The sequence below is a fragment of the Alkalihalophilus marmarensis DSM 21297 genome (assembly GCF_000474275.2).
GTDB classification, from domain to species: Bacteria; Bacillota; Bacilli; order Bacillales; family Bacillaceae_D; genus Alkalihalophilus; species Alkalihalophilus marmarensis.
Genome location: NZ_ATAE01000005.1, coordinates 1 through 57,671, shown reverse-complemented (window position 1 = coordinate 57,671; position 57,671 = coordinate 1). Strand labels below are relative to the sequence as shown.

The following is a 57,671-nucleotide window of genomic DNA, read 5'->3' as shown; positions in this document are numbered from 1 at the left end:
GTTCTTGTTCGATTGGCTTCACGATATAATCAATTGCAGACAATGTAAAAGCCTCCACAGCAAAATCCTCATACCCTGTTATGAAAATAAATTTTAATTCGGGTCTAAGTTTTGTACAAAGTTTATTTGCTTCAATCCCATTAATTTTAGGCATCCCTATATCTGCTAATACTAAATCAACATCTTCCCCTGCATCACTTGTTATATACGTTAACAATTCTTCACCGTCTTTTAGTTCTGCGATAAGATTAATTTGCGGAAGATAACTAATGAATGCTGTTAAAATCTCTCTGGAATCTGGATTATCATCAACGAGTATTGTATTAATTTCTTTCATATGCATCCCTACTTTAAAGATTCTATCAGTTAAAGCACATTTAATTTATTGCTTAGGTAGTGAAATCATGAAGCAGCTGCCTTTGCCAGATTCACTAGTAACTGTAATTTTTCCGCCCATCGCTTCAATCAATTGCTTTGCTAAAGCAAGACCGATCCCGCTTCCTTCAACTTCATCTTTTACTAAAGGAGACCGGAAGAAATGATCAAAAATTTGGGTTTGATCCTCAATAGATATACCTACTCCTGTATCTTCTATCTTAACAAATATATACTCATTATGCTCAAAAACATCAATAGAAATTTGGCCGCCATCTACATTATACTTTACTGCATTCGTTAGTAAATTCATTATGACTTGACGCAATCTTGTCGGATCTGCAAGCACATAATATTGATTATACGAGTTCATGTGCATGATTAATCGAAGCTCTTTTTCTTTTAATAATGGCGTCATGTTGCGCGCAGCTTGTTTAACAAATCTTAAAAGTTCAATTTCTTCCATATGAAAGTTAGAAGAATCTGCTGTTTCTGTTCTTGTTAAGTCTAATATATCATTTATAAGATTTAACAGGTGTATCCCGGAACTCTTAATTCGTTTTACTTTACTTACCTGAGCACCTGTAAGAGGAGGCTCTTTTTCTAACAGCAGAAGTTGAGCAAATCCTAATATGCTGTTAAGTGGTGTTCTGAGCTCATGGGATATATTAGATAAGAAGTCTGTTTTTGCTTTTATTCCTTCTTCAGCATCAGTTACTGCTTGTCTTAAACTTTGTTCCATCTGCTTTTGATATGTTACATCTCTAAATTTCCAAAAATGAACATCAAGAGATTCATTATCTTTAATAGGTATATAATCTCTCTCAAGTACTCGTCCGTCTAACAACTTTATCTCTTCATTCAACACAATCTCTTCGTCGATAATCATTTGCTCTACAGTAACGGTATAACTTTTAAGGTTAGGGATCATCTGCCCGTATTGTAGAAGAAAGTCGTGAGTCGCTTTTCCAACTAGATCTTTTTGAGAAATCGGAAGGCTGAACATTTTAATGAATAACTTGTTCGCATAAATAATTTCCCGCTCCTTATTAATTACGATGATTCCTGATGGGTCATTTTCAATTAAATTGGCTAGATAAGCATTCTTTTCTTTTAATTGGTTCTGCTCTTGTTTACTAACCGTAATATCTGAAAAAGTAATAACGGACCCGCTCAAACGCCCTTTATAAAATAAAGCTTCAGTATTGACCGACAGCCAGCTCAACTGCCTATTATATCGAATCCCCATGATGATATTATGCTGAGCTTTTTTTGTGTTTAATGTGACAAAGCACGGAAAATTTTCATTTGGAAACGGAGCTCCGTTTTCGTATATAAAATCACGATTTAGCTGATACAGATTCATTGCGATTAGTTCAGCGTATGGTATATGTAATAATTCTGCAGCTTGTTCATTAGCTGTTATTACTTTCCCGTCCGTATCAATAACAATAACTCCTTCAGTCATTGTGGTTAAAATGGAACGATACAAAATTTCATTTTCTAGAAACTTTGCTTTAATCATTTCCCTGTCAGTAATGTTGATTGCTGACCCAACAACTTCGAGAGTTTGACCATTTTCCATCACAGGCTTTAATGACATATAGTAACGTAATCCGTTAAATTCACCTTCATAATGAACGGTTTTTCCACTCCATGCTTCATTATAAAATGTTGTTTTTTTCAAGGCTAAATCTTCCGGTAGAAATTCGTCCATTCTCCTCCCTAAGACTTCCTCCTCTTTTAACCCAATACGGTCTACAAGCTCACCCCTATAGTAGGTATGAATAAACTGTCCATGAATTTTTTTGAACTTAACGACAAAACCCTCTATATTTTGAATCGTATTTTTTAACGTCATTTCACTTGATAATAGCTGTGTTTTCATTACCTCGTGCTCGGTTATATCATTAGCAATAACGTTAATCCCAAGCAGTCTATTCCGGTATTTGATTGGTATATGTGTCACATTCAAAAACAAGTCTTTGCCTGTTTTTGATCGCAAGGTGGCAGTGTAGTGTGCCGTAGATCCTTCTAAAGAAGTTTCCATAGCCTGTTTTATAGTAGAAAAATACGCGCACTCAAATAAATGCATATACCGCTGAGCTTGTAATTCTTTTTCGCTAAATCCTGTTACAAGAGAAAATACATGATTGCTTTTAGTAATTCGACCATCTTTATCTAATGTACAGACTAAGTTCGGATTGCTGTCAAACAAAGAATTTGCATGTAATTCACTCATACGCTTAGCATGTATAACCGTTCGACGATCTAAATAAGAAGTAATGATGACTAAAATAAAAATGAATAACACACTAATTGTGATTCCATAAACAATTAAAGAATTGTTGCTTGGAGTATGGGAAGTTGTTGTCACATGGCCATGGAAATGGTACATGCCAATGTAGTGAATCGCTAAATAACTAGCTGCAAGAAGAATACTGGAGACCACTTTATGACTTAGAGTTACATTTGTTCCCTCTATCGACATTCTGAATATTCGAAAACCAATAAAAGCTAAAATACTCCCTGAAATAAGCCCGACAAGGACTTGGGTTATATTAAACACATCAACTGCTTCTCCGCCATGCATACTCATCAAACCTGCATAATGCAGGATCGAGACACCCACACCAAAACTTAGACTGCCGAATATAGAATGCAGATAGGAGGTGGATTTCATAATAATTAATAATGTAAGGCTAGAAAAAAGAATCGAAAATACGATAGAAAGTATGATCGGTGATATAGCATTTTGAGTATGGTGATGACTGTTATATCCGAGCATACTGATAAAATGCATGCTCCAAACACCCACTCCTAATGTCACGGCCGCTACTACCGCCCAAAACTCACGTGTGAAATATTGTTTCTTTGTATATACCTTTTCTAATAAATCGATAGAGGTAAAGGCTGCTACAAGGGCTATAACAATCGATAGGATAATAGACAGCACGTATAAATGTGTATACATAAAAGAGACCTCTGTCATCTCTGCACCTGCTTTAGTATATTTTATATTTCTCTTATTATCTTACAAGATTCGCTATCTTACAACATGGTTACCGCAGAGAGGTTTCTTTCTGAATTACTTCTAGATCTAATAGTTTTTATCCTCATCGGCATTCAGCAGGATTTAAAGTTGGATTTAATTCACTTTAAACTCCTGTAGCTCTCCTGATAGAGACTGCGCGAGATTATTCAATAATGAGACAGATGACGAAATTCCCTCCATTGATGCATTTTGCTCTTCTGCAGAAGCACTGATAGTTTGAATGCTGCTCGAGGCTTGTTCAGCGATCACTGCAACATCTTCTATTTTCCCTGTCATATTAATCGATTGTTGATTCACTTGATCGATAATTACATTCATTTCGTTCGTTTGTTCTTTCATCAGCTGTATATCTTTCAAAATGCCTGTGAAACCATTGCCAGTAAGATTTACTTTGTCTATTCCCTTCTTTACCACATCTTTTCCTTCTTCCATAAGCTTTACTGCCTGATGTGTCTCCGTTTAAGTATCTTGAATGATTTTTTTAATAATTTCCCCCGCTCCCGTGGTAAGATATTCCCCCTAGCCACCTTTCCGATAACCAACTAAGACTTAATACCTAATCAATACCTTTTATAATAGGAACTTAAACCCAGAAAGTAGTTAACGACAAAAAAGCATCGATGTCTCTACACCGATGCTGCGTTTTTTCATTATATTTTGACAACCTGCATATCAAAGTAGGCTTCGATAATCATTTTAATCGTTTCTTCTGGCATCATTAAATGTTTAACGTTCGTTTGTTCGATTAACCTTTGGGTATTAGCATCTTCAAATGTAATTGCACCTGATAGATATACATTGAACACATCCACCATTCCGTTCAATCTCATTTCTGCCGGACTTAATTCATAGCTAATGGTATCTTCCACAACCGACAACCGCTCAAATTCAAGAGCCTCTTTTAATACGTTTAAGAGATCCATATTATTTGGCGGATTAGGATTTGTAATATGGTAAACCTTATTAGCCTCCGCTTTTGTTAAACCGACTGCTAACACGTCAGCAACATAATCAACAGGAACTAGATTTGATGTACCTTCTTTATTTGCCACCAAACGGTAGACTTCAGAAGAAGTATTCTGTCTGCTCACTCGACGTTTAAATAAATCAAGGGCACGCATAAACCCATAAAGAGTAAATTCAGAGTCTGCTTCTCCTGTTTCTGAATCACCGACTATAATAGAAGGCCTGAAAATTGAGACATTCATTTTATCGGAATAAGCAAAAACAAGATGTTCAGATTTGACTTTACTTTCTTCATAAGGGTTGTTGTATTCAGCCGATGGATCATACAGCTCCTCTACTCCAACGCTGCGTTTTCCAACAGTATAGGCTGTACTTACATAATGGAACGATTCTACTCCTAATTTCACCGCAAGATCAAGTGCATGTTTTGTTCCGTTATAATTAATCGCAAATAATTCATCACGTAAATCTAAATCAAATTTAACTAGAGCTGCTAAATGATAAAATACATCTATATTGTTGTTTAGTTGTTTAAGGTTTTCTTTAGATAATCCACAATCAACATCCGTAATATCACCTTTTAAAAGATGAATACGTTCTTGTTCTTCAGCTGTAAATGCTGATTTAACCTTCATTCCTTTTTCCATATTACGAACAAGCACATACAACTGATGAGGGGTGTCCTCTATTAAATTCTTGATGAGCTTACCGCCAAGAAACCCTGTAGAACCTGTTAGAAAGATATTCATATTCTTCCTCCAATTAACCCATCATTAGGAAATTTTTTTTACAGCCTCGAACTGCCCCTTCAAAAAGTTTACAGAAACTTCATTGAACTTGCGGTACTTCTCGATATTGCATAGGTGACCGCATTTCTCAAAAACAATCAAGCTTGCCTTTTTATCAGACTTAATATCTTCTTTTAATGTATCAATAAAAAAGTGATCTTCACTGCCCGATATATACAGCTTACTGATCTCAGGAGCATGCTTTTGAACAAAAGTATAAGTGGTTTCGATAGATTGTACTGCATCGTACCAGCCCATAAAATTTTTCCGCTTCATCTTAACCGCTTCACTGATAAAACTATCGCGAGATTTCTTATGATTCGCCTTAGGCATCATAATTTGAGCAAATAATTTATAGATCCATAAGTGGGGAGTAAATGGCTTAATGAGTTTTCCAAATGTTAACAGCGCTTTAGACGTTAAATTAAATCTTGTAACAGTCCCTGCCATGACAACACTTTTCACTCGTTCTGGTGCATCTTGAAGAATTTGATGAATGATAATGGTTCCTAAAGATACGCCCACAAAATGCGCATGTTTCAACTTTAAAAAGTCTAGTGTTTTCACCACTTCTCTAGCGGCTAATTTCCAAGAAAAATCTTCTGTATATGAATCTACATCTGGCGAGTTTCCATGACCAGGCAATTCAATTGTAATTACATTAAAGTGTTCTTTATATGCTTTTAGCTGCAATTTAAAGATCTTTGAATTTCCACCAAAACCGTGAATCAAAACAACATCTTCTAAACTGCTAGCATGTTTATGAATCGTATATTCTAACAATCTTTTCACACCTGCTTCCTCACACGTCTCCCCATTATAAAGGCTTGAAGCTTCTCTGTCACGTCACCTCTTGTCGAAACTTGATATAAACAGTTGCAAGAAGGTCGTTATGAGGCAAACGAGTGACATTTACGAACATTGTGTGAAAAAATTTCATAGTACTATGTTTAAAGATTGAACAAAGCTTTGTGCTAAATATCATCTATCATAAACAAAGCGCGGTCTAGTAAACCTAAGTTTTTCATACATATAAAAAAGGAAGAGCTCCCTTTAAAAGGGAAGCTCCTCTTTTTTCATCTCTATCCTAGCATTAATGATTGCTATGCTCCAATTCAGATAACTCTTCTTCCGTGACCCATTTATGGTTAACCACTTCTTCTCCATTATCTGTTAGGGTAAAGTCCACCATGTACACGGTTGTCTGTTGGGCTGAATCAATGATTGCTGCAGCACCTTCCATCCCCGCCATGTGGTCTGCATTAAGAGTGACTTCATCACCCGGTTCAAAAGGGTCCTGATCAGCCTCTTCTAATTCTTCATGAATCACCCATTTATGATTCTCTTCTCTTTGGCCCCCGTCTGTTGGATCATAAGACACCGCATAAACCATTGTATCGTATGCACCAACAATCGTTGCTTCGGCTCCTTCCATCCCAGGCATATGGCCGTCAGTGATCATCGCATGGCTGCCTACCTCAAAAGTTGGGTTATCTGCTTCTTCTAAGCCTTCCGGAACCTCACCAGAGCTTGAGTGATCCATGTGAGCATGTTCATCTTCGTCCACATCACCATGCTCATCCATTTCGGGATGCTCCTCTCCCTCAGTTTCTGTCTGTTCCTCATTTTCCATGACTTCATCGGGGTTAACCTCTTCATTTCCACAAGCAGAAATAACAAATGCTGAAAAAAGAGTTAACATTCCAATTGCTATCTTCTTCATTTATTGACCCCTCCTTTTTAAAATTCAGATTTCCTATTACATACTTTCATTTCTTAATAATACTTTATTTCCCACTAAATCCTTTAGTAAAAACTAGTACTTTTTCATTTTCTCTCCTTTAACTGCATCAGGGACAACTAATTGCCTTCCAATGACGTACTGACTTATCTTAATTGGAGATAACAGTTTGGCCAACAAAATTGATGCACCTACAGAAAGTATAAATACCGCTATAAAATATAAGAGAGGATCTAGAAATTCTACCGGTCTCATATAATACAAAAAGAATTTATGCAATAAATATATATTAAAGGAATATTTACTTATCAACCTAACAAAGGGTGGGACATAATTAAATCTCATCGTTAATAAAATAATCGCAAATATCATACTTACTGTATAAAGAAGCATATCTATTCTTTTTGATGAGACGACAGATAAAATGTCCGAAGTGACTAAGAAGACTAGGAGTACGATTGATAGGGATGGCATAACCAGTACTTTCCATTTATGTCTAATGAGTAAAGCTTTTAGCGCTCCATAATTCTTCCCGCAATAATACCCAAGAACGAAATAAAAGATCCATCCGAAAAATGGTACCCAGTATCCACGAAGCCAGATGTATTCAGCAACAGGAGAGCTTCCTGGTTCTGTAAAATTAAAAAAACCTAAATAAATCAAATTAATGATTAAAGCAATCGGTAAGACGACTTTGGGAGACCATTTTTTCAGGTAGCCTTGCAGTAGAACATGAAGTATATAAAACTGAAAAATGATTAAAATGAAATAGCCATAATATCCACCAAGAAAAATATGTTTAAATGATTGCAATAACGCCTCTTCCCATGAATGAGATATAACCAAAGCGAACAATATACCGATAGAGATAAACGGAATCAGTAAAAACATCACCCGTTTCTTAAAGAAATCCTCAGGGACATGATTCGGATAAGCCTTAGCTAGTAACAACTCTGAAATAAACACAAACGCGGGCGTCCCAAAAAAGGCCATAAAGCGGATTAATATGAGTATATGTTCGCTTAATTCAGAGGCCGTATGTTCATAATTTGCAAGCGTGGTGTTCACTGCATGAGTGACTGCAACGGCTAAACAAGAAATTGCACGAAGCCAAAACGCCTCATTTATGTATTGTTTACTCACTCATACACACCCTTCCTAATTGGTTACCTGCCTATCTTTTTTTATTCTTACCTGAAAGTTCCTTTGTTATAAGCAAGCCTGACTATATGGCATCTACCCTGGATACAAAAAATAAAACAGCCGGCCATTGCCAGCTGTTTTTTCTATCCCTTCCCTTGACTATGCTTATAAAATTCATGGAACAGCTTCATCAGTGCTCGCTTCTCGATTCTTGAAACATAGCTTCTAGAAATTCCAAGCTTCTTGGCAATCTCTCGTTGTGTCAATTCATCTTCCATATCGAGCCCAAATCTGCCGACGATCACTTCTTTCTCACGCTCATCAAGTACATGAATGTATTCATAAATTTGTTTTTTTTCCATTTTTGTCTGGATTACATCAACAATATCGTCTGCATCTTCTTGAAGAACGTCAATAAGTGAGATTTCATTGCCTTCTTTATCTGTTCCAATCGGGTCATGAAGAGAAACGTCTTTCTTCACCTTTTTCAATGCACGAAGATGCATGAGGATTTCGTTTTCAATACATCTAGCAGCATACGTCGCAAGCTTTGTCCCTTTCCCATCTGAATAACTTTCAATGGCTTTAATCAACCCTATTGTGCCAATTGAGATTAAATCTTCTGTGTCTTCTCTCGTATTCTCAAATTTTTTGACGATATGAGCAACAAGTCTTAAATTATGTTCAATGAGTAAATTTCTCGCCTCCGCATCCCCCTCTTGCATCAGCTTTAAGTATTTACGTTCATCATCTTTTTTGAGCGGCTGCGGAAACGCGTTGTTTTTCACATATGAAACAAACACAATCACTTCTTTTACAAAATAAGAAAGTGCCGCTAGCATTCCAGACACGACCTCACCCCCGCATTTGGCGTTTTTACATTCATATGTCGAATTGGGCTCGCCCGTGTCTGTACTAGCAAAAAAGATTATGTAATTTATCTCTGCTCTTTCTTCGGTTTCTGGGCTATCACTTGTACGACGTGAGATAATCCCTTATGAAGTTTCCCTTCCTCACGCATCACTTCACCAGTGAAAAAGTGAATGATTTTCCAATCAGAAAATGTCTTTAGAAGTTCTTCTGCAGAATAGAGAAGCTCTATATCTTTTGGGCCTCCGCTTTCATAGAACAGCTGATCGGTTGAGTAGACTTCACTTATGTAATAACCACCTGGCTTAATTGCTTCTTTTACCCCACTTAATGTCCTATCTCGCAAAGGCTTTGGGAAATGTCCAAACACACAAACAACCCCATCCCACAAATCACTTTCCCATGTTGCATCATTTAAATCGATTAACTTTGTGTCGACCTCGACCGATCTTGTGCTTGCCAGCTTCAATGTCTTTTCTAATCCAGAGAGAGCATAATCCCATGAGGTAACCTCCAGACCCTTTTCAGCTAGATACACAGCATTTCTTCCTTCCCCTTCCGCAATCGTAAGTATATGACCAGTTAGATTCACTTTAGCTAATGCCTCAACAATAAAAACATTCGGGTTCATGCCATATACATACTCTTCTGTTTGAAAACGTTCATGCCAGGAATTCATATGATCACCTCATCATTTAGTTACTACCTAGTTTAAACAAACCTTGCATCAAAATCTATTCAGTCAATTTTCTTGCACCCTTTCATCATATTTTCATAAACGGTTGATATTGTTGATGTCAAAGAGCTCTTACTTAGTTTGAGAGTCATAACGAAAGAATAGAGGTGAAGATGTACTATGGATATAGCGCAAATAACGGTGTGGGCTGCTTTTTTAGCTGGCTTTATCTCCTTTATATCCCCGTGTACTCTTCCACTTTTTCCTGTCTACCTATCTTACATCACAGGGATTAGTGTGAAAGAGCTGCAAACAAATCACAAAAACCAAAAAGTACGTAAACAATTAATGATGCACAGCTTTTTCTTTCTTTTAGGCGTATCATTTATCTTTTTTGCATTAGGATTTGGTGCAACGTTCTTTGGTCAATGGCTAGAAGATATGATCATTGGTCGTAATGGCAACCTAATTCAACAACTTGCCGGTATTTTCATTGTGGTAATGGGATTATTCGTTAGCGGGATTATTCAATTCGACTGGCTGATGAAGGACAGAAGATTAAATGTCGGGAAAAAGCCTGCTGGTTTTGTAGGGACAACGTTTGCTGGTATGGGGTTCGCCGCAGGATGGACACCATGTATCGGGCCTATATTTGCTTCAATCTTAATGCTCGCAGCAAGTAATCCGCAAGAAGGACTTCTATATACGTTGTTTTACATCTTAGGTTTTACGCTGCCGTTTTTTATCTTGACATTCTTTATTGGTTCAACACGGTTTATTGTAAAGTACAGCCAACCTATTATGAAAATCGGCGGCGCAATTATGATCCTTATGGGTATCCTTCTATTTACAGGCAAAATGACCGATATTTCTATCTTTATTTTACGATTGATTGAAGGAACATGGCTTGAAAATTTAGGATGAAAGCGCATGCCATTAAAATAAGAACAAGAAAGGATGAATGGAATGAAGAAATGGTTTGTTTTTATACTTCTTTTTGGAATGGTCGGGTGGGTATTATATGATACAATCGATTGGCAAAGTGGAGAAGAAACCTCTCTCGGTCAAATGCCACAAGAGATAAATGATCCAGAGGGTGAGATTGGATTAAAGGAAGGGAACATAGCTCCAAATTTTACGCTTGAGACATTAGATGGCGATGAAATGGCATTAACGGATTTTCGCGGGCAGAAAGTGTTTGTGAACTTTTGGGCAACATGGTGCCCCCCTTGTCAAGCAGAAATGCCGCATATGCAAGAGCTGTACGAGGAGCACGACGTAGAAATTCTAGCGATTAATTTAACAGAAACAGAGCCTAATGTCGAACAAGTGGATCGTTTTCGCAATGATTTCGAGTTAACATTCCCAATATTATTAGATCATGATGTTTCAATTGCTGAGTTATATCAAATTCAGCCAATTCCCTCTTCATATTTCATCGATACTAACGGACGTATACATAGTGTGGCTTTAGGTGCTTTGACAAAAGAAATGATGGTTCAAAGAATAGAGGAAATGGATTAAGTTAAACGAAATATAAAGGCAATCAAGAATGAAGGTGATAGTCAATGAAACAACTCGTTTTAGTCGTTGAAGACGATGATATGATTCGTGACCTGATTGAGATTTATTTAAAAAAAGAAGGATATGACGTCATTTTAGCTGCAAACGGAGAAACGGCTAAGGAACAATTTCTGAAGTATTCACCTTGCTTAGTCATCCTAGATTTAATGCTGCCGAAAATAAGCGGTGAAGAAGTATGTCAATGGATTCGAGCTCAAGAAAGAAATGAAGTTTCAATTATCATGGTTACTGCTAAAACGAGCAGTGACCATAAAATCTCAGGGCTTAAAATGGGCGCAGATGATTATGTCACAAAACCATTCAGCCCAAATGAATTAATGGCAAGAATTGAAGCTGTGCTTAGAAGAGGAGGACAATTCTGCCAAAAAATAAGTCATGAAGGGTTAGTCATTAAACCTAGAAAAGGCGAGGTTCTGCTAAATGGGGAGCTTGTACCTTTAACCAAATACGAATTTAATTTATTGTATTATTTCATGGGAAATCCAAATATAGTTTTATCACGTGAACAGCTCATAAAACAAATTCATCCTGATGATGAAGCCGATATCCTAGACCGAACAATTGATGCACATATTAAAAAGCTAAGAGAAAAGATAGAAACGGAACCGAAAAAGCCTCAACGAATTGTGACTGTAAGAGGAATGGGGTATCAATTTGTTCCTTAAGAAGCTAATTAAAGCTAAGAAAGATAGGCCCAAACATTCACTAAGCATCATTATTCCTATCACGTTATTAAATTCAGGTATTTTGATCATTTTTCTCTTGATTAGCAGCTATCTTATTTATTCTACAGCTTGCTTTTTAGTCGCTCGTCTACCCACTGTCCAAGAGGAAAAACAAATGATCTTTAATGATCAACTGGCTTTATTTTTATTCATACTGCTTCCTTCTACCATCCTGACAGGAATCGCGCTCCATTATTGGGTAACAAAGAAAATGTTTAAACCTTTTCATGAACTTATAGAGCACACACAAGCTTTAAAAGAAGGACGCTTTCCTCCTGAAATTAGGGCGCGCTCGTATCGTGAAATTAATCAACTGACTCATACCTTTAACGACCTTACAGAACGTCTAGAATACAATGAAAAGTCAAGAGATCAAATGTTAACAAATATGGCTCATGATTTACGAACACCGCTTTCGAATATTAACGGATACCTTGAAGCGATGAAAGACGGAGTGATTAAGGGGGATAAAGACACTTTCTCTTCCTTGCATAAAGAGTCAGATCGTCTGATTCATATGATAAATCAGCTGCAAGAGATGAGTAAGTGGAATGAAATCACAAGTCATACCTTACTTGAGAAAGGCAACTTAGAGATTCATTCTGTTTTGCACGAGAGTCTTTCTTTGTTTGAACTCACATTAAAAAATAAAAAGATCTCTCTTTTGACTGAGATTGACCCATGCATTGTTTCCATAAATAAAGAGGGAATTCAACAAGCTCTGACCAACTTGATGCAAAATGCTATTCAATATTATGAAGGGACCTCCCCTATTTCTGTTAAAGGAGAGAAGTGCGGAGGTTATTATCAAATCTCTATCACTAATCCCGGACTTCCATTAACGGAAAAAGACCAAGCCTCTTTATTTGAACGATTTTATCGAGTAGATACAGCTAGAAACCAAAAGACAGGTGGGACAGGACTTGGGTTAGCGATTGTTAAAGAAATAGTAGTCACCCAGCACAAAGGAGAAGTATTTAACGAATCGACAAACAACCATCATACGTTCTTTCTTCACCTTCCACTACATGACTAAGAGGCTGCCCAGATTTTTAGATTGATTCACCTCAAAAAAACGACGAAGCTCAATGAGCTTCGTCGTTTTATCATTTGCTTATCCGTTAACCGTTTGATTCATGGCAATCGTTAAACGTTCTTCTACAGCTTCTGCGTGACTGGTTAATTCTGAATCATCCAAGGCAGAAATTAAGTGAGTGGGTTTAGGCATTCCAATTTTTGTTACGCCATCTTCAACATAAACAACCATTTTACAAGGAAGAAAATATCCTGCTAGTAAATTTCTTGTGAGTACGTCTTTAGCCACTTTAGGATTACAAACTTCAAGCACACGAAAATCTTCATCAAATGTTTGGCCTTTCTCTTCTAGTTTTGCACGAAGGTCAAAATCCCAAAGAACTCCAAATTCTTGCTCTTTTAAGTTAGCTGTTAACTTCTCTACTGTCTCAATAATTGAATGTGGTGATTTAACTGTTACATGAAACATCTCTATACGCCTCCTTTAGGTAAAACTCTTATATACCCCTATAACTATCCATAACCTTATTATCCTCTACTTAAACATAACATCTAAGTAAAGTTCGTTCATTTTTCAGAATAAAAAAGTGAAGCATTCCGCTTCACTTTATACCCCTACCTAGATATCATCCTTGCCTACTTCTCCAGGGATGTTATTATTTGTTTTCGACTTCGTGGAATTAGAACTCACTTCATCTTTAGCTTCAGCCACTTTGTTTCCAATATCAACTACATCTTCTTTTAGGTCCTGTGCCTGATTCACAATATCCATCGAATCTTCTTTCACATCTTTCACTTGCTCTAAGATATCGCCATTCACTCGCTCATATAAATCTTTAGCCTCATTAATAGCCTCTTTTAATACAGCAGAAGCAGATTGAACTCTCGCTTGGACATCTGTCTTCACTTCCTCTGGATTCTCTCTTACTTTTGTCACCATATCCATAGTCTGGTCTTTCATATCGCTTGTAGCGGTCGTCACTCGATTTCTTGTCTTAGGATCTAACATAGCGACAGCAGCTCCTACCGCTGCCCCGATTACAATTCCTTTCATTAGACTTCCGCTTTTCTCGTTCTTAGTAGATGGTGCTTGTGCATACGTGGTATGACTGATTTTAGCTTGTGCCATTGGTTGAACCTCCTATTAAATTTAAAAGTTTTAATGGTAGAATGAATTGTTACTAAAAAAATACCCTCATTTCTTTTCTCTAAACATGAAAAGAGAACCAACCAATAATTGGCAGGTTCTCATACTCATTTTTGTTCACTTTACTTATCTACATGAAGTCGTTGAATAATTTTGGCTAATAGTCTTGTACGCTCAGTAAGGGAATCAATTTCTAAATACTCATCCACGCTATGAGCACCTCCGCCAATTGGTCCTAAGCCGTCAATTGTAGGAATTCCCATCGCAGCAGTGAACGATGCATCTGATCCACCGCCTGTTTTTGTATCTTTTATTGCCATCCCAAGCTCGCGTCCAACTTCTTGTACAATTTGAAACAGCTGAGAGATCTTTTCATTTTTCAACATCGGCGGCCTGCTGATATCACCAGTCACTTCTATTCTAGTGCCTCGCACGTCAGTAGACGCACATACCTCTTCAATCTTATGTTCCATCTCGCTTGCCTGTTCAGGCGTTGCTACACGGACATCAACATGTCCTACTGCAGAGGAAGAAATCGTATTAACCGCATTTCCTCCCTCAATAATTCCAACATTGACTGAGATCCCATGTTCATGATCATTCAGTTCGTGCAGCTTCACTATTTTGTGAGCAAGTTCTTCTATTGCACTTCTGCCCTTTTCCGGTTCTATACCTGAATGAGCAGCAAGCCCTTGAACTTCGATTTTGTATCGTCCGCTGCCACGCCGCTCCGTCACAAGAGATCCATCTTTTCTCGCAGGTTCCATTATAAGTGCATAAGAGATTCCTCTCGCTTGTTCCTCAATTAATCCCCTTGATGACCTAGAGCCAATCTCTTCATCACTATTTAAGACGATTCGAACATTCTGATAGGCGGCATTACCGTCGTCCTTTAACGCTTGTAAGGCATAAAGAACGGACACGAGGCTTGCTTTCATGTCAATGACTCCAGGCCCATACGCGCGTCCCTTTTCTTGATCTATACGGAAAGGACGAACCTTAGCCGTACCATCTTCAAATACGGTATCCATATGAGCGACAATCAAGATATCAATGTGACTGGCATCTGGATGTTCGATCACTAAATGATTGCCAACCTCAATATTAGGAACCACATTGACCTTAAATCCTAACTCCTTAAATTTTTGTCCGACAATCTCCCCGACCTTATCAACACCTGCTTTATTATTCGAACCACTATCAATATTAACAAGTTTCTCGAGTAATTGAAGCATCTCGCTTTCTTTTGAATGAACCTCGATCATGCTAACGTACCTTCTTTCTTCTCCTACACATTTACTTTCCTATTCTAGTATATGCTGTCTATTCCTTATATTTTCGTTGATGTGAGCCCTTTTATCAAGTGGGAAAGTATAATTATATAAAATCCACGGATACCTAAAGGCAAGAAAAAGCCCAAAGCCGTATTGGCTTTGGGCCTAAAATTATGGTTATTTTAATCTGGTTATTTTAATCTGGTTATTTCAATCTGAAACTATCCTCCATAGCTCGAGCCATAAACGTAGCAAATTGCGCTCGTGTTACATTCTCTTGCGGATTGTAAGTAGTATCACCAGCAGCAACACCTGCGTGATAAATATTATTTACTGAAGCCGCATACCAGCTACCTGGAATTACATCACGGAAAGGGTGCGCTTCACCTACATTAGGAAATTTATACAAACGTTGAAGTAATACTGCCATCTCAGCTCTACTTAAAGTATCTGTAGGTCTGAACGTATTTGACTTTTGATCAGGTCCTGCAAATAAACCTTTCTCAACAGCAGTTGCTATCACATTATAATACTGATAATTTGAAGAGATATCTTCAAATCCAGGGTCAGCAGGATTGCTAATGATACCACCATTAGCGTTTACAAGAATAATTGCTGCCTGCCATCTTGTAATATTATCATTTAAGCCAAATTTTCCATTAGGGTAACCATTTATAATTCCCTTACTAGTTAAATAAGAAATTTCTTTTTCAGCCCAATGACCAGATGGTACATCACTAAACGTCACTGGCTCTTCCGGCTCAACAGGAGGAGCAGGCTCAACACCCTCATCACTTAATGGATTAAGATTACCAGAAGTGATATAGCCTTCTGTTCCATCTGTTCTTTTCACGGGGTACCATACAAATTGATTTTGGGGAGAAACCACATCATATGTAAAAGACCCTGTTATAGTTAATACTTCACCTGCTGGGAGAGTAGTTATCAAATTGTTTTGGGTGGACGGACTTGTTCTAAAATTGGCACGAGTATTTGTTTCCACTTTTTGTCCGACATCAAATAAGTACTTTGTTTTCGTTAAATCATCGAATGTAAATTGACCTACAGGGAACTCAATATTAGCGTCACTAGTCGGATCATAGTTGAAATCTGATGGCTTGAAACTTAGTTGTTTAGTTGTTGTCCCTTGTTCAGAACGATTTATTAAAGAATATACTAATTCTTGATAAGCGGACTCGTTACGTTCGCCGCTCGCCTGTCTGACTGGACTGTTCTGAGGCTTGATGCCGTTATAAGCCATTACTGCAAAATACCAGCTTTCAATTACATCGCGGTCGTTATCATTAATAACCGGAAGATTTCCGCGTGTAAACATTTCATCTAATACTTTTACACCCGCTTCAATATTATAAAGAACATCCGTTTCCAAACGCTCTTGATCAAAAGCTGCTTGGTTGGTTAATTGCATCATTCCTATTCCATTATCTGATGAGATATTTGGTGTACCGTCAGAATTGAATTGCACCCAGCTGCTTTCTCTTTCAGCTACTGCTTTTACGACTTCTGGGGGGATATTATAATCTAACGCCATTTCTGTTAGCAGGCAATTTGTCGTTTGAAAGGCAGGATTCACCCCAACAACCGCTTCATATTGACAACGTTCCGCAACTGTTTCAGCAGCTAATACTGTAGTTGGCAGATTCATAGATAGTAGACCAATAAACCCAAATGTGAACAGGCCATTTTTCACTAACTTCTTCAAAAGATAACCTCCAATATGGTAGAAAATAGTTTAATAGATAGATATTACTAGTCTAACATAAGGAGGACTAACGAGCCAGGTTATAATCTTTATTGTCGCATTAATTTTTCTATTTATTTCCTTATGCACTTCGATTACGATAAAAGAAGACTTACTTCCGAGGTGAGGATATGGACACCCTTTCGTTTCAGCTTTCTACCTATAGTATTGAAATTGGTAATCAACAATTGACTTTGCTTCCAAAAGAGTTTGATTTATTACATTTTTTGTATCGTCACCCGAACCAAGTCTTCAGCCGTGAAAAGCTGTTAGATGCGGTTTGGGGAGATGGCACCCCAACAGACCGCACGGTGGATGATCATATTTACAGGGTACGAAAAAAGCTTGGCACTCTTAAATCTGGGATTAAGATCAATACCATCAGAGGACAAGGATATTGTTTAATTAAGGGCTCTTCAAAAGAAAAAACGCTAAAAATAGCAGATCCTCAATTTGAAGAGATAAGCCAATCTTTATTATATACCTACCATTTGTACGGTAACGGTCAGGCTATCAAGTCATTATTAAATAATCCAGCATTCGGTATTGAGCCTCCTTCAAGCCTACAAATGCCGTTAGCCTTTATGGCTGGAGATTATCGCTCAATCATCTATGATTCATCCATTTCATTTAAAGAGAAATCATTATTTTTATTGTGGGTCTATCTCTTGCTAGAAGGAGCAAAGCCTGCTTGTGAATACTTTAATCAAGTATACACAAAGCAGCTTTTCACCCCTTTGCAGCAACCTGAATTTGATACATTAAGCAGAATTCTATTTCTCTTACTTAGCCGAAATTTTGATGAAGCGCTTGAGGCAATAGTTTTTACAGAAGGAAAAATAACTTCGTCAAATGATGGCTTCTATCCATTTTTTAGAATAACAAAGCTAGTGTATGCGATATGCATGTCTGATCAAAGGGAAATAGACGAGGAAAAGGCATTGTTAAAAGTTTTCTTTACAGAAAAACCTTACCTTCGTGAAAAAGGGATCTTTCTCATTGTCACAGGCATTATAGAATTAATTGAAACAAAAAAGAGATCTGGTTTAGCTTTGATTGAGGAAGGAATTGAAATTGTAGAGCATTCTCAATTCAATTCACATATGGGATTAGCTATTGCCATTATGAGATTTTTCCTTGAGAAGGAATGTACAGATGAAGCGCTTCAGCTTCTTGTTTCAAACACTTCCACAGCTTTTTTTGAACCACATCAAATAGAAAAACTTAAAAGTGAAATTAAATCTATATTTCATCGTCACCTCTGATATTCCTCTGACATACCTCCTCTATGATGAAACCATAAGGGAGGTATCTTACCATGTCTTTACAACCACTATTTAAAAATAAATTATTTATGAAAGTGTTCGCGTCTTATAGTATCTCAATGTTTGGTATTTACTTTGACCGTGTCGCCATCTTCTTATTGTTTGCTTATGTGTGGCAAGAGCGACCAATCATGCTCGCATTTATTGCCGTCGCAATAGCCCTTCCTCAAGTGATTATTAGTCCTTTTGCCGGAGTATTTATAGAACATCGAAATAAGGTAAAAGTGATGCTTGCAGCAGATTTCCTGACCGCTCTTTTTACCTTCTCACTATTATTTATCACAAACACATGGCTCTTTTTAACTGTTTTAATGCTACGTTCTACGATCGCAACCGTTCATTTCCCTGCTGAACAAGCCATCATCAAACATATTGTTCCAGAGACCCTTGTGCTTCGTGCAGTAAGTTTAAACGGGATATCAGCCCAGGTTGCAAGAATTATAGGTCCGGTTATTGGAGCTACGCTTGCAGCTATCTACTCACCTCTTCTATGTCTGTTCATAAACGGGGTTTCACTGCTTTTTTCGAGTCTCATATTACTAAGTGTTGCTAAAGAAAAAACTGATTTCTCACATCCTTCAATAAGAGAGAAACAGCCATTTCGGGAGGACTTACAGGAAGGTTTGAGGATTATCCTACAAACAAAGACACTCTTAATCTGTTTTGGGTATTCTTTTTTAGGCTTTTTCGCTCTACAAATGGTTGATGTGCAATTCCCTGTTTTATTTAGATTGATCGCGCCAGAACACCCGGAATTAATGGGCTGGATTATGTCATTCGTCGGTATCGGCTCTATTTTGATTTATGGATTGATGTCGAAACAAAAAAAAATGCTTTATCCCGCTAAGTTACTAATGACAAGCTTTGCCTGTTTAGCGATTGTGTTTATTAGTGCGAGCTTTTTAACAAGCGGCTTTCCACTATCAGTGCCTTTACTCATGTCTATTATTTTAGGAATCGGCGTTGGGCTGCAAATGTTTGTCGCCCAAACTGTAATTCAAAAAGAAACAACTGGTGACACGATTGCACGTGTTTCAAGTCTTTATCATGCGATTATCAATGTAAGCATTCTAGTCGCGCCATTGATAGGAGCACTTCTTGTTGAATTGTTTTCTATCTACACTGTATTAAAAGGGTCTGGAATCTTACTCTTATTCATTGGAAGCGCTCTGCTTCTTACTCACAAAAGAGAGAACCAGGGGCATGTTGAAGTAACGAGACACCCTTCGATCTAAGAAAAAAATGCATCTCCTTGACCAGATAAGGAGATGCATTTTTTCCTAACATAGGATTTGATTATGACTTTGTACAAGTTCCTTGATGAAAGGACATTTTCCAGTTACCATTCTCTTTTTTCCATATAGAACTTCGTATTGTGTTACTTACCCTGTGCTCATCGAATACCCGATAAGTAGCAAGAATCACTTCGGGTGCCAGCTGCCTGATCTCAAAATCATAAATCTTCATGCTTACTACACCGACTCCTCCTTCTCCTAAGCAGTCATCTCTAACCCATACTTGGCCGGAGCTTGCAAATTCCAAAAAATCATCAGCTAATAGTTCTTCTAATTGTTCAGAAGACGTTCTTGTGTGCGATTGAAGCAGCTTTTCCTCTAAATGAAGAATAGTTTCTTTTAATGTTTGGATACTATTCATCTCACACCTCCGTCTATTATTACTTATCTTATTCGCCATTAAGGCCATGATTCCCTTGCAGGATAAGGAATTTCTCTTTATAGAAAAATCATTTAATTTTCAATTAGAAAATTAAATGATTCTCTTCGTTTATATTGAAATAATTTTCCGGCCTTTTTCAGCGAGCGCGTAGTAAATGCCATGTTCTAATGTCTGAAAACAATCATAGTTAGATAAATCGATATCTTCCTTTGTAATCGCAAGGCTTAATTCAGCTTTAATTCCTACTAGGATCGTTTTAGCTCCAATTAATGAAGTAGCTGAGACAAGTTTCTCAATTAAATCAGCTGATACAGAGGCAATATCTGGATCAAGTCCCGTGAAATCGAGGATTAAGAAGGTTGCTTTATGCTTAGGAAGGTTGTGCAGCGTTTTCTCGATTAGTTCATCTGTACGCTCTTTATCATACATACCAAGCAGTGGTACCACTACTACCCCATCCATCACCGGAATCATCGGAGAAGATAACGTTCTGATAAGAGCCTTCAGTTCTTTAGTTTTATCTTCAACCATGGCCTCGAGCTGCATAATTTCTTGTTGTTCTCGGCTTCGAATCAATTTATGTATATTTTCTGTAACGGTTATTTCAGAGGGGAAATACTCAACTACGGTTTCTTCTTTGCCCTCGACTTGGCTATGAAGGATTCTATACCATATATTTGTACCAAATAACCCAGTGAAGATCCCAGCATAATGAGCTGGAAGAAATCTGCCGGCTTTACTCTTTCCTTGTGCAATATTAATCTTATACTCCCAATCATCTCTTAATCGAATAATAACCTTTTTTTGATCTGTATCAAATAGATCTATCACAGCTTTTCCCCAGCCTGCAGAGGCATATGTACGCGTAAGAGTTTCTGCAAATTCTTTTTCTGAAACATGCAGCCTCTCAAAATAATCACCAACTACAGTCCCTTGCCTGTAGCCAGTCGTTTCTAACACGACACTTGTGGCTTCTTCTCCTGACACCTCTTCAATCGTATCAAAAAACGTTTTCATTGCAGAGGAGATCCAAAAAAGTACAGCATCTTCCCCTTCAAAGAGAAATTGGCCCTTTTCTACATCCCACCCAAATTCTAAGCCGCTCACATTTACTTTTGGTGCTTCCATTTTTGTAACGTCCTCCTTCTCTTAAATTAAATTTCCAACCTTTTAACTTTATTATACATCACCTGAGAATAGACACTAGTCACATGTTATGTAAAATGGTAGAATTCTAATTTATGAGTCATATATGTAGCAGGAGGAAGCAATGAAAATAAATGTAATTTATATTCTTACGATTTCTGTTTTTCTTAGTATGGTGTTTTTGATTGATTCTAATAAATTTGATAAGCTGCTGCTTGATTGGATGAATCAACTTACTCCTTCATCATTACAAGAGCCTATGTCTTATCTAACTAAACTTGGTTCTGGAGAAGTAATGATTATACTTACCCTTGTCTTAATGGGGTTTTTATACTTTAAAAGAGAAAAACTTTATGCCCTAATGCTTGGAGTTATTGTTTTTGGCGGACTCTTTTTGAACCTAGGATTAAAGTTATTATTTCAGCGGGAGCGGCCTGGTGAGGTTCGTTATTTAGAAGTGTTTGGGCAGTCTTTTGAGCTAGCTTCCTACAGCTTCCCAAGCGGCCATACGATGAGAACCTTTTTACTATTTGCCTTTATTATTTATATTAGTTACCTCTTTATCACAAAACGTGCGATTCGTTTGATAAGTTATGCCATTGCTGTTTTCTGCATATCTGTTGTCGCATTGAGCAGAATGATCTTAGAAGCCCATTATCCGAGTGATATTATCGCGGCTATCAGTATTTCTATCCTATGGTTTATAATTTGTATACGAGTTGTTCCAGGCCTTGTCCGGAAATATTCAAGAACCCAAGCTCCAAGTTAGAGCTTAGGTTCTTTTTTTAGAGTGATTTTGTGAAAATAATTCGGTCTTTACCAGGCCCATCATAATTTTCATAAATAGAAATACCATTTACTACCTTGGTGCCTGGTTTAATGGTAAATCCCATCCTTTTATGAAAAGCAATGGATCCTTTATTCACGGGAGAAGTAACGCAGAGCACGTTATTGCACCCAAGCTCTTTTATTTTTTCAAAGAAAGCCTCATACAGTATGCGTGCATGTCCTTCTTTCCTCGCTTTCGGGTGAATCCCTACAAAATGTATATATCCTATATTAGGGTCAGTCTGGGAAGGAAATCCCACTAAAAACCCTATTATCTTATGTTTCTCTTCAATGACAAAGCTCGTTTCTTGAAAATGAATAAAAAATAAGCGTTGTAGCATATCACTCATCATACGGCCGCCCCACCATTCATCAATAACTGAAATGACCCGATCATAATCAGCTTCTGCTAAATGTCTTATGTTCATTTCATCCTCTCCAATCACGTTACTTACTATTTATTATACGCTTTGCATGGTTATCCAACTACCGATGAGAACGTATAAAATTAAATAAACCGAGCCTTTTATAAAGGAGGCTCGGTTATAGGTTGGTAGGGATATGACTTTCCTTTTAATGCAGCTGTTACAACCGTACGATGAGAGTGAGTTTTTTCTTTTTTACTATAATAACCTGAACATGTGACAAGGTTGAGCTTTGATTTCCCACTACCATGAAAAATTGATTTCACAGGTGCTTCTGCTCTCTTATATGTCTCTACATCTTCCACTTGATATGTCAGTATATAATCATTCTCAGTGACAATATAAATATAGTCCCCAGTTTTTAACTCATGAAGGTGATAAAACACCGCTGGACCTACATAATCATCGAAATGACCTGCTATCACAGCGTTTCCCGGTCCTCCTGGATTCACCCCGTCCTCATACCAGAATACCTTTTCTCCATCAGGCGGTATCTGCTCGTAATTACTTAAACCGAAGGGAGCAATTTCAGCTCGAATAGATAAGGCGGGAATTTTGATAAACTCTGGTTTTGATCCTGTTAAACTTTCTGCAGCATATGATTGAGGCGGCTGACATCCTAGTATGATAAGAATAAAAACTGAAAAAGATGTGAGCCAAATTTTCATCTTAGCGAATGTCTGATGCTCCGCCTAGTCCTGTCTTCGGCATGTCTTCTGGAGTTGGCATAGCATCTGTTAATAATATCACATCAAATTCAGGCTCAGCATTTAAAAGCCCTGTCGCTACAGCTGTATAGATCATTCCTTCTTTCAACTCAAGATTAGTTAGTTCTTCAACGACATCAGCCGTCCCTGCTGCACGAATTTCAAGGTTATATTCTCCTGCCGGCAGCTCTAAATAGTCTGTTACTGCGGAAAAAGCTGCATTTGGAAATAAAATATCTCCTGTATCTGTGGCGATATCAACAGCTGGAGCATCAGGTGAAAAATGAGCCACACGGATCTTCGTATTGCCTTCTGATACTTGTTGCTCATCTAGCATCGTTGTTAAGCGAATCGACTCTAACTGACCTATTGCTGCCACAGTATATGCTTCTCCTCTGCTTACAGCTAATTGTTCGCTAATGATTGCAGAAGTTGTATCACCTGCAGCATAGATCTCTACTTTATGAGAACCAGCAGGCAGCTGCAAATAGTCACTGACATCTTTAAATTCAATATTTTCTATTACAAGCTCCTCATTTACATAAACATCTACTCCTGGAGCATCCGGTGTTGCATGAAGTACTCGAACCATTGCCATTTCCTCAGCAAAACCGGTTCCTGTAAAGGTTAGGAATAGCATAAAAAGCAATACTAAACTAAGTAATTTTTTCATCTAACTCATCTCCTTTTTTATAGGTGCATGCATATCTTTCCAATGGACAATCCTTACTATTCATAAAAGAAGAGTCTAAACGGATGAAAAAAGTGGTAAAGAACACTCCCATTAGACGACTACTAAAACAAACACTATACTGAATATGGAACATATCAAGAAAGGACGTAATACTACATGATGAAATTTATAGATAATAACAATATTACTAACCCAAGAATCAATTTAGCGATTGAAGAATATGCTTTAAAGAATTTAGATCCAGAACATTCCTATCTTTTGTTTTATGTAAATGAGCCTTCAATCATCATTGGTAAAAACCAAAATACGATAGAAGAAATCAATCTTGACTACGTAAAGGAAAAGGACATCCATGTGGTTCGCAGACTTTCTGGCGGAGGGGCTGTTTATCATGATTTAGGAAATCTAAACTTCAGCTTTATCACTAAAGATGACGGTGAATCTTTTCACAATTTTAAAAAGTTCACAGAGCCTGTTGTTTCTGCTTTAAAGAAGCTTGGAGTGGAGGCAGAACTTAGCGGCCGCAACGATATACATGTGGGTGAGCGTAAAATATCAGGAAATGCTCAATTTTCTACTAAAGGAAGAATGTTCAGCCACGGTACATTAATGCTTCACTCAGAAATTGAACATGTCGTTTCAGCGCTTAATGTAAAAGATGAAAAGATCCGCTCAAAAGGGATTAAATCAATACGCAGCAGGGTAGCAAACATCAATGAATTTCTAGATCAGCCCTTAACAGTTGATCAGTTCAAGAAAGTATTATTACAATATATCTTTGAAACTCATGATGAGATCCCTGAATATCATTTAACAGAAACAGATTGGGAAGAAATTAATCGCATTTCAGAATCAAGGTATAAAAATTGGGACTGGAACTATGGGAAATCTCCGGCCTTCGACTTAAAACGATCTAAGCGATTTTCGATTGGCTCAATAGATGTTCGCTTGAATGTGCGTAAAGGTCGAATTGAAGCATGCAAAATATACGGAGATTTCTTTGGAGCGGGCGATGTAAGCGAGCTTGAATCTAAACTAATAGGCGTCAAGCATGACGGGGATGCATTGCGTGAAGCATTAAACGGTGTAGATATTAAACCTTACTTTGGCAGCCTTGATAAAGAAGAATTCATTGCTTTGATTTACTAAAATTCATATTCCCTAGGAAATGAATTCTGACTAATTTAATAAAAAAAAGGGCGGTTCACATCAAGTGAACCGCTAACAATGGGGAGAGTAGAGAGAACATGTTGGAAGCTAGGTCAATGACCTTTCCTGAATTCATCTTACCTCACATTTCAATATAATACAGAGTTCTTGTCATATCATCTAACAGATTTTTTAGCATTATTTCGCTCTAAATAATTGATTCTTTGATTCATCCATATCAAAGAATCGACACCTTAACTTGAAGCATGTAATCCTAACTTTTTCAGCAATTGAATCGCTTCTTCCGTTTCATCTTTATTTAAACCAGATAAAATATGTGCAATTCGTTCCTTATGCACATGAAAACGTTCATCCATCCATTGCTTCCCTTCATCTGTTAATGTCGCATAGGTAATACGGCGATCTTTCGGACATGGACGCCTTAGTAACAGTTGTTTTTTTTCGAGTTTATCTACTACATAAGTGATACTTCCACTTGAAATAAGTATCTTTTCACCAATCTTTTGAAGCGGCTGATCGCCTTTATGGTAAAGCAATTCTATTACGGCAAACTCAGTTGGATTCAAACCGTAACTTCGAATATCCTTTTCAACCTCTGTCATCACAGCACTATGAGCTCGAGATAAGACCACAAATAACTTCAACGAAAGATCATCATTTGCTTTAGTCATAGTTAATCCCCTTTATCTTAATTTTAAGATATGTACTAAGTGTACAAGACCCCCCTCTTCTTTGCAACAATCAATCGTAGATGGTCATATGCTATACTATAAGTAAAAAAGCGTATAGGATAACCATAATTATGTGTGAAAGGAAGGATCTCTTTGCCGGATATTTCAACTATTATTTCAACAATTAAAGACCGCCAACCTGGTGTACTTGGACAACAGACCGCTAAACATTCCGCTATTCTTCTGCCTCTTGTTGAAGTAGATGGAGAACTTTCTGTACTATTTGAAGTTCGATCCGAGCATTTAAGGAGTCAACCTGGTGAGATTTGCTTTCCTGGCGGCCGAATTGATCAAAGTGATAACAGCGCTGAAGCTGCTGCGATTAGAGAGCTGAGCGAAGAATTAGGAATCCCAGAAAATCAGGTGGAAATAATTGCTCCACTAGATTATTTAGTTACCCCTTTCCGAGGCGTAATCTACCCCTTTGTAGGTAAAATCAGCGATATAACTCAACTGAATCCTAACAAAGATGAGGTGGCTTCTATATTTACAGCACCGCTTAGCTACTTGTATGAGACAAAGCCAAAAATATATGAAATGGGGATCACATTTGAACCTGCAGATAATTTCCCCTTTCACCTCATTCCAAACAAGAAAACCTATAACGGTCGTACCCAATCAGTCCAGGAATTGTTTTATTTTTATGATGAGTACGTAATTTGGGGACTAACCGCCAGAGTCCTTAATCACTTCTTAACCTTAACAAAGCCAACATGACAGATCATGTTGGCTTCACTTGTTTATGAATCTTTCGGCAACCGTAATATAAAGAAGAAACTAGTCACAGCTAATATAAAAATGGTCGTAAAAACAATCCCTAAACTGTTTGTTAAGCCTAACTGCAGCGCCTCTAGCTCTACTGAACGTAATTTTTCCCTCTGACCTGCCTCGAGCAAGTGATTGACAGCATCAATGGTCGGCTCGAACGATAGATACTCTTGACTATTTTTAAGCTCGTTTTCAAGACGTCTATTCAAAAGTCCTCCTAAAAAAGCAACTCCTACAGCTCCTCCAAGAAGCCTCATAAACATATTCATAGATGTCGCCTCTCCTCGGACATTCCAGTCAACTGATGATTGAATCGACACGATAAAAGTCGTTGTAGAAAAACCCATTCCAACTCCAATGACAAAGGAGCCTGCTCCAGCCCATAACGGATGGTTAATCACAGGCAGCAGCATATAGAATAACCCGCCTGTTACTAATGCACATCCACCAATCAATGCTGTCGTACGAAATCCTCTTTTGAGCATCATTTTTCCAGCAATAGTAGATGAGATCGGCCACCCAATCGATATCGCTGTCAACGCAAGTCCAGCAATAATTGGAGGCTGATTCATGACACCTTGCACATAGGTAGGCAAAAAGGTTGAAACAGCAAGCAAGATCGCTCCAGCCGTAAACGAGGCAATATTTGCATTACGAATGTGCTGATTCTCCCATAAAGACAACGTCATCATTGGGTTAGCCTCTTTGCGTTCCACTTTGATGAACAAGACAAGACAAATAAACGAGCAAGCAAGTAAGCTCATTACCAGAGGTGAAGTGAATCCCCACACATTTCCTTGTATTAACACGAGCATAAAAGGTGTAATCGCCAAAAGTAAAAGGATCGCTCCCTTATAATCAATGGATTGCCTATTCTTTTTCATCGATTCAGCGGACTTAATATCCTCATGTAAGAAAAGAGTTACCCCAATTAATGCAATGATTCCAAAAGGGATGTTGACCCAAAAAATCCAAGACCAATGTAGATATTCAATAAATACAGCACCGAGGACAGGACCCATAATCGCAGATATCCCCCATACACTCGCTAAATACCCTTGGATATTCGCACGTTCTTCTTTCGTGTACATATCACCGACAATTGTTGTAGCTATTGGCTGCACAGCCCCTGCGCCTAGTCCCTGAATAAATCTGCTGATGATTAGCATCTCCATCGTTGCAGAAAATCCACATAGTATCGACCCGATTAAAAATATAGATATCCCAATAGCAAAAATCATTTTCCGCCCATACATATCAGAAAGTTTTCCATACACCGGGATCGTTACTACCTGCATTAATAGGTAGGATGAAAAGACCCAGCTGAATAATGAAAAACCTCCTAGATCAGCAACAATTTGAGGCATCGCTGTAGCAACAATTGTCGCTTCCACAGCCGCCATAAACATGGCCAAAATAACTGCTGTTAACACAATTGGACGCTTTGTTTTACGCTTACTCACATAAATTTACCCCTTTATTTATCTCGTTTTAATTTTCTCAATATTTTGTCTTTACATTCAGTCAAACATGATGTAATTTTAGTATAGATTGACAAGGAAGTGAATATTTAATTAGTGGCCAGGGGGTGACGTACATATAATGTGAACAAATGCTCAGCTGTCAATTAAACTGAGCGAGCGTTCAGTCTTAATTGAGTTTGAAAGCGTTATCAATTAAACGAAAAGAGGTGTCAGTATGAGTGCTTACAAAAAAGAAGTTTGGTTTACGATTATCATGTCAGCCCTTTTTCTAGTGTCTGGTCATATGGGTTTAATCTTCTCTCTTTTCCCTGTTGATGGAATGTTATTTGGGTTTCCGATTATGTACATCGTTCCCATACTGGTCGGTTGGTTTGGCGTACTCATTCTAACGATCATCGCTGGTAAAATGGGAAATCACATTGACCAAGCAATTGAAGATGAAAATGCTCAAAATCAATCTGCTCAATCATCTGAGAAGGGAGCTAGCTAAATGGAAGATCAAGTATGGCAATTATCGAATCCCGTTATTGGTATTATTTTTGTAGTCGCTACATTTGCTTTATTCTACATCGTAGGCTGGGTTTCAAACCGGGCGAGTAAATCTGTAGAAGATTTATATGCCGCTGGCGGCGGTGTTGGTCCAATTACTAATGGATTAGCGATGGCTTCAACCTACATGAGTCTTGCTACATTCCTTGGTGTTACTGGTCTTATCTTAAATTTGCAAGCCCCATTTATCTTACTGTGGATTCAAATGATTTTAGCTATTCCTTTAATTACAATTATCTATGGTACGAGTCTTCGTCGTATGGGCGCATTCTCACCAACGCACTTCGTACGGGAGCGTTACGGGGTTAGTGCATCTATTATTGCGGCTTTATTTATGATTTTAGTATCTATCATGTATGCACTTGGTCAAATGATCGGTATCGCCGTAACATTTGAAACGCTGCTTGGTATCCCGTATATGACAGGCCTTATTATCGGCGGTCTATTAATTGTTGGGTATGTAACAATCGGGGGTATGTCTGGTGCGACAAATAACGCAGCGATCCAAATGGTCATTATTGCGTTAATGTTTATCGTTCCTCTTGGAGCGATCATGAAAGCAATGGGCGGAACTGGCTGGTATTTCCCTCCGCTTCTATATGCGGATATGGTACCTGCTATGCTTGAGGCTATGCCTACATTCTTTGATTATCAGTATTCTTCTAAATGGTACTTTGCTTTGATTCCGGCATTTACGATTGGAGCTCTTGGGCTTCCTCACTTAGCAATGCGTATTTATACGGCATCAAGTCTTAAAAGTGCTCGTCAAGCGATGGTATGGTTTGCGCTTGTACTAGGTCTTGTTTTCTCTGCAACTTATGCAATGGGATTTGCAGGTGTATTCTTCACACAAACAGAAGGTGTTGCAATCTCTCAAGCTGATGCAGACAAATTAACGATTATCTTAAACTTAGTGTACAATCCGGAGTGGGTAACTGCTCTAGTTATTGCTGGTGCAATCAGTGCCGGTCTATCAACTTTAAGTGGAAACCTTCTTGCAATTGGTGCTCTTATTTCACAAGATATCGTAACAACGCTCAAGCCAAATTTAACAAACAGTATGAAAGTAAAACTTGGTTACTTCTCGATTGCTGGGGGCGGGGTTGCAAGTGTCCTGCTTGCTATTAATCCTCCTGACTTTCTGGTAGTAAGTATTCTATGGGCTTTCGGTTTAGCCGGTGTAACAAATGCTCCGTTAATTTTGATGGGTGTATGGTGGAAGGAAGCAAACCGCTTTGGCGCCATAGCTGCATCAGTAGTAGCAGGGGGGCTATACGTTGTTGTTTCACCTTTCGTCTTCCCATCTATCGTAGTCAGTGGTCACGGATTAACAGATGGTATGGGGATTTCTGGTGCTATGCTGGCCGTACCATTAAGCTTCTTGCTTCTTATTGTTGTTTCATACATTACAAACCGCATGCCTTCGCTGCAATCAAAACTGTCTACAGCTGAAGATCACAAGCTGGTAGAGCGAATCCATGGCTGGACAGACGTTAACCCTGCACGTTACAACAGCCGTTTCGGTGCTGCTATTATCAGCATCATCTGTATCGGAGTAGCAGTTTGGGCCATCATGCCTTGGAATCTATAAGAATCACTTGACATTTCAAGTGAATAGTAGCAGTGTACATAGTGTACACTGCTGCTTACATATACATAGCTAAAGAGATAGGGGTTATCCATATGAATCGATTTACTCTACTTATTAAAGCGCTTTTACTAGATCGAGAAGCCTTTCGCACACTTGCTGAATCACCCAAAACGAACCGCATCGGAATGCTGCTTGTTGTTCTGCTAGGTGCAGCGTATGGGTTGTTTTCTGTCCAAGCAAACAACGCTTATGTCAGCAGTTTTGAATCACCCCTGCTTCGTGACTTTGTTGTCCCTGTAATCTTTATTATCTTTGGAATTATAACCATTATTTTAACTCGATTTGCTTTTACTCTACTCCTTTGGGCAGGGGCTCGCGGCTTTGGCGGAGCTGGATTGCTTCGTGTTCAATACCGACTTTCTATTATTATCTTAGTACCGAGCTTTCTAGCGATGCCTACGCTGATCGGCATTCAAGCTGGTTACCCCATAACTGCTATTCATATCGCGTTGCTTGCAGCAGGAATTGCCTGGATGTATGTATTAGGAGTTCGCGCGATGGAAGCGACTCAAAGCTTTAGAGGATTCCGATCATATGGATCTGTACTAGCAATTTTTATCTTTTTTGCTTGTATCTATTATTTAGTTATTCCACCTGCATCTTAAAATCAAACCGCCAAGCAGTTAATGATCTGCTTGGCGGTTTTGTGGGTGCTGAGGTTGGTCATAATGTAATTGCGTCTATTCAGGTGGTTATTGTGCTGATGATTAGTATTAATGCGCCTATGCTAGATACTATTGTATAGTTGTCTAGCATAATTGAGCCTATTGGCTGTGATTGCGTTGCTTCAAGAGAAAATTACGTCTTTGCTCTTAACATTCGTGTCAGAGTGCGCAATAATTGCGTCAACCGACTGCTCAGTCCACATCTACTCATATATCCAAAACAGAAAATGCGCCTCGTCTGCCGAAGCGCATGATATTATTCATCTTCATACATTTGTTTTTGTGCATTCATCGCTAAACGGTGACAAACGACTGCTAACCCCATTGTAAGAAAGACTCCTACAATAAATCCGCTAGGAAGCGAGACAGCTTGTCCATCAGCCGGAATAATTAATCCAATAAACAAAAAGGCACTTAACGACAGCAGGATAAAACCAAAGCGCTTATAATCAGCTACTTTATCTTTTAACTCTTGCATCTTCTTCTCTGTCATAATACGTCCCCTCCTACTCTATCACTTATGATAGCATGTTTAGAGAGAATATGATGATGCAATGTCCGCCACTTTAGGTAACTTATTCCGCTAATGCTTCAACCATTAAGATGACTTGATTTGCTGAATTTACAGATGCTGTTTCTAAGAACTTCTCATAAGATACTTTTGCATCACTGCCAGCAATGTCAGATAATGAACGGATAATAACAAACGGCACCTTAAATTGGTGACACACTTGCGCAATGGCGCCAGCTTCCATTTCCGCACATTGAGCAGCAGGGAAAATCTCTTTTAATTCAAGTACACGTGCATGATCACTCATAAAGGAATCCCCAGAGACAATCAATCCTTTTACAGTATTAACTCCTACTTTTGCAGCTGCCTTGTCAGCAATAGAAATTAACTCGTCATGCGGGTTATAGAAGGCAGGCATTTGCGGTACTTGACCAAATTCATAACCAAATACCGTAGCATCTACATCGTTGTAACGCACTTCCGTTGAAATAACGACATCCCCTACGTTTAAGCCTTCTTTAAAACCGCCAGCTGAACCTGTATTAATAATACGGTCTGGTTTGTATAATTCAATTAAAAGCGTGGTGCCGACTGCAGCATTTACTTTCCCAATACCCGATTTAAGCAGTATCACATCGACTCCTTGTAAAGTACCGTGGTGAAATTCACATCCAGCAATCGTTTTATCTTCTCTATTTTCCAGTTTACTTTTTAGTAATTCAACCTCTTCATCCATTGCACCGATAATTCCAATTCTCATTTCCTTCATTCCTTTCACTCAAACAATCTCTTCCTAGTATACACAGCAGAACTCATGAATTCACTTATTTTCTTTTGAAAACGAATTTGCTATGATTTAAAACAGATAAAATATTCCAAACAGATAAAACTGAAAAAGATAACACCTTACTAGGAGTGGTGACATTGAGTATCCAATTAGAACGAATTGAAGATAAAGTTGAATGTTTTGAAGCAACGAGCTTAAAGGAACTTGAACAGCGTATTAATGACAAAATTGATGTGAATAAAGCATTATTACTAGAAGTAGCACATGTGAATCATCATGTGTACCCACACTTTAAAACAGGGCAGCCTATCTATACAGCGGTGGTTCATTTTAAAGCAAAGCAACTATAAATTAGTCCAACTAACAATAAAGCCATCTCAGGAGAATGGATCTCTTGAGATGGCTGATTATTAATTTCTTATCCTCCCATTGTCTCTTAATTTAGCTTTTTGAATTTTCCCAACAGATGTTCTTGGAAATTCCTCTAAGAATTCAATAAACTCTGGAACCTTGAACTTTGCTATATTGCTCCGACAGTAATCTATTACTTCTTCCTTAGTTAATTTTTCTCCGTCTTTTAAAACCACTAAAGCTTTTAGTGAAACATCTCTTATCTCATCTTTGATGCCGATAACAGCACTATCCGCAATTTTAGGGTGTTCATTTAATACGGATTCAACCTCACTTGTCGCAATATTTTCTCCGGCTCTTTTAACCATATCTTTCATTCTATCAACAAAGTAAAAGTAACCGTCTTCTAGAATTTTTGCATTATCTTCAGTATACAGCCAATCATTCTTCAACGTCTTTTTCGTGGCCTCTTCATCTTTGTAGTAGCCGAGCATTAAAGTTTTCCCCTTTTTTCCTTTTACTGTAATCTGACCAATTTCCCCATCAGAGACTGTCTTACCATAAGCATTTGTCAGCTTCACCGAATAACCGCTGCCCGCTATTCCAATACTCATATTCTTTCTCACCCCCTCTAATGGATTCATAAGTGGAGTACCAACCGTTTCGGTCATTCCATATATTTGAAGTAAATTTACATTAAAATGGTCCTCAAATTCTTGCAGTTGTTCTTTAGTAAGAGATTGAGCAAAAATAATATCCCTAAAAGAATGATCAGTGACTGATTTTGCTTTCTTTAAAATCATTTTCATTGGGGCAGCAAATAACGAACCTATAGTCGCATCAAACCTTTGGGCTTGTTCAAAGTATTTAGTAGCACTAAATTTTTCAGTTAATGCAATACTTCCTCCTACAGTAATAAGCGGCATAGTTAGATAATATTGCCCATTTCCATGGAACATCGGTAATACGATTAAACCTTTATCATTTGAGGTCATCTTCAACATAGATGACATATACTCCCCAGCATGTAAATAATTTGCGTGGGTGATCATCACTCCTTTTGGCTTAGAAGTTGTTCCCGAAGTGTATAAAATTGCTGCAATATCTAAACAATTTATATCATTATCACTTGGAGTAGAGTGAGCCTGATACATCCTCTCTTTTAAATTCAGCTCTATATTAGAACCACGGTATCTAGCCAACAATACTTTGACATCCATACCTTCGAACTTCTCGACATATTCTTCCTCCGTTATAATTAATTTAGATTCAGAGTGTTGAACAAGATAGTCCATTTCTTTTTTAGGTGACAAAATATTAGTCGGCACCATTACTGCCCCAAGACTAGTTATCGCAAACCAAGCATGCATAAAATCGATAGAATTAGGGAGGTGCAAGAGAACTTTGTCTCCTTTTTTGACGCCCTCTTCTGCTAAAACATTTCCAAGCTTTAAAACCGAGTTATAGAACTCTTGATAAGTAGCTTTTTCTACACAGCCATCCACATCTTCCACTTCTAAAAATAGCTTATCCCCTCTTATTTCAACTTGTTTTTCCAATAGATCACGTATGGATAGTATATTTGCAAGACTCATTTATCCTTCCTCCTTTCATCTTATTCATATGGTTTTTCTAGTGTAAATGGGCTCTTTATTTCTGCATAATTACCTGCTAATCTAGCAATTGGTTCAAGTTTCTGAATGTTGACCTTATAATGATTGATGTATAAAGTGTCATCGATATGAAACTGCATGATCTCACCCAGTAGTAAGGTATCAGTCCCTATTTCGATACTTTTTGTAAGCCTACATTCCATGCTTATGGGTGATTCCAAAATTCTTGGTGCTTTAACTGACTCACTACTAACAGGAGTCAACCCAGTATGTTCAAATTCATTTTCTTCAGGCGGGTAGTTACCACTGGATTGATGCATTTCAACAACAAGCTCCTTTGAAACAATATTTACTACAAACTCTTTTGTTTCCATTATGTTGAGTAATGTATCTTTAATTGTGCCCTCTCTGCTTCCAATTCCCGGTCCTATAGAAATACCTAAGGTGGGAGGGTTGCGCGATACGACTGTAAAAAAGCTAAAAGGAGCTAGATTCATATTGCCTTCTTTACTTATAGTTGAAACCCACGCAATCGGTCTAGGAACAACAGCGCCGGATAAGAGTTTATATGCTTTTTCTGATGAGAGATTTTTCATATTAATAATCATAATTTTAGCCTCCACCCCCCTCTAACTATCCGAATATTAAGAAAATAGACATAAGAATTATACCTGTGTAAATCAATGTGATCATAGTAAAGCCCATAATGTCTCGAATCTTAAGACCTGCTATTGCTAGTAACGGTACCGCCCAGAATGGCTGAACCATATTAGTCCACGCATCCCCCCACGCAACTGCTAAGACAACTTTAGCAGGTTCCACACCCATCTCCATAGCAGTAGGCAAGAAGATTGGAGCTTGAATAGCCCATTGACCTCCACCAGATGGAACGAACATGTTTAAAAGACCACTGGCCAAAAAAGTGAACAAAGGTAATGTCTTGTCGGTTGATATGCTCGCAAAGAAATTTGATAACCAGACAGCTAAACCTGAAGTGGTCATCATCCCCATAATTCCTGCATAAAACGGGTATTGCAGTGCAAATTGCCCCACACTTCCAGATGCTTTCTTTAATCCAATAGCCAATTCACGCACATTTCCATATAAAAGAAGCGCAAAGGTTAAAAATATAAGGTTAACTGTATTTAAGTCCAAGGAGAAACCATTGAAGTAAAAGTGGTTCCCTAGATAGAATAACCCTAATAAACCACCTAATGAAACAATCAAACGGCTCTTATCTAATTTATCATTAGGAGCATTACCTGCTTGGATCTTACTCTCTTCTTCTAGCGTTTCTTCTTCTAATAATTTTTGATCAATAATAAAACGTTCTGATTTTCTCTTAGGATGAATCAACATCATGACAAATGGTAGAGTAAAAAATATCACGCATACAGCAACAATATTAAGTACAGACAATAAAGTATCTGATGTTGGAATCAAACCGACCATATCTTGAAAGTTGTGGTCTTGTGTTGCTACAAATAATGCTGGAGACGAAGATAGTCCCCCTTCCCAAATGACAAAGCCCGAGTATCCTGCAGCTACTAATACACGGTAGTCAACATCCTGAACTTTTCTCCCTACAAGCTTTGCCATAATACCAGCAACTACTAAACCGAAAGCCCAACTAAATAACGAGGCTAGTAGTGCTGTAAATGTCACAATAATAATCGCAGTAGTAGGTGTCTTACAATAGCTTGCAATTTTCTCTAACATTCTTGAAACAGGCTTCGTCAAAGCAAGAGCATAACTCATAATAAAAGTAGTAATTATTTGGGCTGTAAACGTTAGCAATCCCCAAAATCCATCACCCCAATGTAAGACCATATCATATGGCGAGCTATCAGTGATTAAAACACCTCCTACAAATGTAATAAGGGTTAATATTACAGCAAATACAAAGGCATCAGGCAGCCATCTTTCAGCTACTCTTGCAAAGAACAAGGCAATTTTTGCTATTAAGTTATCATTATTCTTAGTGGGTTGTGAAACTCTTTGTTCAGGATTCGGTTGAGCACTCATGTTCATCCACCTCTCTATTAGTAACTCTTATTTATCGAACTTTAACAGACGTTACAACGAATCATTCCCCACTCCACTTGATAACTCTCTACTTTATTCTTTTATAATTATTTCGCTGTCCAGCCTCCATCAACATAAAGAATCTGTCCAGTTACATAGTTTGATGCATCTGATGCTAAGAATACAACCGGACCATCAAGATCACTAAGCTCACCCACGCGCTTTAACATTGTTTGATCTACGATATGATTATAACGATCCTTGTCAGATAACCACCCTTCAGTCATGGGGGTTTTTATATAAGCAGGACCAATTGCATTCACATAGATTCCCTCGGTAGCAAGCTCTTCAGCCCAGACTTTTGTTAGTTGATTTACCCCTCCTTTACTTGCTGCGTAGCTAGTTTGTGAACCCATTCCCACTTCCCCTAAAATAGATGACACATTAATGATCTTTCCTCCTTCTCGTTGCCTAATCATTTGCTTGGCCACTGCTTGGCCGACCAAAAATAACCCTTTCAAATTAGTGGTCAATACCTTATCCCAATCTTCCTCTTCAATTTCTATAAGTGGCTTACGAATATTCATCCCTGCATTATTTAAGAGCACATCAATTTGACCATAGTAGCCTGTTACACTTTCCACTAGTTGCTGAACCTGTTCTTTATTTGTAACATCGCATTGAAATGATTCAACTTCTATTCCTTCCTCTCTTAGTTGTAAGGCAGCATTTATTAAGTCTTCCTCTCCCCTGCTTGCAATAGCTAATTTGGCACCAGCCCTTCCTAAAGCACGGCCCATCCCAAAGCCAATCCCTTTGCTTCCTCCAGTTACAAGTGCTACTTTCTCTTCTAAATTAAATAATTGATACATGTAATAACCTCCTCATCGAACCAAGATAGAAAACGCTTACAAAAATCTATTTTAAATAGAGAAATGATTTCTCTATTTATCTTTACTTATTGCTAGTTGCGATTTTAAGATTTTACCACTAGGATTTCTAGGCAACTCATTTATAAATTCAATATATTTAGGAATTTTATAATCTGCTAGCTTCTCATTTAAATATAATAAAATGTCTTCTTGATCGAGGGAAACATGAGGCTTTGGAACAATATAAGCTTTCACTTGTTCTCCAAACAATTGGTCTGGAACCCCAACCACCGCGGCTTCTAAGACGCTATGGTGACCATATAATATATTTTCTACTTCAACCGAATAGATTTTTTCTCCTCCTCGGTTAATAATGTCTTTTTTACGATCCATAATATATACAAATCCGTGTTCATCAACTTTTGCCATATCCCCAGATTTCCAATATCCATCCTTAAATGAATTCGCTTTAGCCTCAGGGTTTCTCCAATATCCTTCAACCACCATAGGACCTTTAATATATAACTCTCCCACTTCCCCTTCATGTACCTCCGCTCCTTTGCTATTTATCACTTTAACATCGGCAACTGGGACAGGTTTTCCTACAGAATTTAATTTCTCATCAGGATATTCAACAGGCATTATTGTAGTCGGAGAAGAAGTCTCGGTCGCTCCATACGCATTATGGAGTTGGACACCTGGAAAATGACTTCTTAACTGCTCAATTGTTTCATATGACATGGGTGCCCCTCCATACGCGATAACTTCAATCGAAGATTTTGTAATCTTAGAAAACAAGGGATGAGTCATCATCATGACATAAATTGTTGGCACGTTGAATAAAAAAGTAGCTTGTTCTTTTTCCATGGTTTTAATGAATGATTCATTTTGATAACGCTCTAACAATATAGACGTTCCCCCCACTGCAAGCATATAAAAGAATTGACCAATTAGACCCGTCACATGAAAAAGAGGTACTGCAATGATTGTTCTTACGGGTTCATTTGCTTTTAATACATACTTATAATTAAGAGCACTATGAATGATACCGACATGGCTGCCTACTGCTCCTTTAGGTGTCCCTGTCGTACCTGAAGTAAACATAATAAAAAGCGGGTCTGTCTCATTTATCATTTTATAATTAATTGTTTGTTGAAAAGGTAGATCTACAAATGTACATCCTTTTTCACCTTGCCTGTTAATATACTTAATTTCAATTTTCATAGAAGAGAGTTCATTTTTTACCACTTTTTTAACTACTTCTTTCATCTTTTCTTCTGTAAATAATAACTTAGTTCCCGAATGTCTCAGCATATAACTAAGTTCGGTATGGGAAAGCCGGTTATTTAAGGGCACAACAATGGCGCCAATACGTGCACATGCTAAAGTAATATGCAGAAATTCTGGACAGTTGTTTAATAGTACTGCCACCCTCTCTCCCTTCCGCACGTGAAAATCGACATATAAATGAGCAGCTAAACTTTCTACTGTAGCTCCTAACTCACTATAATTCTGACGAAATTCTCCCATCACTATTGCTTCTCGTTCAGGGTATTTCGACACACATTCTTTTAACATTTCTGAGATATTCTTTGGTCGTTTCGAATAAACCTTAACCCTGCGATCAAAAAGAATTTGCTCCTCTAGCATCTACATCACCTGCTTAAAATCAGAATTTTTAAACTATTCACTTTTATATTTGCAAAACTCATGCCAAATTTAAAGTCCACTTAACCACTCTTTTTGCAATTAGTGATTCGGTTTGGAATCGATTTCTTTTGTAAATTTCAAAACTTCACCATATAATTGTAAGCGTTTTCAAACACCTGGAACATTTAACATCGTTTGATTCCAAAACGAATCAAGATTCGGTTTGGAATCAAAAATATCTGTTTACTAAAAATAAAAAGCTTCTCTTATAAGAGAAACTTTTTATTTACTATTTATGACAAATTAAACTTTTTCATTTTTTTCACAAGCGCAGATTGACTGATCTTTAAAGCCTTAGCTGCTTTTCTAGTTGTTTTAAACTCTGACATTTTCTCTTCAATCAGACGTTTTTCTAAGTCGTTAACCTTCTGTTTTAAACCTTGTTCCATTTGTCCTTTACTATGGATAATCTCATCAAGCGCTGATTCAAAAACCCCTTTAGGAAAGTCATTACTGTTTATTTCGTTACCCTCCGTTGTTACAGCTATTCGCTCTATAAGATTCTCCATCTCACGGATATTTCCTGGCCATTTATATCTTTCCATCATATAGATTACTTCAGAATGAAATCGTTTTTCCAATTTATATTTTTCATTCATCTTATTTAAAAAGTAGTAGGCTAATGGAGCAATATCAGCTATTCGTTCCCGTAAAGCAGGTATTCTAATAGGTACAATATTTAAACGATAGTATAAATCTTCACGAAACTCCCCAACAGCCACCATCTTTTTTAGATTACGATTTGTTGCAGAGATGACACGTACATCAACTTTTTTAGGGTGAGCCCCTCCTATCCTTATCACTTCAAATTCTTGTAATACCCTTAATAGCTTAACTTGAAGTTCTAAAGGAATTTCTCCAATTTCATCAAGAAAGATAGTGCCTCCTTCTGCCTTTTCAAATAAACCAGCTTTCCCATTACGATCAGCGCCAGTAAATGCGCCTTTTTCATAGCCAAACAACTCTGATTCAAGCAGCTGCGCCGGGATTGCTCCACAATTCACTTTAATATAAGGTTTATCCTTACGATTACTATTCATATGAATCATATTAGCGAACACTTCTTTACCAACACCTGTTTCACCAAGAAGCAATACGGTTGAATCTACTTCACATACCTTCTTAATAACAGCTGTAACTTCAATGATCTCTTTACTTTGTGCAACAATACCATCTAATAATAATTTTACTCCTTCTTTATTCTTAAACTCACTTATTTCTTGCAGTATTTTGTTTGTATATCTTTTTGTTTCTCTAAGCTCAACTTTCAAGCGATTAAGTTCTGATAGATCTCTAACATTTGTTACTACATGTGAAATTTCTCCCTCACTATTGAAAATAGGATTACCTGTTACTAGAAACTCTTTTTCATTAATATGTTGAACGATGGTTATTGATTGTCTTTCTTTTAATACTTTTAAGGTAACCGATTCTGAGACGATCCCTTCGCTTACAACTTCATGCATGTTTTTTCCAAGGAGCTGTTTAGCTCGCACTCCAGTAATACGGCTATAAGCTTCATTTACTTTTATACCATACCCTTGACTATCTGCCACATAAATCCCATCAAAACTTGAATCGATGATGGAGTCAAGAATTTTATTCATTTGAAGGAGACGTTCGATCTTCTCCTGACTTAACTTTCTTGTAATCGTGCCTTCACTATTCAATACTTCATGGGATATAGGTTCCATTTATTCTCCCCCTATTGCAATTCCTTCTTAGATAACAATATACGACAAGCCCTCCTATAAACCTGCATTAATTTTCTAACTATTCTAAATAGTTGGCACACTAATTGCATGAATATTTATATAAAAAATTTATGTTATGTAATTATTAATTCATAAAAAAGGAGATGAAAGTATGTTTGATTTTAGCCCATCAGTCGAACAACAAGAAATGATTAGAAAAGCTACAACTTTTATGGAGGAATATGTATACCCTCATGAAAAGTATATGGTTCCACACCGCGGACTTCCTGATGAGTATCTAAAGCCTCTCCAAGAAAAAGTGAAGGAACTTGGTCTATGGGCGGGGCACCTCCCAAAAGAATATGGGGGTATGGGGAATGGTTTTGTAACTCTAGGGTTACTTTCTGAAGTGATTGGAAGAAGTCCTATCGCTCCGTATATTTTTGGTTCAATGGCTCCAGATGCCGGGAACGGTGAAATATTAGTACATGCAGCCACCCCTGCACAAAAAGAAAAATACTTAGTTCCTCTGGCAAATGGAGACATTCGTTCATGCTTTGCTATGACAGAACCTGAAGTATCTGGATCGGACCCACGCACTTTACAAGCAACTGCAGTTGAGGAAGAAGATTGCTGGGTTATTAATGGACACAAATGGTTTACCACAGGAGCACTTGGTTCATCCTTTTCAATTGTTATGGCAGTTACGGATCAAGATGCACACCCTCATAAAAAAACAAGTTTGTTTATCGTTGATAATGACAATCCAGGTTTTGAAATTGTAAGGGAAGTACCTGTTATTGGTGATCATTTTGCTGGGGGGCATTGTGAAGTTCGTTATGCAGATTGCCGCATCCCAAAAGAAAATTTACTTGGTGAGCGCGGAGACGGCTTTAAACTAGCACAACTTCGCCTAGGGCCGGGGAGAATTACTCACGCTATGCGGTGGTTAGGTGTATGCCACCGCAGTATGGAATTAATGATTGATTACGCTTTAAAACGTGAAACAAGAGGTAAAAAATTATCAGAGTTTCAAAGCATCCAAAACTTCATTGCAGATTCAGCTGCAGAAACTCAAGCTGCTCGTTTAATGACGCTTCAAGCTGCATGGCGTCTTGACCAAGGAGATGAAGCTCGAAAAGAAATTTCTCTTATTAAATTCTTTGGAGCTAAAGTACTTCATGATGTGATCGACCGTGCTATTCAAGTTCATGGGGCATTAGGTGTAACAGGAGACACTCCGCTTGAAGGCTTTTATCGTGAGGCACGTACAGCCCGAATTTATGATGGTCCAGATGAAGTCCATCGTTTCGTTGTAGCTCGTACCCTTATTAAAGCATATGAAAAAGGAGAGGAACTCTATTGACTCTCATTCAATTAGATGTGCAGCCACCTTCTGATCAATCAATTAACTGGAAACAGCTAGTACAATTGTTATCTAAAGAACTTCCAAATATTGATACTAGAGAGCTATATGTTAAACAATTTACAACAGGTTACTCAAATCTAACCTATTTACTATCATTTAATGATAAGGAAATGGTAATGAGGCGACCTCCTTTTGGAGAGATCCCTCCTAGAGCTCATGATATGGAACGTGAATATAAAATACTTAAAAAAGTTCACCCATATTTTTCACTCGCTCCAGAACCTTACTTATATGTCGAAGAGGATGATATTAGTGAAAAGCATTTTTATATAATGGAAAAAAAAGAAGGAATCGTATTAGATGACTGTATTCCTCCAGAGATTCAACACGTCAATGATATTGAAGTTAAAGCGTCACATGCACTGATAGACACGCTTGTAAATTTACACTCTATTGATATCTATGAAACAAATCTAGTAGAACTAGGAAGGCCAGAGGGGTATTTAAAAAGACAAGTTAAAGGTTGGATTAAACGGTATCATGCTTCCATCGTCGATAATCACCTGGGAATTGATAAACTTATTAGATGGTTGCAAGAAAATATCCCTTCTTCCCCTACACCTGCTATCGTCCATAACGATATGAAATTAAATAATATGATGTTATCTGAAGATGACCTTAGTAAAGCAATTGGAGTATTTGATTGGGAGTTGTGCTCAGTTGGAGACCCTTTACTAGATTTAGCGGGTTCTATTGCCTATTGGACAGAACCAGGAGATGCTGAAACAGGACTTGTATCTGTCACACAGTTAGGGGGTTTCTTATCAAGGAATGAAATGGTCCAGCAGTATGCAGTGAAGAGCGGTCGAAATATAGATGGTTTTGATTATTATTTATCATTTGCCTTTTTTAAGATTGCTGTGATTCTCCAACAAATTTATTCTCGCTATAAAAAAGGAGAATTAAAAGATGAACGTTTTCACACGCTCAATAAAGGCATCGCAAATTTAATAGACCTTTCGATGAAAGCAAAACAAGATAAAATTCTAAGATAGGATGACCTGCCATGAGAAGGATTCATCTGTTAACTAGGAAAGAGGATATTATTTCAACAAGACTCAATAACTGTACAGTCGTGGTTATTGACTCATTATTAGCCACTTCCACTATAAGTTTATTATTAGAAGAAGGATCTTCATTCATTATTCCTGCTTCATCACTAACTGACGCATGGGAATTGTGGGAACAATTTAAAGACCAAGACCCTTTTTTAACTGGAGAAAGGCAAGGTTATGATATTGATGGCTTTTATCGTCCTGACCCTCTTGAGTTAATGCAATTACAGGTAAAAAACAAACCTATTATTCTAACCACAACGAATGGTACAGTCGCATTAAACAATTGTAGAGAAGCTAAGAAGGTTTATACAAGTTCGATAGTGAATTATCAATCAATCGCTGCTCATATTAATCATACAAACTCTAATGATACTTTATTAATTGTATGTGCGGGTAATCATGGAAGGTTTTCGATTGAAGATTTTATAACTGCTGGAGCTTTGATACACTGCATGAATGATTACGACGACAGGGACCAGTGGGAGCTATCAGACGGGGCAAGAACGGCACTTATGTTATATGAAAGACTCTCAATAGAGGAAGTTAAACAACTGTTTTTAGATTCCGAAACAGGTAAGTTCCTATATCATTTAGGATATGATAAATCGTTGGATTATGTTTCGTCTCAACCTAGAATAAATAATGTTCCGCTATTTCAGAATGGAGTTATAAGGCTCATCACTTCGTCAAAAGCAATATAAAAAATCCACCACATTATGTGGTGGATTCCTTTTTAATCAACCCGTATTCACAAGTCCTGCTGCTACTCCGCTGATTGTGAGTAATACCTCGGTCATTAACTCATCAGATGGATTTTCTTCTGCACGCATTTTTGAAATTAGATCAACTTGTAAAAAATTAAGCGGATCGACGTACGGATTACGTCTGTGTACAGATTCTTGAATGTTTGGAGTATGATCTAGAAGCTCTTCGCTTTCTGAGATTTTTAATAAAATCTCTTTTGTACGAATATATTCTTCACTAATATCTCCAAAAATTCGATCTGCAATTTCTTGGTCTTCTACTAAATTCATATACTCTTTCGCCGTCTTTAGGTCGGCTTTCATTAGGGCCATTTGCAGATTATTAATCGTTGAATGGAAAAATGGCCAGTTATTATACATTTCGCGTAATAATGCTAAGTTCTCTTCGCTCTCATTAGCAAACGTGCTAAGCCCCGTTCCTGCAGCGTACCATGCTGGGATCATTTGACGAGACTGCGTCCACGCAAATACCCACGGAATCGCACGTAAATCTTCAAAGCGCTGACTTCCTTTACGGCTCATTGGACGAGAACCAATATTTAAGGCACCTAGTTCATTTAACGGTGTTGCTTGTTTGAAATAGGTTAAGAAATCTTGATCTCCAAAAACAAGCGACTGGTATTTCTTAAGCGAGTGTTTAGACGCTTCTTCCATTGCCTCTTCCCAAGCCTCTTTACGCGAATGTCCTTTTTTCGTTTGGATCTGTGATGAAGCCGATGCCTCTAACAATGCGGACGCTGCCTGTTCAAGGTTTCGATAAGCAATATCTTCAAGAAGATAACGTGAGGACAGCACTTCACCTTGCTCCGTAATTTTCACTCCGTCACCAAGCGTTTCAGCCGGCTGAGATAAAATACTGCGGTTAAGCGGTCCGCCTCCTCGTCCTAGCGATCCGCCGCGGCCATGGAAGAACTTCAAACGCACTTGATAATCCTTTGCCATATCATGAATTTCCTGCTGAGCTTTAAAGAGCTTCCAGTTTGCCGTAAGTGTTCCGCCGTCTTTACTTCCATCTGAATATCCAAGCATAATTTCTTGATGGTTGCCGCGCTCAGATAAATGGTTGCGATATACATCCATCTCAAACAGTGTTTTCATAATACGCGGCCCAGCTACTAAATCATCAACCGTTTCAAGAAGCGGTGCAACATGAAGTCCGCTGTCTACTGTACCATCAGCATGCAGGCGGTAGATTCCAGCCTCTTTAGCTAGTAACAGCACTTCAAGCAAGTCACTTGAAGACTGCGTCATACTTACTAAATACACTTCAATAGAGCGGCTGCCAAACTCACGATGTGCTTGCTTAATCATGTCAAATACTTTTATCACTTCTTGTGTTTCTTTTGAGTAATCTTCTTTCAGAAGTAAGAGAGGTCTTGGGTCCCTTAAAACATCTTGCAGGATAGTCAATTTCTCTTCTTCTGTCAGGGAAGCATAATCATCAGTGATTTGTACAGCTCTTAAGATCTCAGTAATAGCCGCTTCATGCTCGCCACTGTGATTACGAATATCAAGTGTTGCTAAATGGAATCCAAAAAGTTGTACCTGACGAATTAGCTTTCGTAATGTTTTTAGTGTGCGGTTTGCTGGTTGATGCTGTTCTGCACTCTCTTTGATCAGATTTAGATCTGCTAGTAATTCCTCTGCATTTTGGTAAGCTGCTTTATCCTCTTTGCCAACAGCACGAATTCTCTTTAAAATCACTTGGAACTTACGACGATATAACTCTGTTTCAATCGGCCATTCTTCTCCGTCTTCCAAATAGTTCGCTTCATCTGCTTGAACTGACTGTAAAAGCTCGTCACTAATTTGCACACGAGTCGTTGTCTGACTGAAGCGTTTCATTAAGTCAATTAGACTCTCCTTATACTTCTTTAAAACAAGGCGTCTTTGTAGTTTCAATGTTTCCCACGTCACCTCTGGCGTTACGTTCGGGTTGCCGTCGCGGTCTCCCCCAATCCATGATCCAAAATGAAGGAAGTTTGGCACAGACCATTTGTGATTAGGGAACTGTTCATCGAGCTGCACTTCTAATTCTTGGTGTACTTCAGGAATAACTTCAAATAACGTTTGGTTAAAATAATGCAATCCATTTTTCACTTCATCAAGAACTGTCGGCTTACGATGACGAAGCTCATCTGTCTGCCATAATGCCGTTACCTCATTAAATAGGCTGTCCTCTAAGCGGCGGCGTTCTTTTTTCGTTAGTTGTTGATTATCAAACTCTTGTAAAATCGTTGAAATACGTTTTTGCGTTTCAAGTACCGTACGTTTCGTTGCCTCTGTGGGATGGGCCGTAATAATAAGCTCAATCGATAAATCGTTCAGCACTTTCTGCATCACTTCATCTTCTGGCTCTAACTCTTTTACAGCTGACACTGCACGCTCTAAAGAAAATGGCTGGCTTACCCCCTCCTCATTCAGCTGGTATTGTCTTTGGCGGCGGATTCGGTGATTTTGTTCCGCAATATTTACTAAATGGAAGTAAATTGAAAACGCACGTATTACTTGCTGCCGTGTTGGTGGTTCTAGTGTTGCAATCTCTTCTTTTAATGCGTTATATGTCTCTTGGTCATGGTGTTGACGCAAGGATTTTGTTTTTTCACGAATGGATTCAACTTTGTTTAGGAGATCAACTCCACCATGGTGGACAAGAATTTCTCCTAGAATATTACCGAGCTTTTTTACATCATTTCTTAATAATGTATTTGCATCATTGATTTCAATCATTCAAACATCCTCCTCATACTCTAATCTTAGAAGTCGCCCTAAGGGACGCATTAAGTCCCGACAGGTCGATATGTGTCCCTAAGTAATTATAGGACTCTCATCAGGTTTTTATTATCTTACCTGATAATGCTTTAATACGCAAATACTTTTCTGACTATTCAGCCTATAAAGTGTTACTTACATTCGTTTCAGTGTTAGAAAAAGTAACATTAAGCCATGATTGTTACTTATCTTAACATAAATATTAATTTCATCAATTCAAATTGCTCATACATGTGTGTTGAAAGCCCTATCATTACAAACTTTTAAAAAGCTGCAAGCCAAGGCAACATTTAGCCTTGGCTTGCTTTTTGTACATTTATTTAATATTTTTGATATCAAGTGATTTATTTAAGATCGCTCCTGTATGCTTAATGTTTAAATGAATGGTTATTTCATTAAGAGATTGTTCATCAATAAAAAGCTGACCATCTTCTCTTAACGTTAACCATTCTTTCGGATGCTTTCTAAAAAACTGATGCTCTAAATTTAAGAAGTCTACATTATTTTCAATCCCTAATTGATAGAGCGCTGTAATTTCATCCTCGACTTCCTTAATCGACTGTTTATAAATCTGCGGGAGGACAAGATGATGATTTTCATTTCGATTGGTAAAATAACCTTTCATTGATACCACGATGTCAAAAGATGGATTTCCTCCTTTTATACCTGGGGTTGTTCTAGGAACAGGGTCTTTTATAACCAACACGTATTCAGTATTATTTTCATCGGGTACGACCAAGGAGGCCCTTTGTGTATCTGAAATAAGCCAGCGAAGCCCTTCTAATTGATCCGTTGTGAAAAAGCCTTTGAAATGATCATTTTGAATAAAAAATGCCCCGTTCACCTCTAATTTAGATTCGCCTTCGTTGTTCTTTTCCCATTGAGTTTGATCAATAGCAAGTGATGGGATATACGTTGTTTGGGATGGTTCAAACATTTCCCTTGCCAAACGCTGTAATTTTATAGGTCTTATCGTTGAGCTTTGCTCATAGCTTCTCATTGGATTATGCATTACCGTATCAAGAGAGGTCTTAGCGAAGAATCCAGTTTGACTAAGAATATCTTCCATTGATTCAGTTGTACCAAAGACCCAAGGCGTTAAACGAAATTCATAGTATCTCGTTAATGCATCAAATATATGTTGAAATCCTTGATCTAGAGCTGACTCACTTAAAACAATGGATGTTACATGCGCCCAAATAATTCTTTCTTGTGACGTTCGGTAAACTTCAAAAAAAGCTTCTTCAAATGTATTAGCAACAGCTTTTGAGACGAGCATTTGAGGCTCTCCGGCCCCCCCGCCTTCTGTTGTCGCAACTTGGTCAAGATTAACCATTTGAATGTAACTCTCATATTTCCCGTCTTTAAAGTCAATCCCAATAGCGGTTGCATAATTGGCATTTTGAAGTTCTTTAATATCACTGCATCCTGATAGTATAAAGACGCTTACTAAAAGGATCATGGTTCGCTTAACTAGAGTGCCTATCATGATTTCCTCCGCTTCAGCATTGGGGCGGTAAAATCTTTTCGCTTAAAAGGATTCAGCAGTAATGCAGACGGGATCTCTTTTAAACTTAAAGATGCAACAGGTTCAAGGTATGGTAGTTTAAACGATTGAAGGTGACACAAATAAATGAGTACACTAAATACTGCAATGAAAAATCCGTACACTCCTAGAAATGCTGATACAGCTAAGCAGTAGATGCGCAGAACACTGACTGTACCGGTCAATGATTGATTGACAAGCGTGTATGTCGCGACTGCACTTAGTGCAATAACAACGATCAATGCTGGTGATGCAAGTCCTGCTCGAATCGCCGCATCCCCAATAATTAATCCACCTACAATTGAAATTGTCTGACCTAATGCTTTTGGCATCCTGACCCCAGCCTCTTTTAATAGCTCAAATAACCCTAAAATAAAAATGGCTTCAAGCGCATAGGGAAAGGGAAGACCTTCCCTAGCAATAACCACTGTTGCGAGCAATGGAAAGGGCAGCTGATCAATATTTACAGAAGCAATCGCAATCCAAAAACCAGGTAAGAATATTGCAATTGTTAAAGCAACCACTCGAATGATACGCTGAAAAGCAATTAAATAAAATGGATAATGAACATCCTCAGGTGATTTAATCAATTCGAATAAATTAATGGGTCCGATTAACACCGTCGGGGATCCATTTACAATGATAATAAATCGGCCGCGCAGCATACACTCTACGACAAAATCAGGTCTAGTAATATAATCGAACAAGGGAAATAGAGAAAAGGAACGATCAGACAGCCATTGTTCTAATTGGCCGCTGCTTACAATCCCCTCTGTTTCAAAGCTATCAAGTCTCTCCCTTACTTCTTTAATTACTTCTTTATTTGCTTTATCGTTTAAATACAAAAGGGCTACTTTAGTTTCCGTTTCAGAACCTACAGTAAACGTTTCACTATATAATCGCGGTGATTTTAAACGTTTTCTTATCAAGGCAATATTAGTATGAAGTTCTTCTGTAAAAGAATCTTTAGGACCTTTAATGGAGACTTCTGTCGTTGATTCCTGTGGTGTTCTTTGTGGGATTTTCGTGATATCAATTGACAGAAAATGTGAATATCCTTCTTTAAAAATGAGCAGATAACCAGAAAAAAGCTTTTCAATCAAAAGATCAAAGTCATCTACTTCAAAGCTAGGAGGCAATCCTTGAAGATATGCTTTCACCTCATGCCTCTCGCTCAAACTGCTGATAACAGCCATGTAATGATCATTGTACTGAGCATGATCAATCATTCCTTCACAATAAAAGGAGAGAATTGCATTTGGTTCCTCTTTACACTCTATATCTTCAAATCTTGCCAAAAATTCTTTAAGTTCTGGTATCGTTAACGTTTTGCTTTTTAATTTTTCATCTGTTGGGATTGACTCCGGATGACGTTCTATCTTTCGTTTCATAAGCTTTGTGTTCCTCCTTTCTTTCTGGCTTTCTTTTTAGGTATATAACTAATCACAAGAAGGAAAAGGGTCATTAAAAACCCAAAAATTAATACTGATGGGTAGAAATATTCTCCTAAAAAAGTCTGCATCCAAATATCACTGATCGGGTAGATTGACACAGCAGAAAGTATAATACCAACTAATATAAACAGCATTCGTTTTGTCTTCTCGGTATATTTTCTTAAAATGTCATAGAGGATAAATAAACATAGTGATACTCGAATGGTTGTTCCGCACAACAGCTGCAATACTGCTAAAAAATCAACATGGGATATATGTTCTCCGATCATGACGAGCCTCCACTGTTCAAAAGCCGGAAAGCGCATGTTGGCAGCCACATTCGGGCCAAAAGCTGCAATAGAGCCTAATGTAGGCCCTAGTACTAATCCTGTTAATAAGGTAATTAGAATAATAAGGTGCTTTAAATGAAATGGCTTATTAAGATGATGCTGTAATAGTACGATAAAAAGCAGGTCAGCGCTTCCTCCTAGAACAATGATTGTGCCCTTAATCAGCGGTTCACTGCCATACATTAAAACTGGAAGCATATAAGAATATGATTTCTCGCCCATTGTTGAAAAAGCAACTAAATGCCCAAGTATCCAAACAACCGGTAAAAAGAATGATGAAAGATAAACAATTGTTTTTAGATTATTGTAGGCAGCCAAGATACATAGAATAAGGAAAGGTGTAACAATCAGCCATATTGGAGTGATAGGTAAGAAGTAGATATCTACACTCTGAGTGAAATCATAAAACGTGATAGCTGCTGTGATAATGATATAAACAATAAACAGAAGAATAACGATTGTCGCCACAGCATGTCCAGTTCTCTCACTCACCCAATCAACCAGCTTTTTCTGTTTATTTCGTTTTATAATGAAATGGAGCAGAACACCCCAAATCAAAAGGAGGCCATAACCTATCAAAACACAGATCCAGGCGTCACGCTTTGCAGCTTGAAGAAGATGAGGAAGGATTAGTACATGATTAGAAATACCAATAAATAACAACAATACAAAGATGATCTGCAGTCTTGAAAACATGGTAATCCTCCTCCTTCTTTAGCATTTCATTCCTTAACATGTGTCAAATGGTGATAGCATATTCTTAGATGGTCTGAAAATAAAAAAACGCTGCCGGTTACCCGACAACGTCTTTATTAGTATCACTTCTGCTTACCGATACTGGTATCCCATTAAAAATCGCATTTCCAGACACTGGATCAATCAAACGATCATTACTTAATCGATTTGAATTCACCCCAGCATTTTTTCTTCCTTGTTCAAGCTGAATCCCAGCCAAATCATGTCCCCACCCATGCGGAAGAGTAACAACACCTTCCATAACGTCATTTATTAATTCAACCCGGACATCAATTTCTCCCGCAGCGGACTTTACACTAACCATGCTTTTATCTTCAATATGATGTCGGCTTGCGTCATTTGGATGCATTTGCAATGTACAACGATTACTCCCCTTCGTTAATTCTTTAATATTATGCATCCAAGAATTATTCGACTGAAGGTTTCTTCGACTGACTAATAATAGGTGATCTGCATTATTATCACGTTTTCCTTTTAAGCGTGTTAAATCTTTCATTAAAAGAGAGGGTGCCATCTCTATCTTTCCTGAAGAAGTGGAAAGCACTTGTGGAAGCCTGGATTTTAAAGAGCCTAAATCCTTACCATGTGGATACTTCTCACTAAGAACTGTTAAAGATAATCCACTAGGAACCTCTCCGAAAAAGTCACCGTATTCACCTGTTCTTAATAAAAAGTCAAGCATTCTTTCAGGTCCACGGTTATAAGAAAGATTTGAATATATTTCAGCAGGATCCTTGTGTGAAAGAGGTGAATGTTCATTACGGAGTTCTTTTTTTATCAGCTGCATCAGCGCGTAATCATCTAATGCACGAACAGGATCATCGCCAAGTTCTTCATCCATCACTGCTGCAGCTAACTGAAGCAGAATTTCCCACTCATCGAGCTGATCTTCAGGCAGATCAAATACTTGCTTTGAATAATGAGCAATATTTCTTACGGACAGCTGGTAAAAGGATAAATCATAATGCGAGCGTTCTAGGGCAGAAGGAGCAGGCAGCAGCACATTTGCATGTCTAGTCGTTTCATTTAAGTAACAATCCACACTGACCATAAACTCAAGTGAACTTAAAGCTTGTTCTATTCGTTCACCATTCGGCGCTGACAATACTGGATTCCCTGCGACTGTTAATAAGCCTTTAATTTGGCCATCTCCAGGCGTTTCAATTTCTTCAGCCAAGCATGAAATCGGAAGTTCACCTAACACCTCGGGTTGTTTTCTAACTCTTGAATGAAACCGACCGAATCGATCAGCTTTTTTCTTGCCGCCTGCATTTTTTGAGCCAGCTGCTGGACTGGTGAACATGGCTCCTCCTTCTTTATCAAGATTACCTGTGACGATATTAATCACTTCTATTAACCAGCTATTCAATGTTCCAAACGTTTGAGTACACGTCCCCATTCGACCATAAACAATTGCCCGGTCTGTTTTTGCAACCTCTCTAGCAAGCTTCTGTATGATGTGAACATCAATCCCGCATCTAAGACTTAACTCTTCTATTGAGAAGTCATTAAGGGCTTGCTTTACATCTTCTAATCCGTTTACATATTTCTCTGCCCTCCCAAGTTCGTCTAATCCCTCTGAGAAAATCGTATGGAGAAGTCCGGCTAAAAAATAGGCATCCGTACCAGGAAAAATAGTATAGTGCTCATCAGCTGCTTTTGCTGTAACGGTCGATACCGGATCAATGACTACCATCTTCCCGCCGCGCTTTTGAATATTTTTGATTCGCTTTCGCATATTTGGAGCAGTCATTAAGCTCCCATTTGAAACAAGTGGATTTGCACCGAGGACTAAGAAATAATTCGTATGATCGATATCTGGAATAGGGATCGAAAAGTCACTTCCATACATCCATTCCGCTGTCAGCTGCTTAGGGATCTGATCCATAGTACTTGCGGAATATCGATTTTTTGATCCAAGGGCCCTCAACAAAATTGGAACATAGAGCATACCAGCTAGATTATGAACGTTTGGATTGCCTAAATAGCTCGCTACCGCATCTCGACCGTCCTTTTTTATAATGGTCTGCAGACCTCTTTTCACTTCCTCAAATGCTTCTTCCCAAGACGTTTCCCTCCATGTGTTTCCATCACGTATCATCGGTTTTTTAATCCGGTCTGGATCAGAATATAATTTATCTAAATGAAATCCTTTTGGGCATAAGTATCCCTTACTAAAAGGATCTAATGTATCTCCTTTAATAGCCGTTACTTTATTGCCTTCTGTATGAATCTCTAAACCACATGTTGCTTCACATAGTGGACAGGTTCTATAATGAATCCTTTCATCCTTCGTTTCCATGTGTTAACCCCCTTTTATACCTACTGGTCAGTATGTTAATCTTATAGAATATTCAGTTATATAGCAAGTATGATTCTCTTTTTGCAGTTAAGGGAATACTATAGCTTGATTATATATAGAAGGTGATCTAAATGGATTTACAAAATGGGAATTATTATTGGCCGACAACTGTGGAAGATCCTCCATCCTTTCCGCGTTTAGAAGAAAATATCAAATGCGATGTGCTTATCATTGGGGGAGGAAGCTCGGGAGCACAAACTGCTTATATGCTCGCTGATTCAGGATTAGATGTAGTAGTAGTTGAAAAGAACAGTTGTGGTCAAGGGAGTACAACGACCAACACTGCTCTAATTCAATATGCAGGCGATAAGACTTTTAAAGAACTTATCAACAGCTTTGGAGAGAATATTGCAATAAGACATTTAAAGAATTGCGAAAAAGTTATTAATCAAATGGAATCTATTGCAGGAAAACTCACTAGAGATATCTCATTCAAAAGAAGAGACAGTCTATATTGTGCAAGTGATGAAGCTGGGGTAAGGGAAATTTCAGAAGAATATGCGCTCTATAAAAAATACGGATTTGATATCCTTCACCTAACAGAAGATCAAATCGCAGCTCGTTACCCTTTCAAGCGTAAAAGTGGATTATATTTTTTAAATGATGCAGAAATGAATCCGCTCGCTTTTACTTATGGATTGTTGGAGGAAGCTGTGAGTAAAGGAGTTCGAGTATTTGAGCACACAATGATAAAAGGAAAAAAACCAACCTCAAAAGAAGTAACAGTCTTTACAGATAAAGAATATAAAATAATAGCTAAGCAGGTCATTGTAGCAGCTGGATATGAGGGGCTAGAGTTTAAACACGAAAAAAACACTGTGATTTCTAGTACGTATTCAATCGTAACCTGTCCCGTACAAGATTTATCTCCTTGGTATAAACAAACGTTGTTATGGGAAACTGCCAGACCTTATATCTATGCACGCACAACGCCAGATAATCGCATTATTATTGGTGGATTAGATGAATCTTACACAAAAGCAGAGGAGCGAGACAAAAAGCTTCTTAACAAGAGTGAGCAATTGCTAACAGAATGTCAAAAACTCTTCCCTCAGTTTAATATACAAACTGAATACAAAATGGCTTCATTTTATGGAGGAACTCATGATGGTATGCCGATAATTGGTTGTTATGAGGATCAACCAAACATTTATTACTTATATGCATATGGAGATAATGGAACCGTATATAATATGGTATTTGCCAATATTATATCTAGTTTTATCACTAAAGGATCACATCCTGACCTCGAACTTTATTTACAAAGTCGTCCAACCCAGCAAAAACCCTTCGCTTTATAAAAACGAAGGGTTTTTCCTAGTTACATGACATATTGGCTGAGTGGTGAGATCAACACAATAAGAGCCACGACTCCAACAGCTATTCCACCTGCTTTATTTCCTTTGTAGTAATATTCTTTTGCATAATAACCTGTATAAATTGCTGCTCCAACAGATAACAGCCATATCATCTCTTAATCCCTCACTTCTCTCATGTCTGTATTCTGAATAAGTTTTCCAAAGCGGATCGCTTCCATATCAAACTTTACGTCAATGTTAGCATTGGGGTAAATTCGATTATTCCAGTCTGCTTGTTCATATTCTTGTATTGTTCTAAAGTATCGTCTAACGTAAAGTGACCAGTAAAAAGGCTCAGATCCATATACATCTTGTGACTTCTTGATTAGTTTTTCCGCTTCTTGATTGAATTTTTCCTCAACTGCTCTTTCAAGCATTTTAAGATTTTCTTGATTCGTCGCATATTCGATGAGGCTAGGGACAGCTAATAGTTCCAAGTGAAACGGAACAACCACCTGAATCCTGGCTTGCTCACCGTCTACCATGTTTATCGAAATATTTGTTGTTCGCTCTTTAATGAAACGTGCAGATATTCGGTGCAACTCAGACTTCGGATCCGGAAAATTAATTAATATGTCCTCTATATGCTGAGTATTATCAAGAATCATTGAAAGCCTTGTTTCTTCACCTGTTAACGTATCAATCATAACTCCCTCTTTAAAAACAGCGGATCCAATAAACTGGGTATCCTGTTCCCCTTTTTGCGGTACTTGACCAGCGTAAAATTCGTCTTCTAATGCAGACTTATCTTGTAGCCTTGTAGCGGTTGCATAAATGCCTAAAAACAAATCAGCATCCCCTTCTGTAATTTGAAAAAAGCGATGAATGTCTGCATCAGGAATCAGCCCTGTACGGCTGGATTGCTGCATCATAAGCTGATAATACTTATGGGGCTTTACTTCAAGCGGAGGATCATTGTTTGCAAGAAATTCACTTGCATTTTCTCTTGTTATAATGAGCTGCACACCTCTTCTAAAGGCCGCTGCTCTAGTTGTCGCTTGTAAGACATTTAATAACTCGCCAGAACGCGCAAGTTCTTCAGAAACAATTAATACTTTTGTCTGGTCAAGATTAATTTCTCTGGCAATGAGAGTGTTAGCGGTACTTTTTGCCGCGATTATATCATTGGCTTGTATCGTTATATTCTTTTGAAGTTCACCGTCTGCTTGACCTCCTCTTAGCTGCCCTTGAGCTATCTGAAAGGAGATCTGATATTGTCCATCATCTTCTGCCTTATCTATCCCTACTGCAATAACAAAAGCCTGCTGTTCAAGCTCTGTTTTATCATAGCAGCCTCCTACTATTAATAAACTAAGAACAATGATTAAACCTTTAGTGCTATTCACCTCGCTAATTCCCCCTTACTTTTAGCCACAACCCACAAAATGAGAGGCAGTATAATAAATAGAGGGGTAGTCCATGTCAGGAACATATCACGATAAACAAGTACATTTTGAATTGGATTATTAATGGACATTCCAAACACTATAGCTAAAAAGAAGAAAGTAGCTAATAATGGTTTGAATGCTTTAATCGAAAAAATAGCTGCAAAAATCCATGTGGTAAAATAAAGATAAATCATAAATCGTAGAAATGCTGCAAATAACCAAAAAATCATAAAGAAGGCTTCAACATTTGTGAAATACATTCCAACAGAAATGTACTGGGTCACTTCATGGAATGGATAAGCCACTTGGTCAATCGATTTATAATCAAAGAAAAGGCTGTACATTAGAAAAAACAAGGTTAGTTCAAACAAGGTAAATGCGCCGCCAATGTAAGCCGTTCTATGAAATGTTTTTGTTGATTTCAGTGAGGTGTAAGCCATCGTTAAAAGAAAGAGGTCTCCAAAAATTGACGCCTTCTTCACCCCTTCAATAACTGTCACCATCATCCCTTCTCCCCAAATGGGAAATACCCGCATCCACACCACATCTTTTAACACTAAAACTAACAAAATGAGTGCAATCACTTTAATAAATGGAGTTAAGATCCAAGATGTTGATGCGATGACATTTAACCCTTTTCTTGCGCCAAATAAAATGACGATAAATAAAACAGCATATAATGCATACTGCGGAGATTGCGGGAAGAAGATGGAACTTAGTTCATCTAGATAATTTCTGCTTTCTAAGACTAGTGATACAAATGCCACTAGGAAAAGTACGACGCCAACTAATCCACCCATCCACTTTCCTAACAAATGATAAATAAGGTCCATTAAATTCTTATTCTGATAGGTACGTAATAAATATAGAAGCAACAAAAAGGGCGCCAATAATGTTAATGCTCCCGCAAAAGGCATCATCCAGAATGCATTTTTACCTGATTGAGCCAAAATGGCAGGAGTCATACTTGTAATTTTTGTTCCAATCGCTAGAACAATGATTGAGAAAAACTCACGTCCGCCAATTTTTTGTGATTGTTTCATATAATCACCTACCTCATGCTGTTTTTCTTCATATCCCTTGGATGAATCTGACCAGGTCTAAATATTTCCTTTGTTACAGGACCTCTGAAAACCGTATCGTTTCCGGAACGAAAGTGAGGAGAAAGAGGAGACAAAAACGGGACTCCAAAAGATCTAGCAGCTGCAGCATACATCAAACATAATATAAAGGCTCCTATTATTCCGAAAATGCCATAGGTCGCAGCCGCAAAAATAAAGACAAATCTGATCATACGAATCGTGTAATTTAAACTTACATCTGCAATAGCGAAAGACGATAAACCCGAGAGTGCTACCACAATGACAACAATCGGACTTATTACATTTGCCTCAACTGCTGCCTGTCCTAATATGAGAGCACCGACGATCCCTATTGTTGGTCCAAGAGGGCTTGGAATCCTTAATCCTGCTTCACGTATTAATTCAAATGCGAACTCCATCATGACGATTTCAAATACAAGCGGAAAAGGAAGCTGCTCTCTTGCTCCTGCTATAGCTAAAAGTAAATCAATAGGTATCATTTCCTCATGAAAATTCGTCACTGCAATGTAAAAAGATGAGATAAATAAAGTAATAAAAACAGCAAGCAAGCGAATCAACCTCGAGAAATTACCATAGAGCAGTCTTGAATAATGATCTTCTGGTGAGTGGAAGAAAGACCAAAAGGTAACTGGAAGAATGAGCGCTGCAGGAGAGTTTTCCATAATGATTGCGATGTACCCATCATCAATGTAAGCAGCTGTTCGATCGGGTCTTTCAGTATATAAAACACTTGGGAGTAATGAATAGGTGTATTTGGCAAGAGAAAAATGTCTAAAACGGCAAACCTTTTTGAATGCCACTTACTAACCTAAGTTCTCTAACTTATAA

At 38.0% G+C, this 57,671-nt stretch carries 54 protein-coding genes (1 of these 54 running past the window's edge); 17 read left to right on the top strand and 37 right to left on the bottom strand.

The window, feature by feature from the left end:
- The 9 genes from A33I_RS01625 to A33I_RS01585 form a co-directional block, all read right to left on the bottom strand.
- Positions 1 to 337, bottom strand: the 5' portion of a protein-coding gene (locus A33I_RS01625) for a LytR/AlgR family response regulator transcription factor (protein WP_022626738.1). Its footprint begins 398 nt before the window's first position; 337 of the gene's 735 nt are visible here — the first part of the coding sequence; it begins with the start codon at positions 335 to 337; the stop codon falls past the left edge of the window.
- 45 nt (positions 338 to 382) lie between these two features.
- The gene (locus A33I_RS01620; protein WP_022626737.1) at positions 383 to 3,367 is read right to left on the bottom strand and encodes a PAS domain S-box protein; all 2,985 of its coding nucleotides are present in this window, start codon (positions 3,365 to 3,367) and stop codon (positions 383 to 385) included.
- 156 nt (positions 3,368 to 3,523) lie between these two features.
- Complete coding sequence (locus A33I_RS01615; protein ID WP_022626736.1) at positions 3,524 to 3,862, bottom strand: hypothetical protein; 339 nt, start codon at positions 3,860 to 3,862, stop codon at positions 3,524 to 3,526.
- A gap of 218 nt (positions 3,863 to 4,080) precedes the next feature.
- The gene (locus tag A33I_RS01610) at positions 4,081 to 5,145 is read right to left on the bottom strand and encodes an SDR family oxidoreductase (protein ID WP_022626735.1); all 1,065 of its coding nucleotides are present in this window, start codon (positions 5,143 to 5,145) and stop codon (positions 4,081 to 4,083) included.
- Positions 5,146 to 5,169: 24 nt separating this feature from the next.
- A complete protein-coding gene (locus A33I_RS01605) occupies positions 5,170 to 5,976 on the bottom strand; it encodes an alpha/beta fold hydrolase (RefSeq protein WP_031311334.1) in 807 nt (268 codons plus the stop codon).
- Positions 5,977 to 6,277: 301 nt separating this feature from the next.
- On the bottom strand, positions 6,278 to 6,907 hold the full coding sequence (locus tag A33I_RS01600) for a YdhK family protein (protein WP_022626733.1): 630 nt from the start codon (positions 6,905 to 6,907) through the stop codon (positions 6,278 to 6,280).
- Between the two features lie 93 nt (positions 6,908 to 7,000).
- Positions 7,001 to 8,068, bottom strand: coding sequence for an acyltransferase family protein (locus A33I_RS01595; RefSeq protein WP_022626732.1), 1,068 nt, complete (start codon positions 8,066 to 8,068; stop codon positions 7,001 to 7,003).
- Positions 8,069 to 8,211: 143 nt separating this feature from the next.
- Complete coding sequence (sigK, locus tag A33I_RS01590) at positions 8,212 to 8,919, bottom strand: RNA polymerase sporulation sigma factor SigK (protein ID WP_012958014.1); 708 nt, start codon at positions 8,917 to 8,919, stop codon at positions 8,212 to 8,214.
- 86 nt (positions 8,920 to 9,005) lie between these two features.
- Positions 9,006 to 9,617, bottom strand: coding sequence for a class I SAM-dependent methyltransferase (locus A33I_RS01585; RefSeq protein ID WP_022626731.1), 612 nt, complete (start codon positions 9,615 to 9,617; stop codon positions 9,006 to 9,008).
- A 177-nt stretch (positions 9,618 to 9,794) separates the two neighbouring features.
- Here A33I_RS01585 and A33I_RS01580 point away from each other — a divergent pair, with 177 nt between their 5' ends.
- The 4 genes from A33I_RS01580 (at position 9,795) to A33I_RS01565 (ending at position 12,959) form a co-directional block, all read left to right on the top strand.
- Entirely contained in the window at positions 9,795 to 10,538 is a 744-nt protein-coding gene (locus A33I_RS01580) for a cytochrome c biogenesis CcdA family protein (RefSeq protein WP_022626730.1), read from the top strand.
- Positions 10,539 to 10,580: 42 nt separating this feature from the next.
- Positions 10,581 to 11,138, top strand: coding sequence for a redoxin domain-containing protein (locus A33I_RS01575; RefSeq protein ID WP_022626729.1), 558 nt, complete (start codon positions 10,581 to 10,583; stop codon positions 11,136 to 11,138).
- 44 nt (positions 11,139 to 11,182) lie between these two features.
- On the top strand, positions 11,183 to 11,863 hold the full coding sequence (locus tag A33I_RS01570) for a response regulator transcription factor (protein ID WP_022626728.1): 681 nt from the start codon (positions 11,183 to 11,185) through the stop codon (positions 11,861 to 11,863).
- Between the two features lie 175 nt (positions 11,864 to 12,038).
- Complete coding sequence (locus A33I_RS01565) at positions 12,039 to 12,959, top strand: sensor histidine kinase (RefSeq protein WP_152976424.1); 921 nt, start codon at positions 12,039 to 12,041, stop codon at positions 12,957 to 12,959.
- A gap of 78 nt (positions 12,960 to 13,037) precedes the next feature.
- On the opposite strand, the gene A33I_RS01560 is transcribed toward A33I_RS01565, so the two are convergent.
- The 4 genes from A33I_RS01560 to A33I_RS01545 all read right to left on the bottom strand — a co-directional run bounded on the left by A33I_RS01560 (position 13,038) and on the right by A33I_RS01545 (position 17,102).
- Positions 13,038 to 13,427 (bottom strand): DUF302 domain-containing protein, encoded by a 390-nt coding sequence (locus tag A33I_RS01560; protein ID WP_022626726.1) that lies wholly within the window; start codon positions 13,425 to 13,427, stop codon positions 13,038 to 13,040.
- Positions 13,428 to 13,577: 150 nt separating this feature from the next.
- On the bottom strand, positions 13,578 to 14,087 hold the full coding sequence (locus A33I_RS01555; protein ID WP_022626725.1) for a hypothetical protein: 510 nt from the start codon (positions 14,085 to 14,087) through the stop codon (positions 13,578 to 13,580).
- Between the two features lie 140 nt (positions 14,088 to 14,227).
- On the bottom strand, positions 14,228 to 15,370 hold the full coding sequence (locus A33I_RS01550; RefSeq protein ID WP_022626724.1) for a M20 family metallopeptidase: 1,143 nt from the start codon (positions 15,368 to 15,370) through the stop codon (positions 14,228 to 14,230).
- 214 nt (positions 15,371 to 15,584) lie between these two features.
- The gene (locus A33I_RS01545) at positions 15,585 to 17,102 is read right to left on the bottom strand and encodes an S-layer homology domain-containing protein (protein ID WP_022626723.1); all 1,518 of its coding nucleotides are present in this window, start codon (positions 17,100 to 17,102) and stop codon (positions 15,585 to 15,587) included.
- Positions 17,103 to 17,272: 170 nt separating this feature from the next.
- Here A33I_RS01545 and A33I_RS01540 point away from each other — a divergent pair, with 170 nt between their 5' ends.
- Both A33I_RS01540 and A33I_RS01535 read left to right on the top strand, forming a co-directional pair.
- Positions 17,273 to 18,406, top strand: coding sequence for a winged helix-turn-helix domain-containing protein (locus tag A33I_RS01540; protein WP_022626722.1), 1,134 nt, complete (start codon positions 17,273 to 17,275; stop codon positions 18,404 to 18,406).
- 53 nt (positions 18,407 to 18,459) lie between these two features.
- Entirely contained in the window at positions 18,460 to 19,701 is a 1,242-nt protein-coding gene (locus A33I_RS01535; RefSeq protein WP_022626721.1) for an MFS transporter, read from the top strand.
- A 61-nt stretch (positions 19,702 to 19,762) separates the two neighbouring features.
- Here A33I_RS01535 and A33I_RS01530 read toward each other — a convergent pair whose 3' ends face one another.
- Positions 19,763 to 20,122 carry a nuclear transport factor 2 family protein gene (locus A33I_RS01530; RefSeq protein ID WP_022626720.1) on the bottom strand — a complete coding sequence of 120 codons (360 nt, stop codon included), beginning with the start codon at positions 20,120 to 20,122 and terminating at the stop codon, positions 19,763 to 19,765.
- A gap of 129 nt (positions 20,123 to 20,251) precedes the next feature.
- The gene (locus tag A33I_RS01525; protein ID WP_022626719.1) at positions 20,252 to 21,271 is read right to left on the bottom strand and encodes an STAS domain-containing protein; all 1,020 of its coding nucleotides are present in this window, start codon (positions 21,269 to 21,271) and stop codon (positions 20,252 to 20,254) included.
- 142 nt (positions 21,272 to 21,413) lie between these two features.
- Here A33I_RS01525 and A33I_RS01520 point away from each other — a divergent pair, with 142 nt between their 5' ends.
- Positions 21,414 to 22,058, top strand: a complete 645-nt coding sequence (locus A33I_RS01520; protein ID WP_022626718.1) for a phosphatase PAP2 family protein — start codon at positions 21,414 to 21,416, stop codon at positions 22,056 to 22,058.
- 16 nt (positions 22,059 to 22,074) lie between these two features.
- Here A33I_RS01520 and A33I_RS01515 read toward each other — a convergent pair whose 3' ends face one another.
- The 3 genes from A33I_RS01515 to A33I_RS01505 form a co-directional block, all read right to left on the bottom strand.
- Entirely contained in the window at positions 22,075 to 22,545 is a 471-nt protein-coding gene (locus A33I_RS01515; protein WP_022626717.1) for a GNAT family N-acetyltransferase, read from the bottom strand.
- A 98-nt stretch (positions 22,546 to 22,643) separates the two neighbouring features.
- On the bottom strand, positions 22,644 to 23,210 hold the full coding sequence (locus A33I_RS01510; protein WP_022626716.1) for a class F sortase: 567 nt from the start codon (positions 23,208 to 23,210) through the stop codon (positions 22,644 to 22,646).
- Between the two features lies 1 nt (position 23,211).
- Positions 23,212 to 23,922, bottom strand: a complete 711-nt coding sequence (locus tag A33I_RS01505; protein ID WP_022626715.1) for a DUF4397 domain-containing protein — start codon at positions 23,920 to 23,922, stop codon at positions 23,212 to 23,214.
- Between the two features lie 180 nt (positions 23,923 to 24,102).
- Between A33I_RS01505 and A33I_RS01500 the strand changes: the two genes are divergently transcribed.
- The gene (locus A33I_RS01500; protein WP_031311329.1) at positions 24,103 to 25,092 is read left to right on the top strand and encodes a lipoate--protein ligase; all 990 of its coding nucleotides are present in this window, start codon (positions 24,103 to 24,105) and stop codon (positions 25,090 to 25,092) included.
- A 254-nt stretch (positions 25,093 to 25,346) separates the two neighbouring features.
- On the opposite strand, the gene A33I_RS01495 is transcribed toward A33I_RS01500, so the two are convergent.
- Positions 25,347 to 25,784, bottom strand: coding sequence for a MarR family winged helix-turn-helix transcriptional regulator (locus A33I_RS01495; RefSeq protein WP_012957996.1), 438 nt, complete (start codon positions 25,782 to 25,784; stop codon positions 25,347 to 25,349).
- A gap of 153 nt (positions 25,785 to 25,937) precedes the next feature.
- Here A33I_RS01495 and A33I_RS01490 point away from each other — a divergent pair, with 153 nt between their 5' ends.
- Positions 25,938 to 26,561: an NUDIX hydrolase gene (locus A33I_RS01490; RefSeq protein ID WP_022626713.1), complete on the top strand. Its 624-nt coding sequence runs from the start codon at positions 25,938 to 25,940 to the stop codon at positions 26,559 to 26,561.
- A 23-nt stretch (positions 26,562 to 26,584) separates the two neighbouring features.
- Here the strand turns inward: A33I_RS01490 and A33I_RS01485 are convergent, their stop codons facing one another.
- Positions 26,585 to 28,075 (bottom strand): MDR family MFS transporter, encoded by a 1,491-nt coding sequence (locus tag A33I_RS01485; protein WP_022626712.1) that lies wholly within the window; start codon positions 28,073 to 28,075, stop codon positions 26,585 to 26,587.
- A 235-nt stretch (positions 28,076 to 28,310) separates the two neighbouring features.
- Between A33I_RS01485 and A33I_RS01480 the strand changes: the two genes are divergently transcribed.
- The 3 genes from A33I_RS01480 to A33I_RS01470 all read left to right on the top strand — a co-directional run bounded on the left by A33I_RS01480 (position 28,311) and on the right by A33I_RS01470 (position 30,901).
- Positions 28,311 to 28,586, top strand: coding sequence for a hypothetical protein (locus tag A33I_RS01480; RefSeq protein WP_022626711.1), 276 nt, complete (start codon positions 28,311 to 28,313; stop codon positions 28,584 to 28,586).
- Entirely contained in the window at positions 28,587 to 30,236 is a 1,650-nt protein-coding gene (locus A33I_RS01475; protein ID WP_022626710.1) for a sodium:solute symporter family transporter, read from the top strand.
- Positions 30,237 to 30,328: 92 nt separating this feature from the next.
- Entirely contained in the window at positions 30,329 to 30,901 is a 573-nt protein-coding gene (locus A33I_RS01470) for a hypothetical protein (RefSeq protein ID WP_022626709.1), read from the top strand.
- A gap of 316 nt (positions 30,902 to 31,217) precedes the next feature.
- On the opposite strand, the gene A33I_RS01465 is transcribed toward A33I_RS01470, so the two are convergent.
- The gene (locus A33I_RS01465) at positions 31,218 to 31,454 is read right to left on the bottom strand and encodes a YrhC family protein (protein WP_012957990.1); all 237 of its coding nucleotides are present in this window, start codon (positions 31,452 to 31,454) and stop codon (positions 31,218 to 31,220) included.
- 82 nt (positions 31,455 to 31,536) lie between these two features.
- Entirely contained in the window at positions 31,537 to 32,232 is a 696-nt protein-coding gene (mtnN, locus tag A33I_RS01460) for a 5'-methylthioadenosine/S-adenosylhomocysteine nucleosidase (RefSeq protein WP_031311325.1), read from the bottom strand.
- 164 nt (positions 32,233 to 32,396) lie between these two features.
- Between mtnN and A33I_RS01455 the strand changes: the two genes are divergently transcribed.
- On the top strand, positions 32,397 to 32,609 hold the full coding sequence (locus A33I_RS01455; RefSeq protein ID WP_022626707.1) for a YrzA family protein: 213 nt from the start codon (positions 32,397 to 32,399) through the stop codon (positions 32,607 to 32,609).
- A gap of 60 nt (positions 32,610 to 32,669) precedes the next feature.
- On the opposite strand, the gene A33I_RS01450 is transcribed toward A33I_RS01455, so the two are convergent.
- The 6 genes from A33I_RS01450 to A33I_RS01425 form a co-directional block, all read right to left on the bottom strand.
- Complete coding sequence (locus A33I_RS01450) at positions 32,670 to 34,205, bottom strand: AMP-binding protein (RefSeq protein ID WP_022626706.1); 1,536 nt, start codon at positions 34,203 to 34,205, stop codon at positions 32,670 to 32,672.
- A gap of 20 nt (positions 34,206 to 34,225) precedes the next feature.
- Entirely contained in the window at positions 34,226 to 34,831 is a 606-nt protein-coding gene (locus A33I_RS01445; RefSeq protein ID WP_022626705.1) for a flavin reductase family protein, read from the bottom strand.
- A 25-nt stretch (positions 34,832 to 34,856) separates the two neighbouring features.
- Positions 34,857 to 36,248, bottom strand: a complete 1,392-nt coding sequence (locus A33I_RS01440; protein WP_022626704.1) for a short-chain fatty acid transporter — start codon at positions 36,246 to 36,248, stop codon at positions 34,857 to 34,859.
- Positions 36,249 to 36,355: 107 nt separating this feature from the next.
- Positions 36,356 to 37,120, bottom strand: a complete 765-nt coding sequence (locus A33I_RS01435) for an SDR family NAD(P)-dependent oxidoreductase (RefSeq protein WP_022626703.1) — start codon at positions 37,118 to 37,120, stop codon at positions 36,356 to 36,358.
- A 72-nt stretch (positions 37,121 to 37,192) separates the two neighbouring features.
- Positions 37,193 to 38,770, bottom strand: coding sequence for a class I adenylate-forming enzyme family protein (locus A33I_RS01430; protein ID WP_022626702.1), 1,578 nt, complete (start codon positions 38,768 to 38,770; stop codon positions 37,193 to 37,195).
- A gap of 293 nt (positions 38,771 to 39,063) precedes the next feature.
- Positions 39,064 to 40,524 carry a sigma-54 interaction domain-containing protein gene (locus tag A33I_RS01425; RefSeq protein WP_022626701.1) on the bottom strand — a complete coding sequence of 487 codons (1,461 nt, stop codon included), beginning with the start codon at positions 40,522 to 40,524 and terminating at the stop codon, positions 39,064 to 39,066.
- A 172-nt stretch (positions 40,525 to 40,696) separates the two neighbouring features.
- Here A33I_RS01425 and A33I_RS01420 point away from each other — a divergent pair, with 172 nt between their 5' ends.
- The 3 genes from A33I_RS01420 to A33I_RS01410 are packed head-to-tail and all read left to right on the top strand — an operon-like array spanning position 40,697 to position 43,712.
- Positions 40,697 to 41,890 carry an acyl-CoA dehydrogenase family protein gene (locus tag A33I_RS01420; RefSeq protein WP_022626700.1) on the top strand — a complete coding sequence of 398 codons (1,194 nt, stop codon included), beginning with the start codon at positions 40,697 to 40,699 and terminating at the stop codon, positions 41,888 to 41,890.
- The gene (locus A33I_RS01415) at positions 41,887 to 42,948 is read left to right on the top strand and encodes a phosphotransferase family protein (RefSeq protein ID WP_022626699.1); all 1,062 of its coding nucleotides are present in this window, start codon (positions 41,887 to 41,889) and stop codon (positions 42,946 to 42,948) included. The genes A33I_RS01420 and A33I_RS01415 overlap by 4 nt, the downstream gene beginning before the upstream one ends.
- 11 nt (positions 42,949 to 42,959) lie before the next feature.
- Positions 42,960 to 43,712, top strand: coding sequence for a 2-phosphosulfolactate phosphatase (locus A33I_RS01410; RefSeq protein WP_022626698.1), 753 nt, complete (start codon positions 42,960 to 42,962; stop codon positions 43,710 to 43,712).
- 36 nt (positions 43,713 to 43,748) lie between these two features.
- Here the strand turns inward: A33I_RS01410 and ppc are convergent, their stop codons facing one another.
- From ppc to A33I_RS01385, 5 genes are all read right to left on the bottom strand, one after another.
- Entirely contained in the window at positions 43,749 to 46,505 is a 2,757-nt protein-coding gene (ppc, locus tag A33I_RS01405) for a phosphoenolpyruvate carboxylase (RefSeq protein WP_022626697.1), read from the bottom strand.
- Between the two features lie 358 nt (positions 46,506 to 46,863).
- Positions 46,864 to 48,036, bottom strand: coding sequence for a Ger(x)C family spore germination protein (locus A33I_RS01400; RefSeq protein WP_022626696.1), 1,173 nt, complete (start codon positions 48,034 to 48,036; stop codon positions 46,864 to 46,866).
- A complete protein-coding gene (locus A33I_RS01395; RefSeq protein WP_022626695.1) occupies positions 48,033 to 49,484 on the bottom strand; it encodes a spore germination protein in 1,452 nt (483 codons plus the stop codon). Before A33I_RS01395 ends, A33I_RS01400 begins: the two co-directional genes overlap by 4 nt.
- On the bottom strand, positions 49,481 to 50,572 hold the full coding sequence (locus tag A33I_RS01390) for a GerAB/ArcD/ProY family transporter (RefSeq protein ID WP_022626694.1): 1,092 nt from the start codon (positions 50,570 to 50,572) through the stop codon (positions 49,481 to 49,483). Before A33I_RS01390 ends, A33I_RS01395 begins: the two co-directional genes overlap by 4 nt.
- A 97-nt stretch (positions 50,573 to 50,669) precedes the next feature.
- Positions 50,670 to 52,934, bottom strand: a complete 2,265-nt coding sequence (locus tag A33I_RS01385; RefSeq protein ID WP_022626693.1) for a molybdopterin-dependent oxidoreductase — start codon at positions 52,932 to 52,934, stop codon at positions 50,670 to 50,672.
- Between the two features lie 131 nt (positions 52,935 to 53,065).
- Here A33I_RS01385 and A33I_RS01380 point away from each other — a divergent pair, with 131 nt between their 5' ends.
- Complete coding sequence (locus tag A33I_RS01380) at positions 53,066 to 54,295, top strand: NAD(P)/FAD-dependent oxidoreductase (RefSeq protein ID WP_022626692.1); 1,230 nt, start codon at positions 53,066 to 53,068, stop codon at positions 54,293 to 54,295.
- Positions 54,296 to 54,315: 20 nt separating this feature from the next.
- Here the strand turns inward: A33I_RS01380 and A33I_RS20710 are convergent, their stop codons facing one another.
- From A33I_RS20710 to A33I_RS01365, 4 genes are read right to left on the bottom strand one after another with little or no spacing between them, the layout of a single operon-like run.
- Complete coding sequence (locus tag A33I_RS20710; RefSeq protein WP_022626691.1) at positions 54,316 to 54,465, bottom strand: hypothetical protein; 150 nt, start codon at positions 54,463 to 54,465, stop codon at positions 54,316 to 54,318.
- A 3-nt stretch (positions 54,466 to 54,468) separates the two neighbouring features.
- Positions 54,469 to 55,698, bottom strand: a complete 1,230-nt coding sequence (locus A33I_RS01375; protein WP_022626690.1) for a Ger(x)C family spore germination protein — start codon at positions 55,696 to 55,698, stop codon at positions 54,469 to 54,471.
- Entirely contained in the window at positions 55,695 to 56,783 is a 1,089-nt protein-coding gene (locus A33I_RS01370) for a GerAB/ArcD/ProY family transporter (protein WP_022626689.1), read from the bottom strand. The genes A33I_RS01375 and A33I_RS01370 overlap by 4 nt, the downstream gene beginning before the upstream one ends.
- 8 nt (positions 56,784 to 56,791) lie before the next feature.
- The gene (locus A33I_RS01365; RefSeq protein ID WP_022626688.1) at positions 56,792 to 57,643 is read right to left on the bottom strand and encodes a spore germination protein; all 852 of its coding nucleotides are present in this window, start codon (positions 57,641 to 57,643) and stop codon (positions 56,792 to 56,794) included.
- Positions 57,644 to 57,671 lie beyond the last annotated feature (28 nt).

Bases quoted from the DNA above. Each gene is read 5' to 3' on its own strand.
- A33I_RS01620 (WP_022626737.1), bottom strand. From the start codon at position 3,367: ATGACAGAGGTCTCTTTTATGTATACACATTTATACGTGCTGTCTATT.
- A33I_RS01615 (WP_022626736.1), bottom strand. From the start codon at position 3,862: ATGGAAGAAGGAAAAGATGTGGTAAAGAAGGGAATAGACAAAGTAAAT.
- A33I_RS01610 (WP_022626735.1), bottom strand. From the start codon at position 5,145: ATGAATATCTTTCTAACAGGTTCTACAGGGTTTCTTGGCGGTAAGCTC.
- A33I_RS01600 (WP_022626733.1), bottom strand. From the start codon at position 6,907: ATGAAGAAGATAGCAATTGGAATGTTAACTCTTTTTTCAGCATTTGTT.
- A33I_RS01585 (WP_022626731.1), bottom strand. From the start codon at position 9,617: ATGAATTCCTGGCATGAACGTTTTCAAACAGAAGAGTATGTATATGGC.
- A33I_RS01580 (WP_022626730.1), top strand. From the start codon at position 9,795: ATGGATATAGCGCAAATAACGGTGTGGGCTGCTTTTTTAGCTGGCTTT.
- A33I_RS01575 (WP_022626729.1), top strand. From the start codon at position 10,581: ATGAAGAAATGGTTTGTTTTTATACTTCTTTTTGGAATGGTCGGGTGG.
- A33I_RS01570 (WP_022626728.1), top strand. From the start codon at position 11,183: ATGAAACAACTCGTTTTAGTCGTTGAAGACGATGATATGATTCGTGAC.
- A33I_RS01565 (WP_152976424.1), top strand. From the start codon at position 12,039: ATGATCTTTAATGATCAACTGGCTTTATTTTTATTCATACTGCTTCCT.
- A33I_RS01560 (WP_022626726.1), bottom strand. From the start codon at position 13,427: ATGTTTCATGTAACAGTTAAATCACCACATTCAATTATTGAGACAGTA.
- A33I_RS01555 (WP_022626725.1), bottom strand. From the start codon at position 14,087: ATGGCACAAGCTAAAATCAGTCATACCACGTATGCACAAGCACCATCT.
- A33I_RS01550 (WP_022626724.1), bottom strand. From the start codon at position 15,370: ATGATCGAGGTTCATTCAAAAGAAAGCGAGATGCTTCAATTACTCGAG.
- A33I_RS01540 (WP_022626722.1), top strand. From the start codon at position 17,273: ATGGACACCCTTTCGTTTCAGCTTTCTACCTATAGTATTGAAATTGGT.
- A33I_RS01535 (WP_022626721.1), top strand. From the start codon at position 18,460: ATGTCTTTACAACCACTATTTAAAAATAAATTATTTATGAAAGTGTTC.
- A33I_RS01530 (WP_022626720.1), bottom strand. From the start codon at position 20,122: ATGAATAGTATCCAAACATTAAAAGAAACTATTCTTCATTTAGAGGAA.
- A33I_RS01525 (WP_022626719.1), bottom strand. From the start codon at position 21,271: ATGGAAGCACCAAAAGTAAATGTGAGCGGCTTAGAATTTGGGTGGGAT.
- A33I_RS01520 (WP_022626718.1), top strand. From the start codon at position 21,414: ATGAAAATAAATGTAATTTATATTCTTACGATTTCTGTTTTTCTTAGT.
- A33I_RS01515 (WP_022626717.1), bottom strand. From the start codon at position 22,545: ATGAACATAAGACATTTAGCAGAAGCTGATTATGATCGGGTCATTTCA.
- A33I_RS01510 (WP_022626716.1), bottom strand. From the start codon at position 23,210: ATGAAAATTTGGCTCACATCTTTTTCAGTTTTTATTCTTATCATACTA.
- A33I_RS01505 (WP_022626715.1), bottom strand. From the start codon at position 23,922: ATGAAAAAATTACTTAGTTTAGTATTGCTTTTTATGCTATTCCTAACC.
- A33I_RS01500 (WP_031311329.1), top strand. From the start codon at position 24,103: ATGAAATTTATAGATAATAACAATATTACTAACCCAAGAATCAATTTA.
- A33I_RS01495 (WP_012957996.1), bottom strand. From the start codon at position 25,784: ATGACTAAAGCAAATGATGATCTTTCGTTGAAGTTATTTGTGGTCTTA.
- A33I_RS01480 (WP_022626711.1), top strand. From the start codon at position 28,311: ATGAGTGCTTACAAAAAAGAAGTTTGGTTTACGATTATCATGTCAGCC.
- A33I_RS01475 (WP_022626710.1), top strand. From the start codon at position 28,587: ATGGAAGATCAAGTATGGCAATTATCGAATCCCGTTATTGGTATTATT.
- A33I_RS01470 (WP_022626709.1), top strand. From the start codon at position 30,329: ATGAATCGATTTACTCTACTTATTAAAGCGCTTTTACTAGATCGAGAA.
- A33I_RS01465 (WP_012957990.1), bottom strand. From the start codon at position 31,454: ATGACAGAGAAGAAGATGCAAGAGTTAAAAGATAAAGTAGCTGATTAT.
- mtnN (WP_031311325.1), bottom strand. From the start codon at position 32,232: ATGAGAATTGGAATTATCGGTGCAATGGATGAAGAGGTTGAATTACTA.
- A33I_RS01450 (WP_022626706.1), bottom strand. From the start codon at position 34,205: ATGAGTCTTGCAAATATACTATCCATACGTGATCTATTGGAAAAACAA.
- A33I_RS01445 (WP_022626705.1), bottom strand. From the start codon at position 34,831: ATGATTATTAATATGAAAAATCTCTCATCAGAAAAAGCATATAAACTC.
- A33I_RS01440 (WP_022626704.1), bottom strand. From the start codon at position 36,248: ATGAGTGCTCAACCGAATCCTGAACAAAGAGTTTCACAACCCACTAAG.
- A33I_RS01435 (WP_022626703.1), bottom strand. From the start codon at position 37,120: ATGTATCAATTATTTAATTTAGAAGAGAAAGTAGCACTTGTAACTGGA.
- A33I_RS01430 (WP_022626702.1), bottom strand. From the start codon at position 38,770: ATGCTAGAGGAGCAAATTCTTTTTGATCGCAGGGTTAAGGTTTATTCG.
- A33I_RS01425 (WP_022626701.1), bottom strand. From the start codon at position 40,524: ATGGAACCTATATCCCATGAAGTATTGAATAGTGAAGGCACGATTACA.
- A33I_RS01420 (WP_022626700.1), top strand. From the start codon at position 40,697: ATGTTTGATTTTAGCCCATCAGTCGAACAACAAGAAATGATTAGAAAA.
- A33I_RS01410 (WP_022626698.1), top strand. From the start codon at position 42,960: ATGAGAAGGATTCATCTGTTAACTAGGAAAGAGGATATTATTTCAACA.
- ppc (WP_022626697.1), bottom strand. From the start codon at position 46,505: ATGATTGAAATCAATGATGCAAATACATTATTAAGAAATGATGTAAAA.
- A33I_RS01400 (WP_022626696.1), bottom strand. From the start codon at position 48,036: ATGATAGGCACTCTAGTTAAGCGAACCATGATCCTTTTAGTAAGCGTC.
- A33I_RS01395 (WP_022626695.1), bottom strand. From the start codon at position 49,484: ATGAAACGAAAGATAGAACGTCATCCGGAGTCAATCCCAACAGATGAA.
- A33I_RS01390 (WP_022626694.1), bottom strand. From the start codon at position 50,572: ATGTTTTCAAGACTGCAGATCATCTTTGTATTGTTGTTATTTATTGGT.
- A33I_RS01385 (WP_022626693.1), bottom strand. From the start codon at position 52,934: ATGGAAACGAAGGATGAAAGGATTCATTATAGAACCTGTCCACTATGT.
- A33I_RS01380 (WP_022626692.1), top strand. From the start codon at position 53,066: ATGGATTTACAAAATGGGAATTATTATTGGCCGACAACTGTGGAAGAT.
- A33I_RS20710 (WP_022626691.1), bottom strand. From the start codon at position 54,465: ATGATATGGCTGTTATCTGTTGGAGCAGCAATTTATACAGGTTATTAT.
- A33I_RS01370 (WP_022626689.1), bottom strand. From the start codon at position 56,783: ATGAAACAATCACAAAAAATTGGCGGACGTGAGTTTTTCTCAATCATT.